General features: G+C 63.2%; 52 protein-coding genes, 1 tRNA gene and 3 pseudogenes (1 of these 56 running past the window's edge). 28 read left to right on the top strand and 28 right to left on the bottom strand.

Annotation, left to right across the window (positions count from 1 at the left end):
* The 3 genes from C5O79_RS12160 to mfd all read right to left on the bottom strand — a co-directional run.
* Positions 1-269 carry the beginning of a threonine/serine dehydratase gene (locus C5O79_RS12160; protein WP_122474115.1) on the bottom strand. 751 nt of this gene lie to the left of the window's left edge, so only the first 269 of its 1020 coding nucleotides appear in the window; its start codon is at positions 267-269; its stop codon lies beyond the left edge, outside the window.
* A gap of 59 nt (positions 270-328) precedes the next feature.
* Complete coding sequence (gene argE, locus C5O79_RS12155) at positions 329-1549, bottom strand: acetylornithine deacetylase (protein WP_046545938.1); 1221 nt, start codon at positions 1547-1549, stop codon at positions 329-331.
* 105 nt (positions 1550-1654) lie between these two features.
* Positions 1655-5125 carry a transcription-repair coupling factor gene (mfd, locus tag C5O79_RS12150; protein WP_046545937.1) on the bottom strand — a complete coding sequence of 1157 codons (3471 nt, stop codon included), beginning with the start codon at positions 5123-5125 and terminating at the stop codon, positions 1655-1657.
* 107 nt (positions 5126-5232) lie between these two features.
* On the opposite strand from mfd, the gene ispD reads away from it, so the two are divergent.
* Positions 5233-5943, top strand: coding sequence for a 2-C-methyl-D-erythritol 4-phosphate cytidylyltransferase (gene ispD, locus C5O79_RS12145; RefSeq protein WP_122474114.1), 711 nt, complete (start codon positions 5233-5235; stop codon positions 5941-5943).
* A 28-nt stretch (positions 5944-5971) separates the two neighbouring features.
* Complete coding sequence (gene ispF / locus C5O79_RS12140) at positions 5972-6457, top strand: 2-C-methyl-D-erythritol 2,4-cyclodiphosphate synthase (RefSeq protein WP_039342858.1); 486 nt, start codon at positions 5972-5974, stop codon at positions 6455-6457.
* Positions 6458-6591: 134 nt separating this feature from the next.
* Here ispF and C5O79_RS12135 read toward each other — a convergent pair whose 3' ends face one another.
* The 4 genes from C5O79_RS12135 to ompR form a co-directional block, all read right to left on the bottom strand.
* Positions 6592-7119, bottom strand: coding sequence for a carboxymuconolactone decarboxylase family protein (locus C5O79_RS12135; RefSeq protein ID WP_046545935.1), 528 nt, complete (start codon positions 7117-7119; stop codon positions 6592-6594).
* Positions 7120-7195: 76 nt separating this feature from the next.
* Positions 7196-7744 carry a peroxiredoxin gene (locus C5O79_RS12130; protein ID WP_034181176.1) on the bottom strand — a complete coding sequence of 183 codons (549 nt, stop codon included), beginning with the start codon at positions 7742-7744 and terminating at the stop codon, positions 7196-7198.
* A gap of 189 nt (positions 7745-7933) precedes the next feature.
* Positions 7934-9295 carry an ATP-binding protein gene (locus C5O79_RS12125; protein ID WP_039342861.1) on the bottom strand — a complete coding sequence of 454 codons (1362 nt, stop codon included), beginning with the start codon at positions 9293-9295 and terminating at the stop codon, positions 7934-7936.
* Positions 9296-9335: 40 nt separating this feature from the next.
* Positions 9336-10061 carry a two-component system response regulator OmpR gene (gene ompR, locus C5O79_RS12120; RefSeq protein ID WP_004199523.1) on the bottom strand — a complete coding sequence of 242 codons (726 nt, stop codon included), beginning with the start codon at positions 10059-10061 and terminating at the stop codon, positions 9336-9338.
* A gap of 267 nt (positions 10062-10328) precedes the next feature.
* On the opposite strand from ompR, the gene C5O79_RS12110 reads away from it, so the two are divergent.
* The 3 genes from C5O79_RS12110 (at position 10329) to C5O79_RS12100 (ending at position 13530) form a co-directional block, all read left to right on the top strand.
* Positions 10329-10607: a hypothetical protein gene (locus C5O79_RS12110; RefSeq protein WP_046545934.1), complete on the top strand. Its 279-nt coding sequence runs from the start codon at positions 10329-10331 to the stop codon at positions 10605-10607.
* Positions 10608-10739: 132 nt separating this feature from the next.
* Positions 10740-12242 carry a DUF1800 domain-containing protein gene (locus C5O79_RS12105; RefSeq protein ID WP_122474557.1) on the top strand — a complete coding sequence of 501 codons (1503 nt, stop codon included), beginning with the start codon at positions 10740-10742 and terminating at the stop codon, positions 12240-12242.
* A gap of 67 nt (positions 12243-12309) precedes the next feature.
* Positions 12310-13530: a DUF1501 domain-containing protein gene (locus C5O79_RS12100; RefSeq protein WP_124473484.1), complete on the top strand. Its 1221-nt coding sequence runs from the start codon at positions 12310-12312 to the stop codon at positions 13528-13530.
* A gap of 10 nt (positions 13531-13540) precedes the next feature.
* Here the strand turns inward: C5O79_RS12100 and hpnD are convergent, their stop codons facing one another.
* Positions 13541-14374 (bottom strand): presqualene diphosphate synthase HpnD, encoded by an 834-nt coding sequence (gene hpnD / locus C5O79_RS12095; protein WP_122474112.1) that lies wholly within the window; start codon positions 14372-14374, stop codon positions 13541-13543.
* A 234-nt stretch (positions 14375-14608) separates the two neighbouring features.
* Here hpnD and C5O79_RS12090 point away from each other — a divergent pair.
* From C5O79_RS12090 to C5O79_RS12055, 8 genes are all read left to right on the top strand, one after another.
* Positions 14609-14695: transfer RNA gene (locus C5O79_RS12090), tRNA-Leu, on the top strand.
* 173 nt (positions 14696-14868) lie between these two features.
* Positions 14869-16071, top strand: a complete 1203-nt coding sequence (locus C5O79_RS12085; protein WP_122474111.1) for an integrase arm-type DNA-binding domain-containing protein — start codon at positions 14869-14871, stop codon at positions 16069-16071.
* Positions 16072-16359: 288 nt separating this feature from the next.
* A complete protein-coding gene (locus C5O79_RS12080; RefSeq protein ID WP_236862298.1) occupies positions 16360-16704 on the top strand; it encodes a hypothetical protein in 345 nt (114 codons plus the stop codon).
* Positions 16705-16769: 65 nt separating this feature from the next.
* A protein-coding gene (locus tag C5O79_RS12075; RefSeq protein WP_122474109.1) for an IS3 family transposase occupies positions 16770-17890 on the top strand; the annotation gives its coding sequence in 2 pieces (ribosomal slippage) (positions 16770-17028 and positions 17028-17890; 1122 coding nt in all).
* A 447-nt stretch (positions 17891-18337) separates the two neighbouring features.
* Positions 18338-18991 carry an alpha/beta family hydrolase gene (locus C5O79_RS12070; RefSeq protein WP_122474108.1) on the top strand — a complete coding sequence of 218 codons (654 nt, stop codon included), beginning with the start codon at positions 18338-18340 and terminating at the stop codon, positions 18989-18991.
* A gap of 96 nt (positions 18992-19087) precedes the next feature.
* On the top strand, positions 19088-19801 hold the full coding sequence (locus C5O79_RS12065; protein WP_122474107.1) for a phosphoribosyltransferase: 714 nt from the start codon (positions 19088-19090) through the stop codon (positions 19799-19801).
* Between the two features lie 91 nt (positions 19802-19892).
* Complete coding sequence (locus tag C5O79_RS12060) at positions 19893-21209, top strand: erythromycin esterase family protein (protein WP_122474106.1); 1317 nt, start codon at positions 19893-19895, stop codon at positions 21207-21209.
* 256 nt (positions 21210-21465) lie between these two features.
* Entirely contained in the window at positions 21466-21669 is a 204-nt protein-coding gene (locus C5O79_RS12055) for a cold-shock protein (RefSeq protein WP_122474556.1), read from the top strand.
* Positions 21670-21851: 182 nt separating this feature from the next.
* On the opposite strand, the gene C5O79_RS12050 is transcribed toward C5O79_RS12055, so the two are convergent.
* From C5O79_RS12050 to C5O79_RS12030, 5 genes are all read right to left on the bottom strand, one after another.
* Positions 21852-22496: a response regulator transcription factor gene (locus C5O79_RS12050; protein WP_240687908.1), complete on the bottom strand. Its 645-nt coding sequence runs from the start codon at positions 22494-22496 to the stop codon at positions 21852-21854.
* Between the two features lie 520 nt (positions 22497-23016).
* Entirely contained in the window at positions 23017-23595 is a 579-nt protein-coding gene (locus C5O79_RS12045) for a YSC84-related protein (protein ID WP_122474105.1), read from the bottom strand.
* 380 nt (positions 23596-23975) lie between these two features.
* Positions 23976-24347 (bottom strand): HPF/RaiA family ribosome-associated protein, encoded by a 372-nt coding sequence (locus tag C5O79_RS12040; RefSeq protein ID WP_122474104.1) that lies wholly within the window; start codon positions 24345-24347, stop codon positions 23976-23978.
* 85 nt (positions 24348-24432) lie between these two features.
* Positions 24433-24783, bottom strand: a complete 351-nt coding sequence (locus tag C5O79_RS12035) for a hypothetical protein (protein ID WP_122474103.1) — start codon at positions 24781-24783, stop codon at positions 24433-24435.
* A gap of 546 nt (positions 24784-25329) precedes the next feature.
* Positions 25330-26862, bottom strand: coding sequence for a PAS domain S-box protein (locus tag C5O79_RS12030; RefSeq protein ID WP_122474102.1), 1533 nt, complete (start codon positions 26860-26862; stop codon positions 25330-25332).
* 68 nt (positions 26863-26930) lie between these two features.
* Here C5O79_RS12030 and C5O79_RS12025 point away from each other — a divergent pair, with 68 nt between their 5' ends.
* Positions 26931-27335, top strand: a complete 405-nt coding sequence (locus C5O79_RS12025) for a hypothetical protein (protein ID WP_236862297.1) — start codon at positions 26931-26933, stop codon at positions 27333-27335.
* A gap of 18 nt (positions 27336-27353) precedes the next feature.
* Here C5O79_RS12025 and C5O79_RS12020 read toward each other — a convergent pair whose 3' ends face one another.
* Positions 27354-28370 (bottom strand): Crp/Fnr family transcriptional regulator, encoded by a 1017-nt coding sequence (locus C5O79_RS12020; protein ID WP_122474101.1) that lies wholly within the window; start codon positions 28368-28370, stop codon positions 27354-27356.
* Between the two features lie 566 nt (positions 28371-28936).
* Here C5O79_RS12020 and C5O79_RS12015 point away from each other — a divergent pair.
* From C5O79_RS12015 to C5O79_RS12005, 3 genes and pseudogenes are all read left to right on the top strand, one after another.
* Complete coding sequence (locus C5O79_RS12015) at positions 28937-29431, top strand: hypothetical protein (protein WP_131931391.1); 495 nt, start codon at positions 28937-28939, stop codon at positions 29429-29431.
* A gap of 99 nt (positions 29432-29530) precedes the next feature.
* Entirely contained in the window at positions 29531-31276 is a 1746-nt protein-coding gene (polX, locus tag C5O79_RS12010) for a DNA polymerase/3'-5' exonuclease PolX (protein ID WP_122474099.1), read from the top strand.
* A 207-nt stretch (positions 31277-31483) separates the two neighbouring features.
* Positions 31484-32131 (top strand): annotated as a pseudogene (locus C5O79_RS12005) (BON domain-containing protein).
* A 72-nt stretch (positions 32132-32203) separates the two neighbouring features.
* Here C5O79_RS12005 and groL read toward each other — a convergent pair.
* Entirely contained in the window at positions 32204-33838 is a 1635-nt protein-coding gene (gene groL / locus C5O79_RS12000) for a chaperonin GroEL (RefSeq protein ID WP_131931389.1), read from the bottom strand.
* A 215-nt stretch (positions 33839-34053) separates the two neighbouring features.
* Here groL and C5O79_RS11995 point away from each other — a divergent pair, with 215 nt between their 5' ends.
* Together C5O79_RS11995 and C5O79_RS11990 are read left to right on the top strand one after the other, a co-directional pair.
* The gene (locus C5O79_RS11995; RefSeq protein ID WP_122474097.1) at positions 34054-34596 is read left to right on the top strand and encodes an Hsp20/alpha crystallin family protein; all 543 of its coding nucleotides are present in this window, start codon (positions 34054-34056) and stop codon (positions 34594-34596) included.
* A gap of 206 nt (positions 34597-34802) precedes the next feature.
* Complete coding sequence (locus tag C5O79_RS11990; protein WP_122474096.1) at positions 34803-35318, top strand: NAD(P)H-dependent oxidoreductase; 516 nt, start codon at positions 34803-34805, stop codon at positions 35316-35318.
* Between the two features lie 69 nt (positions 35319-35387).
* Here the strand turns inward: C5O79_RS11990 and C5O79_RS11985 are convergent, their stop codons facing one another.
* From C5O79_RS11985 to C5O79_RS11960, 6 genes are all read right to left on the bottom strand, one after another.
* The gene (locus C5O79_RS11985) at positions 35388-35648 is read right to left on the bottom strand and encodes an acyl carrier protein (RefSeq protein ID WP_122474095.1); all 261 of its coding nucleotides are present in this window, start codon (positions 35646-35648) and stop codon (positions 35388-35390) included.
* Entirely contained in the window at positions 35645-36784 is a 1140-nt protein-coding gene (locus C5O79_RS11980) for a dihydrolipoamide acetyltransferase family protein (RefSeq protein ID WP_122474094.1), read from the bottom strand. The genes C5O79_RS11985 and C5O79_RS11980 overlap by 4 nt, the downstream gene beginning before the upstream one ends.
* Positions 36785-36810: 26 nt before the next feature.
* Entirely contained in the window at positions 36811-37785 is a 975-nt protein-coding gene (locus C5O79_RS11975) for a pyruvate dehydrogenase complex E1 component subunit beta (protein WP_122474093.1), read from the bottom strand.
* The gene (gene pdhA / locus C5O79_RS11970) at positions 37782-38804 is read right to left on the bottom strand and encodes a pyruvate dehydrogenase (acetyl-transferring) E1 component subunit alpha (RefSeq protein ID WP_122474092.1); all 1023 of its coding nucleotides are present in this window, start codon (positions 38802-38804) and stop codon (positions 37782-37784) included. Before pdhA ends, C5O79_RS11975 begins: the two co-directional genes overlap by 4 nt.
* Positions 38801-40570, bottom strand: a complete 1770-nt coding sequence (gene acsA / locus C5O79_RS11965; protein ID WP_122474091.1) for an acetate--CoA ligase — start codon at positions 40568-40570, stop codon at positions 38801-38803. The genes pdhA and acsA overlap by 4 nt, the downstream gene beginning before the upstream one ends.
* Positions 40571-40935: 365 nt before the next feature.
* Positions 40936-41334, bottom strand: a complete 399-nt coding sequence (locus C5O79_RS11960; RefSeq protein WP_131931387.1) for a hypothetical protein — start codon at positions 41332-41334, stop codon at positions 40936-40938.
* 211 nt (positions 41335-41545) lie between these two features.
* Between C5O79_RS11960 and C5O79_RS11955 the strand changes: the two genes are divergently transcribed.
* Together C5O79_RS11955 and C5O79_RS11950 are read left to right on the top strand one after the other, a co-directional pair.
* Positions 41546-41893 carry a carboxymuconolactone decarboxylase family protein gene (locus tag C5O79_RS11955; RefSeq protein ID WP_122474089.1) on the top strand — a complete coding sequence of 116 codons (348 nt, stop codon included), beginning with the start codon at positions 41546-41548 and terminating at the stop codon, positions 41891-41893.
* Between the two features lie 54 nt (positions 41894-41947).
* Positions 41948-43474, top strand: a pseudogene (locus tag C5O79_RS11950) (heavy metal translocating P-type ATPase); the annotation flags it as partial.
* Between the two features lie 12 nt (positions 43475-43486).
* On the opposite strand, the gene C5O79_RS11945 reads toward C5O79_RS11950, so the two are convergent.
* The 3 genes from C5O79_RS11945 to C5O79_RS11930 form a co-directional block, all read right to left on the bottom strand.
* A complete protein-coding gene (locus tag C5O79_RS11945) occupies positions 43487-44437 on the bottom strand; it encodes a universal stress protein (RefSeq protein WP_122474088.1) in 951 nt (316 codons plus the stop codon).
* Between the two features lie 189 nt (positions 44438-44626).
* Positions 44627-44926, bottom strand: coding sequence for a GYD domain-containing protein (locus C5O79_RS11940; RefSeq protein WP_122474087.1), 300 nt, complete (start codon positions 44924-44926; stop codon positions 44627-44629).
* A 657-nt stretch (positions 44927-45583) separates the two neighbouring features.
* Positions 45584-45799 (bottom strand): hypothetical protein, encoded by a 216-nt coding sequence (locus C5O79_RS11930; protein WP_122474085.1) that lies wholly within the window; start codon positions 45797-45799, stop codon positions 45584-45586.
* A 322-nt stretch (positions 45800-46121) separates the two neighbouring features.
* On the opposite strand from C5O79_RS11930, the gene C5O79_RS38380 reads away from it, so the two are divergent.
* From C5O79_RS38380 to C5O79_RS11910, 4 genes are all read left to right on the top strand, one after another.
* Positions 46122-46523 carry a hypothetical protein gene (locus C5O79_RS38380; RefSeq protein WP_175887713.1) on the top strand — a complete coding sequence of 134 codons (402 nt, stop codon included), beginning with the start codon at positions 46122-46124 and terminating at the stop codon, positions 46521-46523.
* 70 nt (positions 46524-46593) lie between these two features.
* Complete coding sequence (locus C5O79_RS11920) at positions 46594-47244, top strand: BON domain-containing protein (RefSeq protein ID WP_122474084.1); 651 nt, start codon at positions 46594-46596, stop codon at positions 47242-47244.
* Positions 47245-47373: 129 nt separating this feature from the next.
* Positions 47374-47850 carry a hypothetical protein gene (locus C5O79_RS11915; RefSeq protein WP_236862295.1) on the top strand — a complete coding sequence of 159 codons (477 nt, stop codon included), beginning with the start codon at positions 47374-47376 and terminating at the stop codon, positions 47848-47850.
* A 743-nt stretch (positions 47851-48593) separates the two neighbouring features.
* Positions 48594-49670: a hypothetical protein gene (locus C5O79_RS11910; RefSeq protein ID WP_122474082.1), complete on the top strand. Its 1077-nt coding sequence runs from the start codon at positions 48594-48596 to the stop codon at positions 49668-49670.
* Here the strand turns inward: C5O79_RS11910 and C5O79_RS11905 are convergent.
* Positions 49648-50634, bottom strand: coding sequence for a ribose-phosphate pyrophosphokinase (locus C5O79_RS11905; RefSeq protein ID WP_174242097.1), 987 nt, complete (start codon positions 50632-50634; stop codon positions 49648-49650). The genes C5O79_RS11910 and C5O79_RS11905 overlap by 23 nt on opposite strands.
* A gap of 44 nt (positions 50635-50678) precedes the next feature.
* Here C5O79_RS11905 and C5O79_RS11900 point away from each other — a divergent pair, with 44 nt between their 5' ends.
* Entirely contained in the window at positions 50679-51638 is a 960-nt protein-coding gene (locus tag C5O79_RS11900) for an acetyltransferase (RefSeq protein ID WP_122474552.1), read from the top strand.
* A 19-nt stretch (positions 51639-51657) separates the two neighbouring features.
* Here the strand turns inward: C5O79_RS11900 and C5O79_RS11895 are convergent, their stop codons facing one another.
* Complete coding sequence (locus C5O79_RS11895; protein ID WP_122474080.1) at positions 51658-53796, bottom strand: NAD(+) synthase; 2139 nt, start codon at positions 53794-53796, stop codon at positions 51658-51660.
* 722 nt (positions 53797-54518) lie between these two features.
* On the bottom strand, positions 54519-55340 hold the full coding sequence (locus C5O79_RS11890) for an IclR family transcriptional regulator (protein WP_122474079.1): 822 nt from the start codon (positions 55338-55340) through the stop codon (positions 54519-54521).
* Positions 55341-55687: 347 nt separating this feature from the next.
* On the opposite strand from C5O79_RS11890, the pseudogene C5O79_RS38540 reads away from it, so the two are divergent.
* Positions 55688-56314 (top strand): annotated as a pseudogene (locus tag C5O79_RS38540) (IS110 family transposase); the annotation flags it as partial.
* Here the strand turns inward: C5O79_RS38540 and C5O79_RS11885 are convergent.
* Positions 56277-56516: a hypothetical protein gene (locus tag C5O79_RS11885; RefSeq protein WP_131931384.1), complete on the bottom strand. Its 240-nt coding sequence runs from the start codon at positions 56514-56516 to the stop codon at positions 56277-56279. The pseudogene C5O79_RS38540 and the gene C5O79_RS11885 overlap by 38 nt on opposite strands.
* A gap of 142 nt (positions 56517-56658) precedes the next feature.
* Here C5O79_RS11885 and C5O79_RS11880 point away from each other — a divergent pair.
* Positions 56659-57245 (top strand): putative glycoside hydrolase (locus C5O79_RS11880; protein ID WP_276321103.1); only part of this gene is annotated, 587 nt, incomplete at its 3' end.

Here is a 57245-nt window from a genome sequence, read left to right as displayed (position 1 = left end):
CAGGTGACGCCGGCGTTCTTGCGCGCTTCGTCGAGCGCGAGCAGATGCGTGAACGCGCCGCGCGCCTTGAAGCTGCCGCTCACCTGCAGCAGCTCGAACTTGAAGTTGACGTGCGTGCCTTCGAGGGAAGGCAGGTCGGCGCGCTCGAACACGGGCGTGCGCGCGACCCACGGCGACAGCGCGAAATGCTGCGCGGCGATTTCGTCGAGCGTCGGGATCGGCTCGCCGTCGATCGTCGTATGGGCGGTGCCCTGTTGTTCAGTCGACATGACGTGGCGGATGGCGAAGTGGGCCGGCCCGCACACGCGGGCCGGCGTGGCGGGGGCAGTCAGTGCGCGTCGACCGACATGCTGCGGATGAACTTGCGAAGGAACTGCTCGCAGCCGGCGAGCTGCGCAAGCTCGACATATTCGTTCGGCTTGTGCGCCTGCTCGATGTTGCCCGGCCCGCACACGACGCTCGGGATGCCCGCGCGTTCGAACAAACCGGCCTCGGTGCCATAGGCGACCTTGCGCTTGTCCTGGTCGGCCGTCAGCGCGCGCACGAGCTGCGTGATCGCGGCCTGTTCGGTGGCGTCGAGGCCGGGCGCCGCGGCGATCTTCGAGAACTCGATCGCGGCATTCGGATGCTCGCGAAGCATCTGCGGCAGCAGCGTGTCCCGTGCATACGCTTCGATGCGCGTGAAGATCTGCTCGGGATCGAGCGTCGGCAGGTTGCGGAACTCGAAGTCGAAGCGGCATTCGGCCGGCACCGTGTTGATCGCGTTGCCGCCCTGGATCGTGCTCGTCTGCGCGGTCGTGAACGGCACGTCGTACAGTTCGTCGAACGGGCCTTCGGCGCGAAAGCGCTCGGCGATGTCGCGGATGTGGCAAATGAGGCGCGCCGCGTACTCGATCGCGTTCAGCCCCTTCGGCGTCAGCGACGAATGCGCCGCGTGGCCGCGCACGCAGCAGCGGTATGCATTGATACCCTTGTGCGCGATGATCGGCCGCATGCTGGTCGGCTCGCCGACGATGCAGCCGGACGGTTGCACGCCGCGCTTGACCAGATCCGCAATCATCAGCGGCGCGCCCGCGCAGCCGATTTCCTCGTCGTAGGACAGCGCGAAATGGATCGGCTTCGCGAGCTTCGTCGCCTGCATCTCGGGCAGCAGCGCGAGCGCCGCGCCGATGAAGCCCTTCATGTCGCAGGTGCCGCGGCCGTACAGGCGGCCGTCGCGGATCTCTGGCGCGAACGGGTTGCTGTCCCATTGCTGGCCGTCGACCGGCACGACGTCGGTATGCCCGGACAGCACGATGCCGCCGTTCGTCGAGCCGTCGTGCGCGGGCACGGTCGCGAACAGGTTCGCCCAGCCGTCGCGCGGATCATGCGTGATCGTCGATGCGATGCCCTTCGCGGCGAGCGCGTCGCGCACCGTTTCGATCAGGCCGAGGTTCGGCACACGGCTCGTCGTGTCGATCGACACAAGTTGCTTGATCCAGGGCAGGCTGACGAGCGACGCGTCGCCTTGGGGTGCGGCGGACGGCGCTGTCGCGTCGAGAGTGGACATGGCAAAACTCCGTCTGATGAATGGGAAAATCATACTCAAAAACGGGTCGGCCCGCCCGCATCGGGCGCAGTGCGGTGCAGCAACGCCGCACCCGTCAGTATCGCGTCAGCGCACCGCGGCAGCCGCTCCCTGCTTGGGTCCGAGTGCGCGCAGGGTTTCCTTGATCGTCGACACGCGGATCGCGAGATCGGGCGAGCGCGTCTCGATGCGCAGTTTGTCCTGGCCCGCGAGCTTGATGTGCCGATGCTTCTGCACCATCTCGATGATCCGCATCGGATCGATCGGCGGATTCGGCTCGAACTGCAGCCCGATCGCCACCTCGCTCGCATCGATCTTCACGATGCCGAGCGGCTTCGCGGCGATCCGCAGCCGGTGCGTCTCGACGAGCGCGTGCGCCTGCGGCGGCAGCTTGCCGAAGCGGTCGATCAGCTCTTCCTGGATGCCGTCGATCGCGTCGCCGTGCTCGCAGTTCGCGAGCCGCTTGTACAGCGACAGCCGCTCCTGCACGTCCGCGCAGTAGTCGGCCGGCAGGATCGCCGGCGCATGCAGGTTGATTTCCGTCGTCGCGGCGAGCGGGGCGGTGAGGTCGGGCTCCTTGCCGTTCTTCAGCGCTTTCACCGCGTCGTTCAGCATGTCCGTATAGAGCTGGAAGCCGATCTCGTGGATCTCGCCCGACTGCTTGTCGCCGAGCACTTCGCCGGTGCCGCGGATCTCGAGGTCGTGCATCGCGAGATAGAAGCCCGAACCGAGTTCCTCCATCTGCTGGATCGCTTCCAGCCGGCGCTGCGCCTGCTTGGTCAGCGCCTGCGGATCGTGGACCAGCAGGTACGCATAGGCCTGGTGATGCGAGCGGCCGACGCGGCCGCGCAGCTGGTGGAGCTGCGCGAGGCCGAACTTGTCCGCGCGGTGCATGATGATCGTGTTCGCGCTCGGCACGTCGATGCCGGTCTCGATGATGGTCGTGCACAGCAGCACGTTCGCGCGCTGCGCGACGAAATCGCGCATCACCCGTTCGAGCTCGCGTTCGTGCATCTGGCCGTGCGCGATCACGATGCGGGCTTCGGGCACGAGCGCCTCGAGCATCGCCTTGCGGTTCTCGATCGTCTCGACCTCGTTGTGCAGGAAGTACACCTGGCCGCCGCGCTTCAGTTCGCGCAGCATCGCCTCGCGGATCACGCTTTCCTCCTCGCGGCGCACGAAGGTCTTGATCGCGAGCCGCTTCTGCGGCGCGGTTGCAATGACCGAGAAATCGCGCAGCCCTTCGAGCGCCATCCCGAGCGTGCGCGGGATCGGCGTCGCGGTGAGCGTCAGCACGTCGACTTCCGCACGCAGCGCCTTCAGCGCTTCCTTCTGGCGCACGCCGAAGCGGTGTTCCTCGTCGATGATCACGAGGCCGAGGCGCTTGAACTGCACGTCCGACGACAGCAGCTTGTGCGTGCCGATCACGATGTCGACGCTGCCTTCGTTGATCTGCGCGATCGCCGCGTTGACTTCCTTCGTGGTCTTGAAGCGCGACAGCTCGACGATCCGCACCGGCCAGTCGGCGAAGCGGTCGGCGAAGGTCTGCGTGTGCTGCTCGGCGAGCAGCGTGGTAGGCGACAGCAGCGCGACCTGCTTGCCGCCCAGCACCGCGATGAACGCGGCGCGCAGCGCGACCTCGGTCTTGCCGAAGCCGACGTCGCCGCACACGAGGCGGTCCATCGGCTTGCCGCTCGTCATGTCGCCGATCACGGCCGCGATGGCGGCTGCCTGGTCGGGGGTTTCCTCGAAGCCGAAGCTTTCCGCGAACTTCACGTAGTCGCGCGGATCGAGCGAGAACGCGTGGCCTTCGCGGGCCGCGCGGCGTGCGTACAGGTTCAGCAGCTCGGCGGCCGTGTCGCGGATCTGCTGCGCGGCCTTGCGCTTCGCGCGCTCCCACTGGCCGGAGCCGAGCGCGTGCAGCGGCGCGCTGTCGGGATCGGCGCCGCTGTAGCGCGAGATCACGTGCAATTGCGCGACCGGCACGTAGAGCTTGCTGTCGCCCGAGTATTCGAGATGCAGGAATTCCGTCTCGCCTTCGCCGAGATCCATCGACACGAGGCCCATGTAGCGGCCGATGCCGTGCTGCGCATGGACGACCGGGTCGCCCACCTTCAGCTCGGACAGGTCGCGCACCATCGCGTCGACGTTGCTCGCCTGTTCCTGCCGGCGGCGGCCCGCGCGGCGGCCGAGCGCACCGTACAGTTCGGTCTCGGTGACGATCGCGTAGCCTTCGCCCGGCACCGCGAAGCCGTTCGAGAGCGGCGCGACGCCGAGCGCGAAGCGTGCGTCGCTCTCGAGCCAGCCGGCGAAGTGGTCGTTCGATGCGGGGCGCAGATGGTGTTCGGCGAGCAGTTGCAGGATCGTCTCGCGGCGGCCGGCCGATTCGACGGTCAGCAGCACGCGCTTGCCCGACGATTCGACGAACGTGCGCAGCGCGGCGAGCGGATCGTCGGCATGGCGATCGACCGTGAGCTCGGGCAGGCCCGTTGCCCAGCCGCCCGCCGGCTGCGCCGGGAGCACGACGCGCGCGAACGGCTTTGCGAATGCGAAGAAATCCTCGTCGGACAGGAACAGGCGCTGCGGTTCGAGGATCGGCCGCTCGCGATCGTGCGCGAGGAACGCATGGCGCTGCTTCGTATCGGCCGTGAAGCGGCGGATCGATGCCTCGAGATCGCCGGTGAACACGAGGTGCGCATCCTGCGGCAGGTAGTGGAACAGCGTGGCGGTTTCGTCGAAGAACAGCGGCAGGTAGTACTCGATGCCGGCCGACGGAACGCCGTTGCCGATGTCCTTGTAGATCGGCGCGCGGCTCGGGTCGCCTTCGAAAGTCTCGCGCCAGCGGCTGCGGAAGGCCGTGCGTGCGGCTTCGTCGAACGGAAACTCGCGGCCGGGCAAAAGACGCACGTCGCGCACCGGGTAGAGGCTGCGCTGCGTGTCGGGATCGAACGCGCGGATCGAATCGACCTGGTCGTCGAACAGGTCGATCCGGTACGGCAGCGGCGAGCCCATCGGGTACAGGTCGATCAGCGAGCCGCGCACGCAGTATTCGCCGGGCCGCACGACCTGGCTGACGTGCTCGTAGCCGGCCAGCGTGAGCTGCGCCTTCAGCTTCGCCTCGTCGAGGCGCTCGCCCTGCGCGAATGCGAACGTGTATGCGGCCATGAACGACGCAGGCGGCATCCGGTACAGCGCGGTGGTCGCGGGTACGAGCAGGATGTCGCAGCGGCCCTCGCCGAGGTCGTGCAGCGTCGCGAGACGTTCGGACACGAGGTCCTGGTGCGGCGAGAACGTGTCGTACGGCAGCGTTTCCCAGTCCGGCAGCAGGCGCACGCGCGCGTCGGGTGAAAAGTAGCGGATTTCCTGCGAGAGCCGCTGCGCGTCGACCGCGTTCGCGCAGATCACCGCAAGGAGCGGCACGTCCTGGCGGTTGTCGGCGAGATAACGGGCGATGGCGAGCGCGTCGGCGGAACCATGCGCGCCGTCGAAGGCGAAGCGCTGGCCGGGTTTGACGCGGGCAACGGGCGAGGCGGACGGGGTGGAAGCGTTATCTGGCATAGGGACGACAGGGGTGGCGTGCACGGGCGCATCGCGGTGCGCCGGTCGAGACGAAAGACCTATTATAAAATCCGCTTCTCGATTTCATCTTTCCGGCGTTTCCCTTCGTGACTCCCCGACTTTTCGCCCTGATTCCCTGCGCCGGCACCGGCAGCCGTTCCGGCTCGGCCGTGCCGAAGCAATACCGCACGCTGGCCGGCCGCGCGCTGCTGCACTACACGCTCGCCGCGTTCGACGCGTGCAGCGAATTCGCGCAGACGCTCGTCGTCCTCGCGCCCGACGATTCCCATTTCGACGCGCGCCGCTTCGCGGGCCTGCGCTTCGCGGTGCGCCGCTGCGGCGGCGGTTCGCGCCAGGCGTCGGTGCTGAACGGGCTGCTCGAACTGGCCGAATTCGGCGCGACCGACCACGACTGGGTGCTGGTGCACGACGCCGCCCGCCCGGGCATCACGCCGGAACTGATTCGCACGCTGGTCGCGACGCTGAAAGACGATCCGGTCGGCGGCATCGTCGCGCTGCCGGTGGCCGATACGCTCAAGCGCGTGCCGGCCGGCGGCGACGCGATCGCACGCACCGAGTCGCGCGACGCGCTGTGGCAGGCGCAGACGCCGCAGATGTTCCGCATCGGCATGCTGCGCGAGGCGATCCTGCGCGCGCAGCGCGAAGGGCACGACCTGACCGACGAAGCGAGCGCGATCGAATGGGCCGGCCATACGCCGCGCGTCGTGCAGGGCAGCCTGCGCAATTTCAAGGTCACGTACCCGGAAGATTTCGCGCTCGCGGAAGCGATCCTCGCGCGTTCCGCGAACGCTTCCTGACTTTCACCCCCTCACAATCGGAATACGCATGGATTTCAGAATCGGACAAGGCTACGACGTGCACCAGCTCGTCGAGGGGCGCGCCCTCATCATCGGCGGTGTGACGATTCCGTACGAACGCGGCCTGCTCGGCCACTCGGATGCGGACGTGCTGTTGCACGCGATCACCGATGCGCTGTTCGGCGCGGCGGCGCTCGGCGACATCGGCCGCCATTTCTCCGACACGGACGCGGCGTTCAAGGGGGCCGACAGCCGCGTGCTGCTGCGCGAGTGCGCCGCACGCATCAAGGCGGCCGGTTTCACGATCCAGAACGTCGACAGCACCGTGATCGCCCAGGCGCCGAAGCTGGCGCCGCATATCGACGGGATGCGCGCGAACATCGCGGCCGATCTCGGGCTGCCGCTCGATCGCGTGAACGTGAAGGCGAAGACCAACGAGAAGCTCGGCTATCTCGGTCGCGGCGAGGGGATCGAGGCGCAGGCCGCCGCGCTGCTGGTGAAGCAGGGCGGCTGACGCAGGGCTGCGGCGGCGCGCGGTTCGCCCGCCGCGCCGCGTTGCGGAAATGAAAAATGCCACGCGGATGCGTGGCATTTTCGTTTGGAGCGACTACCGGGCCGGCGCGGTTGCCGGCCGGGCGGTGCAACCGCTTATTCGCCTTCCGCGGCGATCACTTGCGCGGCGGCGTTGATCACCGATGCGATGCGGCCGACGTCGCGCAGCTGCGTGACGGTCATCCCTTGCTCGTTCTTCAGCAGCGCATAGTGCGACTTCACGCAGAAGTGGCACTTGCCGACGATCGATGCGGCGAGCGCGTACATCTCGAACTTGCGCTTGTCGACGCCACCGTGCGTCGCATACGCGCCCATCCGCAGCTCGGCGCGTTGCGTCTTCAGGTCGGCATCGTCGGCCATCTCGACATACGGATACCAGGTGTTGTTCATCCCCATCAGCGCGGCTGCCGTCAGCACGGCGTTCGTCTCTTCGGGCGACAGGACGCCGGCTTCGCGGATCGTCTTGATGAGCACCGTGCTCTTCGCCGCGATGGCCGCCGCCAGCGCGACGCCGACCGCGTCGGTGCCGTCGAGCGACGAGCGCGAGATCGTGCCGTCGAGGTTCAGGCGAATGTCCTTCGCGTAGTCGGGAATACGTGCCTTAATCGAATCGATGAATTCCATTGATATCTCCTATGGGTTGGCCGTTAAAAAAGCCCGCAGGCAGGACGTGCGCCGCGGGCTTCGTGCATCGATGCGCTTACAGCGTTGCGCCGCCGACTGCACGGTTGCACGGGCACAGTTCGTCCGTTTGCAGGCCGTCCAGAATCCGCAGGACTTCTTCCGGGCTGCGGCCGACGTTCAGGTTGTTCACCGAAACGTGCTGGATCGTGTTGTCCGGATCGACGATGAACGTTGCACGCAGGGCCACGCCGGCTTCCTTGTCGCGCACGCCGAGCTGGTCGATCAGCTCGCCCTTGACGTCGCCGAACGAGTAGTGGTTCAGCTTGTCGAGGTCCTTGTGCTCACGGCGCCATGCGAGCTTGACGAATTCGTTGTCCGAGCTGCCGCCCAGCAGGATGGCATCGCGCTCTTCGAACTGCTTCGTGAGCTTCGCGAATTCGACGATTTCCGTCGGGCACACGAACGTGAAATCCTTCGGATAGAAGTAGATGATCTTCCACTTGCCCGGGAACGACGCTTCGGTGACGGTCTCGAATGCCGACTGGCCGTTTTCCTCGTGATTGTTGAAGCCCGGCTTCGCGGCTACGACGGTGAAAGCTTCGAGTTTATCGCCCACGGTTTTCATGCGGATACTCCTGTATGAGTTGGGAAGAAGACTGAGTCAAGCTACCTCGGTGCTGCAACGATGGTGTGACAGCATGGGCAAAACTATAACACTATTAGTTAGGCGCTTCAATAGATTTTGACTAACGACCCTCATAGCTTTTTTCAACCGGATCGATAGTGTGCAGCGCAAGAAGCGTGCGCGAGCGCGTCACGCAGTCGCACGCGCCTTGCCGGCGCCGGGGAATTCGAGCGTGACTTCGAGGCCCGCTTCCGGGTTGCGGTTGCGCAGGCGCAGCGCGCCGCGATAGCGGCCGACCAGGCGCAGCACGATCGCCATCCCGAGGCCCGTGCCGTCCGCCTTGGTGCGGGCGGTGTCGACGCGGTAGAACGGCCGCATCACGAGCGGCAGTTGATCCTCGGGGATGCCGGGGCCTTCGTCGCTCACCGACAGCTCGACGCGCGCGTGCGACACGCGTGTCTCGAGCGTGATGCGCGACACGCCGTCCTGCTTGCTCTGGCCGTACTTGCGCGCGTTCTCGACGAGGTTGCCGATCACGCGGCGCATGTCGGTCTCGTCGGCTTCGATCACCGCGCTCGGCGCGAGCCGTGTGCGGATCTCGACGCCATCCTCGCCCGACACGCGGGCGGCGACTTCCTGCGCGATCGACGATAGATCGACGGGCTCCGGTTTGCGTTGCGACGGGCGCGCGTAGTCGATGAAGGCCGCGATGATGCGGTCCATCTGCTCGATGTCGTCGACCATCGCGTCCTTGGTCGCCTGGTCGGACGGGCTCATCTCGGTTTCGAGCCGCAGCCGCGCGAGCGGCGTGCGCAGGTCGTGCGAGATGCCCGCGAGCATCAGCGCGCGGTCAGCCTCGAGCTGTTCGAGGTCGCGCACCATCTGGTTGAAGCTGCGGTTGGTCTCCGCCGCGACGCCCATCCCGCGCTCGGGCAGCAGCTCGGGTGTCTGGCCCGAGCCGATCTGCCGCGCGGCAAGCGCGAGCCGCGAGAACGGCCGGTTCACCAGGCTGGTGATGAACGCGGAGCCGAACAGCGACAACGCGAGCGCGAACAGCCCCCAGCCGGCCCACTGCAGGCCCGTGACGCTGTCGAGCTGGTCGCGGTCGAGCGCGACCCAGTAATCGTCGTCGTCGATCTTGAAGCTGATCCACACGCCGGGAATGTCGTTGACCGACTGGGCGATCACGGTATCGTCGCCGAGACGGCTGCGGATGTCGTGTTCGATCAGGCGGTTCAGCGATTCGTCGGGCTGCAGCTTGAACTTGTCGGTTTTCTCGCGCGGGTAAACGCGCACGCCCTCGTTGCTCTCGAGATCCTGCAGCAGCGCGCGCCGCAAATCGGGATCGGAATAGAGCAGGGCGGTGCGCGTGAGCTTCACGATCGCGACGAGCTGGAGAGCCACGCGCTGCGCACGCGGCTCGCGCTCGATCACGCGAAAGCTCTGGAACCACGCGGCGAGACTGACCGAGATCAGCAGCGCGATCAGCAGGAAGGTGCGCCAGAACAGCCCGCCGAACGCGAGCTGCAGGAGGCGCCGGTCGATACGCATGGGACGGGCCGTGGGCGGGCGAAACCGGAAAGGAAAAAGATCAGGCGGCGCCGTCCGGAATGAACACGTAGCCGAGGCCCCAGACGGTCTGGATGAAACGCGGGCTGCCCGGATCCGGTTCGATCAGCTTGCGCAGCCGCGAGATCTGCACGTCGAGGCTGCGGTCGAACACTTCGTATTCACGGCCGCGTGCGAGCTCCATCAGCTTTTCGCGCGACAGCGGCTGGCGCGGATGACGCGCGAACACCTTCAGCACCGAGAATTCGCCGGTGGTGAGCGGAATTTCCTGGCCGGATTTCGTCAGCGTGCGCGTGGCGAGGTTCAGCGAGAACTCGCCGAACTCGAACACCTCGGTGGTTTCCGACGGCGCGCCCGGCAGTTCGGCCGGCGCCTGGCGGCGCAGCACCGCATGAATGCGCGCCACGAGTTCGCGCGGGTTGAACGGCTTCGGCAGGTAATCGTCGGCGCCCATCTCGAGGCCGACGATGCGATCCACATCCTCGCCCTTCGCGGTGAGCATGATGATCGGCGTGCGGTCATTGCTGCCGCGCAGGCGGCGGCAGATCGACAGGCCGTCTTCGCCCGGCAGCATCAGGTCGAGCACGAGCAGGTCGAAACGCTCGCGTACCCAGAGCTTGTTCATCGCGGTCGCGTTTTCCGCGACGTAGACATTGAAACCCTGCTCGCCGAGATAGCGGCGCAGCAGGTCGCGCAGGCGCGGGTCGTCGTCGACGACGAGAATCTTGGAGGGGTTTTTCGTTTCCATGATCGGCATCTTATCGCGAATGGGAATTGGCGCACGGCCGCGTATTTTCGTGCGTTACAGTCGGTTACAAAATTTACCCGTAGTGTCGCGCCGAGTAAAGGCACGCTATAGAGATTCCTTTACTCGAAGCCGAAATTCGGTAGATACTCCCCTGCACTCCATCATTCATCTTTGCACACCCGAATTCCGCAGGGTTTTTCAAGTACCAGAGGTAACCGGTTGCCGCGTGACGAAGGGAACAAATCGACCAAAGAAGCGAGGACGGTCATGCGATCTGCCCGGATTGCACTGATGCTGACGATCGCGCTTGCCGGTCCGTATGCGTCGAACTTCGCGTATGCGCAGCGCCCCGAGCAGGGCGCATCGTCGCGCAAGCTGCCGCGCGGCAAAGCGCCGCAGTCCGATCGTGCCGCCGAGATGACGGTCCGTTCCGCCGTGCCTCCCGATCTCGAACAGCGCCGCCGCGACGGGCACATGACACCCGAGGAGCGCCACCTTTTGCGCCAGCACATCGAGGACGCCGTTCGCGAGCTGTACAAGCGCTGACGCACTGTCTTTCTGCCTGCGCGGAATTCACCGCGCGGAAAAGTTTCGTAGCAATTTTTCCGTCAACTTTCGCCTGCCGATTGCCGTTGTACCGGCATCCGCACCGCCGGTGCGCTCCGGGAGTCCATGACGATGAAAGCGAACGCTGCCGCACCGGCGCCGTCGCCCGCCATGCAGTCGCCGCTCGACGCCGACGATGCATTGTTTTTCCTGAGTCGTACCGGTTTCTCTCCCGCACCCGCCGATGTTGCGCGCGTCGTCGGCATGACGCGCGCACAAGTCGTGGCCGACACGCTCGGCAACGTTCACCGCGACCCCGCCACGACCTGGCCCGACTGGATCGCCGAGTTGCCGCCGACGCGCGCGCAGCGCCAGGCGCTGACGCCCGACATGCGGCGCGACGAGCAGCGCGAGCGCAACGTCCGGTACGATACGCTGCGCGCGGCGTGGGTCAACGAGATGATCGTCACGCCGTCGCCGCTCACCGAGCGCATGACGCTGTTCTGGCACGGGCACTTCACGTCGGGGCAGGACAAGGTGCCTTATCCGCAGACGATGGCTGCGCAGAACGCGCTGTTTCGCCGCGAAGCGCTCGGCAACTTCGGCGTGCTGCTGCATGCGGTCGCGAAGGATCCGGCGATGCTGCAGTACCTCGATGGCGCGAGCAATCGCAAGGGGCGCCCGAACGAGAATTTCGCGCGCGAGGTGATGGAGCTGTTCACGCTCGGCGAAGGGCATTACACGCAATACGACGTGACCGAGGCCGCGCGTGCGATGACGGGCTGGACGGTCGATCCCGATACTTATCGCTTCGAGGTTCGGCCGGATTTGCACGACACCGGCGACAAGACGATTCTCGGCGAAACGGGGCCGTTCGATGGCGACGGCTTTCTCGACATCCTGCTGAAGCGGCCCGGCACCGCGCGTTTCATTGCCGCCAAGCTGTGGCGCGAGTTCGTGTCGGATACCCCCGACCCTGGCGCGCTCGATGCGGTGGCCGAACGGTTTCACTCGAGCGGCTACGACATTCGCGCGGCGCTCGCCGCGCTGTGGTCGACCGACGCCTTCTGGGATCCTCGCAATCGCGGCGTGCTCGTCAAGTCGCCGGCGGAATTCGTCGTCGGGTCGGTGCGGCTGTTCGACGTGTCGTACGGCGATCCGCAGATGCTGGCGAACACCGTGCGCACGCTCGGGCAGAACCTGTTCTATCCGCCGAACGTGAAGGGCTGGCCGGGCGGCGCGCTGTGGATCAACAGCACCACGCTGCTCGCGCGCAAGCAGTTCGTCGAGCAGCTGTTCCGCGCGACGGAGACGGCCGGTATGCACCCGCCGGCGCATGCGATGGTGCCGCCGCCGAATGGCCGCGCACATGCGATGCCGGTGGTCGATACGGCATCCGCCGCCGGCATGCACGGCACGCCCGCCAGGCCCGCGCGCGCCGGCCTGCGATTCGACCTCGAACGCTGGCTTGCGCAATATCGCGCGCGGCCGCAGGCGATCGCCGGTTTGTCGACCGAGCTTCAGTTGCAGCATGCGGTGCTGCAAATGTCGCCGGTCGCGGCGATCGACACGGATTCGACCGGCAGCGCGTATCTCGAGGCGCTGCTGATGGATCCGGCCTATCAACTGAAATGATTCGAACGACGATGAAGCGGGGAGCCGGTGCGGCAAAGATGCCGGGCGGTGAACCAAAGGATGCGCGATGAACCGACGTGATTTTCTGACGCTGACGGGCGCGGCGGCCGCGGCCGGCGTGTCGATGTGGCAAGCGCCTGCGATGGCCGCTTCCGTGGCGCAGGCGGGGCGCCAAGGGGCGCCAGGTTATGCGAACGTGCTGATCCTCGTCGAGCTGAAGGGCGGCAACGACGGCCTCAACACGGTGGTGCCGTATGCGGACCCGCTGTATTACCAGTTCCGCCGCAGCATCGGCATCAAGCGCGAGCAGGTGCTCCAACTCGACGCTCACACGGGGTTGCATCCATCGCTTGCGCCGCTGATGCCGCTGTGGCGCGACGGGCAGGTCGCGGTCGTGCAGGGCGTAGGCTACCCGCAGCCGAACCTGTCGCATTTCCGCTCGATCGAGATCTGGGATACCGCGTCGCGCTCGGATCAATATCTGCACGAAGGCTGGCTGACGCGCACGTTCGCGCAGGCGCCCGTGCCGCCCGGTTTCGCGGCCGACGGCGTCGTGCTCGGCAGCGCCGAGATGGGGCCGCTCTCGAACGGTGCGCGAGCGATCGCGCTCGTCAATCCCGCGCAGTTCATTCGTGCGGCCCGGCTTGCCGAGCCGTCGTCATTGCGCGAACAGAACCCCGCGCTCGCACACATCATCGACGTCGAGAACGACATCGTGAAGGCGGCCGACCGGCTGCGTCCGCGCGGCGGGATGCGTGAATTCAGAACCGCCTTTCCGGCCGGCGCGTTCGGCACATCGGTCAAGACCGCGATGCAGGTGCTGGCCGCGTGCGAAGCGTCCGGGCCGGGTGCGCAGGATGGTGTCGCGGTGCTGCGCCTGACGCTCAACGGCTTCGATACGCACCAGAACCAGCCGGGGCAGCAGGCTGCGCTGCTCAAGCAGTTCGCGGAAGGGATGAGCGCGATGCGCGGCGCGTTGATCGAACTCGGGCGCTGGAACCAGACGCTCGTGATGACCTATGCGGAATTCGGGCGGCGCGTGCGCGAGAACCAGAGCAACGGCACCGATCACGGCACGGCCGCGCCGCATTTCGTGATGGGCGGCCGCGTGGCCGGCGGGCTGTACGGTGCGCCGCCGGCGCTCGGGCGGCTCGACGGCAACGGCAACCTGCCGGTCGCGGTCGATTTCCGCCAGCTCTACGCGACCGTGCTCGGGCCGTGGTGGGGGCTCGATGCGACGCGCGTGCTGCAGCAGCGCTTCGACACGCTGCCGTTGTTGAAGGCGTGATGCGCGAGGGTCAGCGCTGGCGCGCGGCGCGCCACGCGATCCACAGCTTGCGGATCGGCGTCAGCGCGATGCGTTGATGCAGCACCTGGTAGCCGTCGCGCTCGATTTCGTCGAGCAGCGAGCCGGCCAGTGCGATCTGCGCGCGCAGCGTGCGCTGGGCGCGGCGTTCGGATGCCGGGATCGCCGCTTCGGCGGCCACGAGTGCTTCGCGTGCGCGGGCCGTCTGGAATTGCAGCAATTCGGTGAAGGCCGGGCTGTAGCGGCGGTTCAGCAGATCGGCCGCGGTCACGTTGTAACGCTGCAGTTCGTCGATCGGCAGGTAGATGCGGCCGTGGCGCGCATCGTTGCCGAGGTCCTGCACGAACTGCGCGAGCATCAGCGCGCGGCCGGCGTCCGCGGCCCACGGTTGCGGTTCCGCCGGATTTGCCGAACTTGCGCGCGCGACCAGCGACGCGAAGGTGCCGCCGGCCTGCGCGATATAACGCTGCAGGTTCGCGAAATCGAGGTAGCGCGCCTGTTCGAGGTCCATCCCGTAACCGTTGACGAGCGTACGCAATGCATCGGCCTCGGTGGCGATCGCCGGATGATGCTGCGCAAGCGCCTTCGTGACCGGGTGCGACGGTTGTCCGTCGGCCAGCGCCGCGAGTTCCTTGTGCCACCACGCGAGCTTCGTGTGTCCGACGGTCGGGTCGCTGGTTTCCTTGACGGTTTCCTCGAGTTCGCGGCGCAGCGCGAATAGCGCAGTCAGACGCGGCTGCGTGGCGAGCGGCGCCTGACGCAGCGCATAGTAGACGCTGGAGCCCGCAGGGGCGGCCTTTTGCTGACAGTAGTCGTCGAAGTTCACGGGCGGAATCGTGTGGGGGCGGGTTCGGGGGACGCGCGGCGGCGCGGAGCCGAAACGTCGAGCGCGGCATTCTAGCACCGCTGCACGATGGGTGCCGGCGGGGCGAGACAAGCCCGCACGGATCGGGTAGAATCTCGCGCTCGCCTGATCGGGCGTGCCGGTCACAAGCCGGCGCGATGTCCCGGGCGCGTGATCACGCATCTTTCGTGCCGCGTGGTCGGGCGACAGAAATGCGCGTGAGTGGCGAAATTGGTAGACGCACCAGGTTTAGGTCCTGACGCCCGCAAGGGTGTGCCGGTTCGAGTCCGGCCTCACGCACCAACTCAAGTTCCGGTTTGTTCCCGAGAACTCTTGAAACCCGCGATAGCGCAAGGCTTCGCGGGTTTTTTCATTCTGCGAAGTTCCGGTCATTACCGGTTGAAGCTGGGGGCAAGTTGGGGCAACATTGGGGATAACATCGAAGTGCATCCCGTCCCAGTCATGGAGTTGCCCCCATGCCGCTGACCGATACCGCTATCAAGAATGCCAAGCCTGCCGCGAAGCCTACGCGTTTGTTCGACGGTGGCGGCTTGTACCTCGAAATTTCTCCCGCTGGTGGGAAGTGGTGGCGATTGAAGTACCGCTTCGGCGGCAAGGAAAAGCGGATTTCTCTTGGGGTCTATCCCGATGTCTCGCTACAAACGGCGCGCAAGCGCCGTACCGAGGCGCGCGAGCGTCTCGCGGGAGGGGCTGATCCGGGAGAGGTGAAGAAGGCGGACAAGCGCGCCGCCAAGCTGGCAGCGTCGAATTCATTCGAGGCTGTCGCGCTAGCTTGGATGGAGGAGCGCCGCGCTTCGGTCGAACCCGCGCAGTACGAAAAGACGCTGGCGCGGTTCAGGAATGATGTGTTCCCGTGGATCGGCAAGCGGCCAATCGCCGAGATCGACGCGCCGGAGGTGCTTACGCTGCTCAAGCGTATTGATTCGCGAGGCGCGCGCTATACGGCTCATCGGGTGCGTGCGGAACTCAGTCAGGCGTTCCGATATGGCATCAAGGAAGGTTACTGTAAGGCCGATCCGGCACGTGACCTGCTTGGAGCAATTCCATCGACACGCACAATTCACTTCGCCTCTATCACCGAGCCGATCAAGGTGGGCGAAATGCTACGCGCGTTCGATGGCTTCACCGGTACTTTTCCCGTTCTTTGTGCGCTCAAACTGTCCCCTCTGCTGTTCGTCCGCCCCGGTGAGCTGCGGAAGGCTGAATGGTCGCAACTCGATCTTGACAAGGCCGAGTGGCGTTATCTCGTTACGAAGACGAAGACTGATCATCTCGTGCCGCTTGCGACTCAGGCGGTCGCGATTCTCCGTGAACTGCACTCGCTGACCGGAAGCGGTCGCTACTTGTTTCCTGGGGCGCGCGACCGGAATCGCCCGATGAGCGATGCCGCTATCAATGCTGCGCTGCGTCGGCTCGGCTACGACACACGTACAGAAATAACCGGACATGGATTCCGCGCGATGGCTAGAACGATTCTCCACGAGGAACTTGAGCAGAAGCCGGAAGTGATTGAGCATCAGCTTGCGCATGCGGTACCTGATGTGCTCGGAGGTGCATATAACCGGACGCGGTTCATCAAAGAACGCCGGGCGATGATGCAGAAGTGGGCCGACTACCTCGACCGGCTCAAGCAAGGCCCGGTGGTCGCTGCTTCTTAGGGACGTGCAATCGCACAAGTCGCGGCTGCCTCGATAGCCGATAGCCGATAGCCGTGGTGCCGAAGGGTGGCGTTGGCGCCCATGGACCAGCTTCCGTTGTCGACCCTAAGCGATCCTTCGCCACGGATGTAGAGATGACCGCTTCCTGGAGCCAAACGGCCGTTGGCAGCGAGCCTCTGAACCTGATAAATGATGGTGTGTCGGCGTCAGTGCTGGACGAGCCTGTGCGCTGCCTGCGTGCTGCTCGGCAATGTCGGGTTGGATGTGAAAAGGAAGATTTGTCGATCGATGAAAAAGCGAACCTCGTCCCGCAGCGCCCCACCAGCACGGACGAAAGAAATGTTGTTGCCGCTATCCACCGACAAGGTGCGATCGCTCTCGCTGGAAAATCACCTCGCCTTGGCGACGGTGCGAGCCGGACGCGGCGATTTGGATCAGGTGTGCTGCTTGTTGCGGATCATCTACCTTGCGTATTTCATGCGGGGCGAGACCAAGGCGGGTGCCGCGCTCGACCCTTATCGCCGGGCAGAAGCTGCACTTGATACCTGCATTCGGCGCATCAAGCAGAATCAATCGTGTTTGTTGCTTGACCAGGAACAGGTGGTTGTTGAACATGTGTTGGTGCTGCACTGACCTGCCCCCTGCAAACAGGGCCAACCGGAGTCTAGTAAAGTTCGTTTTCGGAGAAGAAGACGAACATGAAGAAGCGCTTTACGGAACAGCAAATCATCGGGTTTCTGAAGGAAGCCGAGGTCGGTATGCCGGTCAAGGAACTGTGCAGGAAGCACGGGGTCAGTGATGCGTCGTTCTACACCTGGCGTGCGAAGTTTGGCGGCATGGAAGTCTCGGAAGCCCGCCGGCTCAAGGACCTCGAGGTGGAGAATGCCCGGCTGAAGAAACTGCTGGCCGAAGCAATGCTCGATATGGAAGCGTTGAAGGTCGTGGTCAAGGGAAAGCCCTGAGCCCGCAAGCCAAACGCGAAGCAGTGTCGGCGATTCGGGAGAGGGTCAACATCTCTGAGCGCCGCGCTTGCCGGCTTGTCGGGCTTTCTCGCAGCGTGCTGCATTACGACGCGAAGCCGGACCACGAGAATGAGGTGCTAGCGGCGCGTCTGGTGGAGTTGGCGCACGAACGTCGTCGATTCGGCTACCGGCGACTGCACGCCCTGATGGAACGCGAAGGCACACACGCCAATCACAAGCGCATCTATCGCCTGTACCGTGAGGCAGGGTTGGCTGTGCGACGCCGTCGCAGGCGCCACGGCGTAATGATTGAGCGCGAGCAACTGGCATTGCCGGGCGCACCCAACGAGGTGTGGTCAATCGATTTCGTGATGGACGCGCTTGCCAACGGCCGACGCGTGAAGTGCCTGACCGTCGTCGACGACTTCACGAAAGAGGCTGTCGACATCGTCGTCGACCATGGCATCTCCGGTTTGTATGTCGCTCGGGCATTGGACCGTGCAGCTCGCTTCCGTGGCTATCCCAAGGCGGTGCGAACAGACCAGGGCCCCGAATTTACGAGCCGCGCGCTTGACCAGTGGGCGTATGCGAACGGCGTCACTCTGAAGTTGATTCAGGCGGGCAAGCCAACGCAGAATGCGTACATTGAATCGTTCAACGGCAAGTTCCGCGACGAATGCCTTAACGAGCACTGGTTCAAGACGCTCGCCCACGCTCGGGCCGTCGTCGCTGCATGGCGTCAGGACTACAACGAGCAAAGGTCGCACAGCGCACTGAACTACCTTGCGCCGTCAGAGTTTGCGGCGAAACATCGGGCAACCGTGGATGCTCCTGCCGCATTCCAGGAGTTGGTTTAAAGGGACTTTGCTAGAAGCCCATTGGCCCTATTGAAGGGGGCAGGTCACCTAGGCGCTGCACTCCAGATGCTTCTTAGTTCATCAGCATCAAGCGCTTGGCCCCGACGCTCGTTCTAAACCGGGTTGCGGTCTAGGGCAAATCGACATCCATGGACTGCTCGGTGTTGACCTTGGCCCGCTACGTCAGGCCGGGTCGGCAATTTCCAGTCAATCGTTTGCCTGCTTCAGGCTCTGTTTGCAGGGGGCAGGTCGCATCGTCTCGAGCTCTTGAATGATCGAAGCGAGGCCAGTGATCACTTGATCGATGTCAATCGCGACCGCCCGACAGGCACGATGATTCGAACAAGAGCCGTGGCCATCGTGCACGACGCTACGACATGACATGTCGCATGTCCGCGGTTGCGTGGGCGGTACCGTTGCGGACCATGATGACGTCAGGAGGGACGGATGCTGACGCTGGAGGTAGAGATTCCCGTTGACTATGTCACGCTTGGGGGGATTCTGGGGATTCCCAATGACGCCCGTGCAGTTGTTGTGTTCGTGCACGGCAGTGGCAGCAGCCGCTTCAGCCCGCGCAACAGGAAAGTGGCCGCAGGGCTACAGCAAGCAGGTTTTTCAACGCTGCTGTTCGATCTACTGACGCTCGACGAGCAGCGGCACGACGAGGTCGACGCAACGTACCGTTTCAATATCGCACTGCTGGCACGTCGACTGGAAGCAACCCTCATCTGGCTGACGCAAAGGTCCGATGTAGGGCCGCTCCGGATGGGCCTGGTCGGTGCAAGCACCGGCGCTGCGGCAGCGCTTGTCGCGGCTGCGGGGGCGAGTAGAGTGGGCGCCATCGTATCGCGGGGTGGGCGTCCGGACCTTGCGCGGACGGCGCTTCCGTCAGTCTGCGCGCCTACATTGCTGATCGTTGGCGAGCTCGATACGGAGGTGATTCGTCTGAATCGCAAGGCAGCCGGGCAACTGACCTGCGAGCATCAGGTGGCAATCGTGGCGGGCGCGACGCATCTGTTCGAGGAGCCCGGAACACTCGACGAAGTGACGCGCCTTGCTGTTGACTGGTTCTCGCGCTGGCTCATAACTTCGTCATCCTGAGCGTGTGGCCTTGTCGTACCGCGTACACGCAAGTTTTCACCTCGAACGTCCCCGCAACGCGAGGACGGGCGGTATATCGCTTACTGGGCATCGACCATGAGTGACATTTTTCGTAATCGCGCAGATGCGGGCAGGCAACTTGCCACCGTGCTGGAGCGCTATCGCGGACGTGGTGACGTTGTGGTGCTGGCGCTGCCGCGCGGGGGCGTGCCGGTTGGCTACGAAGTGGCGCGGATTTTGCGTTGCCCACTCGACGTGCTCGTCGTGCGCAAGCTCGGCGCGCCGCATAATCCGGAGCTTGCGATCGGGGCGATTGCGACGGGCGGTGCACTCTATCTGAACGAGTCCGTGATACGTGCCATTCCTGTAACCGAGCAGCAGATTCTAGATGCCATCGCGCACGAACGCGTCGAGCTTCAACGCCGCGAGTCGGCGTACCGAGGGCGGCGGCCGCCGGCTGCAGTAGAAGGGAAGACCGTCATAGTCGTGGATGACGGCATGGCAACCGGATCGACGATGCAAGTGTGCCTCAACGCACTGCGCAAGCGGCATCCGAAGCGGATTGTCGTCGCAGTGCCGGTGTGCCCGGCTGGCGCCGAGACCCGCTTTGCGTTCATCGCGGACGACTTCATCTACGTGATGCAGCCCGACTGGTTCATGGGCATTAGCCAGTTCTACGCGGACTTCCCGCAGACGAGCGACGAAGAGGTGCGGGCCTGCCTCGCCGCCGCTCAGGACTGGCAACGAGATACCACGAGCGGCGATGACGACCGCGTGCGTGCCGTAGTGCCAGGTGACGGCACGCCTTGATCGGCGCTTCCGCCGACGTGCCGCACGACCCGAACGTGACATCAGTCCGTCCGACGCGACGCATCCGTATTCCGCATGGAGGGAGCGCATCATGCATCCGCCCAAAACACCATTCCTCGCCGTCCGCGCGCTCGGGCAGCGCATGAGCGGTAGCAGTACCGACTACGATGCGCTTCTCGAGATGGCGCGCGGGCGTGACCTGGTTCTGCTGGGCGAGGCAACTCACGGTACGGCCGAGTTCTACCGCATGCGCGCGGAAATCACTTTGCGGCTGATCCAAGAGCAAGGATTCGACACCGTCGCCATTGAAGGTGACTGGCCCGACGCATGGCGAATTGATCGTTTCGTGCAGGGCGACGGGACCGACGATGCCTCTTCCGCACTCGATGACTTCGAGCGTTTCCCCGTCTGGATGTGGCGCAATCGGGAAGTGCTCGATTTCATTGCTGCGTTGCGCGGGATCAACGCAACGCGGCCGCGGAAAAACAGGGTGGGTGTCTACGGCCTCGACCTCTACAGCCTTTACCGATCCGCGGACGCCGTGATTCGCTATCTTGAGCGAGTGGACCCGTCAGAGGCCGCGTTGGCGCGCGAGCGCTACGCGGCACTGGACCATGTGCGGGAGCCGCAAGCCTATGGCTATGCTGCGGCGTACGGTGCCAGGCCTGCCGCTCAGGCTGGAGCCGTGCAGCAGCTTCTTCAGTTGCGTGCCGACCAATTCGAGTATCTCGCCCGCGACGGCATCACCGCACTCGACGCGCAGTTCTTCGCCGAGCAGAATGCGCAGGTCGTCGTCAACGCGGAAGCCTACTACCGCGGAATGTTCGGTAGCCGGTTGAACACGTGGAATCTGCGCGATGCCCACATGGCCAGCACGTTATTTGCGCTGAACCGCTACCGCGTGCGCCGCGGTGGCAGCGGCAAGGTTGTCGTCTGGGCACACAATTCGCATCTTGGTGATGCGCGCGCAACGGAATCGCGGCTTCGCGGGGAGTGGAATCTCGGCCAGATCGTACGTGAGCATGCCCATCATCGGGCATTGCTGGTCGGTTTCACGACGTACACGGGGCATGTGTCAGCGGCGTCGCATTGGGACAGCGAGGTCGAGCAGAAGTGGGTGCGTCCGGCATTGCGCGACAGCTGGGAACATCTCTTCCACACCACAGGCTACGACCGATTCTTCTTGCCGATGCAGAACGACCTGTCGCGCACGCTCGATGAACCCTTCCTGGAGCGCGCGATTGGCGTGTTGTACCTGCCAGGAACGGAGCGGCAGAGTCACTATTTTGAAGCCGAGATCGCCTCACAGTTCGACGCGATTTTTCATCTCGACGAAACCAGCGCGGTTGAACCGCTTGAGCCGGCGGCCGGTTGGCATAACCGTGAGAGGAGCGCCGAGACGCTCTAGTGTGGAAGTACGTCATGCGGCCGGCTAACGAGGAACCGTCGAGGCACCGCTGGTCGATGCGCCCGTGTTCGCCGGCGGTTCCCCCTTGCCACGAGCGATGCGATACGCGGCCGTTGCGCTTCGCACTCCGCTCTTGATCCAGGTCAGCAGCGAAGCGGTGTAGCCGCGCCAACATGAACAGGCAATCGATGCTAGCGACAGCAGGCCGGGCGCCGACCAAGTCGGCGCGCTTTTTTTCTTGATGAACGAGGTGGAAATGAACACGGGAACGGTGAAATGGTTCAACGATGCAAGGGGCTTCGGATTCATCACGCCAGATGACGGGAGCGAAGAAATATTCGTCCATTTTTCCGAAGTCAACGTGTCAGGATTCAAGTCGCTGCAGGATCAGCAACGTGTTCGGTACGAAGTGCGCAGCGGTCCGAAGGGCAAGCAGGCGGCGGACGTGACACCAATCTGAGATCGCGTGCGACAGGTCTTGTGCGATCGCCGATGTTGCGGAGGCAAGAAGGCGCGATGATGAGCGGCAACGAACACATCGTGTCTCGATGCACCGCCGCGCGGAGACGTCGCATACCAGGCGGAGGTCAAGCGATGTCAATTGAAGGTACGCCCGGATAGATGCCCCGAATTTTTGGTCGATCAGTCGGGTTCGATGATCTGATAGGCTACAGCGTATCGAATCAGCGCGGCGTCGCTTCTCAATTCGAGTTTGTCGAATAGACGGGCCTTGTACGTACTGATGGTCTTCGGGCTGAGTCCCATCTCCCGGCCGATTTCGGCGATGCCGTCACCCGACGCAAGATGCCTCAGGACTTCGGCCTCGCGATCAGTGAGTCGTGAATGCAGCGGGGCATCGGGCGGGATATCGATCGTGCGGACCATGCGCTCGGCAATCTGCGTGCTCATGTACTTGTGGCCCTGAAGTATTGAGCGAGTGGCCTGTAGCAGTTCGATACTGGTACTGTCCTTCGAGATGAAGCCGCTCGCGCCGGCTGTGAACGTGGCCTTGGCGCGCGTTGGTTCGGCTCGGCCGGACAGCGCCAGTATCCTGATTGACGGAACGTGTTCGGCAAGCTGCCGAATCAATTCCAGGTATCCCGAACCCAGGCTCACAATGTCGAGAATTGCCGCATCGAATGTCTCGTTCTCCGCTGTCGATATGAGCGCGTCGCCGTCGGACAGTTCACATCCGACGATATAGTCGCGCGTCGACTCCAGGATGTGTCGAATTCCGTCACGTGTGATTGCATGTCGCTCCACGAGAAGCACTTTTTTCATTTTCATACCTCGCAGCATTCCCGCGTGCGTCGGCTGCGTGCGAGCAGATCGAGGTGATGTGCTCGCGCGCCCTCGTGCCGTAGTGGCACACGGCATTTTTCCGTATTCCCCGATTGTTGAAAACGAAGCTGACTGGCGAGGTCAGGCTGCCAGTATTGTCGGGTAGCCTGAGCCACCGGCGCCTTATGGAATCGACTGCGCGCGAACGCATTGTTTCGCGACACAATGTGCCGACAGATAATTGTAGGCGAGCAAGTTGACGTGTTCCTGACACGGTGCTATTCGCAGGAAGCGTCTATGAATCGGCGTTCATATGCCGGCAAACGAGGATGTACTTCCGGTCATGCCTGACTACACACGTTAGGCTGACAGTATCGGTCGGCTGGTCCGGGCGGGTACACGTCGGGTTCTGGATTGCAATGTGAGCGTTCGCCGTGAGGGGTACATCGCGTGCAACGTCTTCATCGTGCACACGGGTGCGCGCTGTCCGACCGGCGGGCAGCCGATCGGGCAACGTGCTGGGTATTTACACGGGTGCTTTCGTGAAGTGCGTTCCCTTGAGCGACAGATCGAACATCAGACCCTGCTTTGTTTCGACGAAGCCAACGATCGCATGACGGCCAGTGTTGGTGTCGAGCTGCCCGCTCTTGCCGTACTTGAGGAATGCGACGGAGCCGTCTACGCCAACCGTCCAGCCCTTGCTGTTGCGGAAGCGGTCGAGGGCATTCTGTGTGAGGAATACGAGCACTACACTCTTCGATTCGAAACCGAGCTGCGCGCCGACGGAAGCGGTTCGCATGTTGTAGTAGCTGTTGGGAGCGCCCGGCACGCGCAGGACGCCACGTCCGTATTCAGTACCGAGAACTGCGCCACCGGCGCGCACGTCGGGGAGCACCAGCACGCCCTTCGCATTGGCAATCAGCTCACGGGCTTCGGGTGCTCGGGAATACAACCTGTCCAGCGCGACGTTCGCATCGGTGTCGGTTTGCTGCAGTAATGCGGCGGTCGTCTGAGGTTCCGCAGCATCTTGCTGCGCAAGCGCGACGGATGCGGTAGACGCAGCGGCGGCGAGTGCGATAACGGAGAGCGTTTTTCTGACCGACATGTTGAACTCCTGAGTGAAGAAGGGCGCCACGTTCCGCGATCGGACTCCCGATGGGAAAGTCTCCGCGACACGGTTGCAGGCACCGGTCGGTGCGCGCGTTGCACGGCCATTCGGATGTAGAGGACACGACGACTTCGCTACGCGCCTGCGTCCGGCGTGGCGTAGCGCGTGTTCCACCCACGCGGGCGCATGGGCAAACCGTATAGCGGGCAAATGCGCGTTCCCGTAACTGGCCGCTGCAGGGACCGCTTGAATGCACGAAAACGTGGCGCTTGATTAAAGTCTGGACGTCGACGTGTGAATCGCGTTGATCTGGATTAAGTGTGACGCGGTTTGGTCGTCCGGGTCCGGCAATGACGGCGCACTGCCGAAAGCGCGTGCTATTTCACTGCATCGACTCGTGCCGCGAGGCCGGCGGTGCGTCCGTCGTGCTGCTTGCCGCGCCCTCGCCGCTTGCGTGCGGAGTCCTCCAGCATTCGTGTGACGTTTCCGAACGCATTGCGAAGTGCGGCGTACACGTCCTCGTGGTGCTCCTTGCTGGACACCAGTTCATGTCCGGGAGCTATGATCCTGATCCGGACATTGAACGGTTTTCCCTGCTGGTGGTGTTTCTCGTCGAGCTCGACTTCGATCCGGCAACGCGTGATGTCCTGCCGGACTCGGTCGAGCTTGGATATATGCCGCGCCACCGCTGCCTCGAGTGCATCCGAGTGCGACACGCCTTGAAAGACCAGTTCAAAAGGTGGCTTCATCGTTTGATCCGTCGATAATGGTCGAATGCCCTCTATGAGGGAACCCGTCGGCCCGTCAGCTCATCGCCGTGCCGATGATGGCGATTCAGAAAGCTGCGACTTGCAGTGCGATGTCGAATGCAATCACCAGCGTCGAGCACAGGACGCCGAGCGTCAGGTTCGCGAGCCGGTGCTCGATGTCCGGATGCCGGCCGGCCCATGCCGTGACGAAGAACACCCCATCGAGAATCACCTGCAGCGCAAAGACGATCAACATCAGCGTGAACTCGTAGCCAGCCTGCGGCAGTTGCGCGAAATGCCAGCCATGCCTGCTCACCCAGTAGCCGATCCGGTAGGCTTCATAGCCGCCCAGCAGCAAGGGAAACACATAGGAGACGAAGTAGGTCGGCACCGTTGCATGCCGAAGTTCGGGAAAGTAATGATGTCCGATCTGCACGATTGTCTCCCTGCCGGAAAATGCTGCATCGAAATGAAGTGGGCCACATTTCCAGCGTAAGCATCGGCGGCGTACACCGGTTGACACGCATCAACGGGTGGTCTCTGGAGTTGGTGGCGGCGATCGATCGGAAGCTTGTCGGGGGAGACCGCTAGGGCGGCGTCGCCAGCTCGGGGAGCGTCGTATCATTCGGGCAGGTTGATCTGCCCGGTGACGGCAAGGATGTCCGTGAGTTGTGCAACGACGAATGGCTTGCCCTGTCCGTGGGGAAGTGATGCGGCACGTTCGTGAATGCCGTTGGTATGGCCGCGCGGCGAATTGTTTACGGACGCGGTTGCAGGGTGTGTTTCGGTATGCCGGATGATGATTCGGGGCGAGCCGATCGTTGGGGCGGTGCACGAATATATCTTTCGTGCGTCGATCCGGACGTCGAGACCGGCCGCACACTATAGACATGGAGTGCTCGCATGCAGGGAAGGCGTATTCACGCCGTCGAAAATCCCTACGATCGTGAGGTATCGATAACCACCAGCTTGATACTCACGGTCACGCGCTCACGCGTTGTCGGCCTAGCAATGACAGATGGACGATGAGTTCCTGGCCACCGTTCCGAAGCGCTTTCCATTCCGCATCGCCGCCCACTAGCGCAACGTGCTCGCGGATGGCGAACAGCGTTGCAGGCGGCATCCCGTTGGCGAGATCGTCGTCGACGAAGTCGTCCTCACGTACCGATAACCTGACGAAGCCGCCGGATTCCAGCAACTGCAGCGAAATGCGCGATTCCGGCGCGCGCACTCGTGCGCGCTCGAGGGCATCCCGTGCAATTCGGTACAGGACGGCGGCGGCGGCGGTATCGACGCCGGTCTCGCACAAGTCAGTACGAATCCTCAGGCCATATCGGACGTGCAGATCCTGTGCGAGCCATTCGAGGGTCGCCGAGAGGCCCAGATCGTCGAGCATCGGCGGCCGGAGGTCGGCCGAGATGCGGCGCACGAGATCGATGAGTTCATCCAACTGCGTGTCGATCCTACCGTCGCTCGTGTGCTTGGGAGCGGCATGTTCCGGGTGAAAATCGTGGCGGGAATTCAGCGCGGTCATTTCCATCTTGATGGCGTTGAGCTGTTGCGCGAGTTCTTCGTGCAACTGGCGGGCAAGATTCGTTCGCTCGACCTCGCGCGCGATCTGCAACGTCCGGGCCAATTCACGCAGCGCATGCCTCGACTCACGCAGTTCCCGCTCCGTCGTATTGCGCAGCGTGACATCCCGCAAAGTGACCAGGATCGACGCAGGGCGTGCATGGTCGAACGCGATCGCCGTGACTTCGACATCCCGCGTCTTTCCGTCGAGCCGGGTCAACTTGCCGCTCGTCGGTCTGGCCGCCGATCCCAGCGCATGCAATCGCCTTACGAGCTGCTGGCGCACCCCTTTGCAACCTTCGGGGTCGAGCCAGTCGGACGACGGGCGCCCAAGCACCTCTGCCGGGTCGGTCGCGCCGAATAGTGCGAGGCAGGCCGGATTGACGCAGACGATCGTCTCGTCGCGGCTTAACCATGTTGCGACGGGGCTGAGCTCGACGCAGGCGCGGTAGCGCGCTTCGCTGTCACGCGCCGCGTCGTGCATGCGTCGTGGTTCACTGACGTCCCGCACGATGATCGCGCGAAACGCTTGTCGGCCGACGACGGCCTTCGACACCGATGCATCGACATAAAACGCCGTGCCATCTGCATGCAGCGCGTTCATCCCTGGGCCGTTGCGTGTGGCCAGGCTGGCTTCCTCGAGCCCCGGGCCCACATGACTGCGGCAGGCAGAACGATATTCGGGCATCAGCGTCGCAATATCGACGCCCATCACGGATGGAGCTGCCCGTCCGAACAGGCGTTCGGCCGCAGCGTTGAACAGGACGATACGATCCCGCTTGTCGATGGCGAGAATCGCATCGACCGTCCTATTTGCGGCGGCTTTCGTCAGACGTTCCGATAGGGCGAGACGCTGCGCCTTGCGGAAAAGCCAGACCCAGCTCCAGATCAGGAAGATCACACTCGTGGCAGTCAACACATCCATGGCATCGCTATTCGGCATCCACGATTGTCGGAGTGTCAAATATACTTGACGCCCGGTTCATCCCGGAAGAAAAATAGCGGCCGGCGATGCACGTCAATGTTTCAATGGCGCAGGAGGGTGTAATACGCACTCCAGTCGTCGGTTTCTTCTCTTTCGAGGCCTGCGGTATGAATATGACTTTTCGGCTACCCGTCGCATTGCAGCGGCACGAGAACGAACGGTTCGATGTCGACGCGCAGGACGATGAAACGTTTGCGGCCAAGCAGGTCGAGTTCATTCGCGCACTGTACGGTCATGCCCTCTATTTGCGGACTTGCGGAAGGGAGGTGGCAGTCGGCGACGCGTTTCTGGCCGGAATCGTGAACGTACTGGAGGCGCTGGAACTCAATTCTCCCGACGAGGCCCAGCAGTGCCTGTCCAGGCTGAAGCAGATCATCGACGTCGTGTTTTCGCGTCGCCCGACCGACGGAATGGAAGTGTCCGAAGCATGATGCACGTCACGCGTCGCGTCACGTGATGTCGAACAAGCGCGCGTAATCCCGCTTCAATACGCGATGGCACTCGCACGCATGGTGCTCGATGGCGGAGCGGTCGAGGATCCTGATCTGGCCAGGGCGATAGCGAAGCGCGCCATCGGCTTCAAGTTTCCTCAATGCGTCGACCGCAAGTGCTCCGTCGGTGCCAAGCACATCCGGAAAGACCTTGCGGCTCACCTGGAGTTCGTCCGAATCCATGCGATCCAGGGTCTGGAGGAGCCATCGGCACAGCTGCTCGCGCGGCGAGTGATGATGGGTACACACAGCGATCTGAGACATTTGGGCGAGCAGCGCCTGCGTATAGCGCAGCAGCAGTTGCTGGAACATCCCTGCGCGCAGGAACTCGCGTTTTGCCACGTCAACGTCGAGGCGATACGCATGGCCTGCACCCTGCACGATCACGCGATTCGCAGCACGCGGTTCGCCAATGCAGCCGGGCAATCCGACGAGACCGTCGTTGCCCACCATCGCAAGGCCAAGCGGTGCGCCTGCCTTCGTGCTGTGGAAAATGACGCAAGCCGCCGTCGTGGGGAGATAGACATGGCTCAGGATCTCGCCCTGCTTGTGCACGACCTGCCCAAGCACCAGTTCCACTGGCACGAGGTGCGGCGCAAGCCGGTCGAGTTCGCTGTCCGAAAGCGCGCCCAATAACCGGTTGCCGGCGAACGCAAGGCCGTTTTGCGGCGGGGTGCAGGAATCGGCGGGAAGCGACAGCGTGCCATTGTTTACACGGGCGACGAGGTCGAGGTGCTGGCGTATCAGCGCCTCGCGGTTTCGTTCCGGAAAGAGGCTGAGCACTGCGGACCTGACGTCGTCTTGCCCGAGCGCATCGAGGATGCGCAACTTGGCCAACGTTCCGAGGTCGCTCTTTCCCGTGCGCCATGCCGATATCTGCGACCGGGTCAGAGCGAGCGCCTCCGCGAGCTGCGCATCGCTGTGGAAACTGCCGAGCCTCTTTACGTCGTCGAATAATGCGTACCAGTCGTGCACGATGTTTGGCCTGCGACGAATGCCTTGCGGAAAAGGAACAGGGGATCGAATCCGGCGCCCATTTATAGCACAAATGCAGCGCCAATCCGTACCGCCACGGAAGAAATCCTGGCGGTTGGACGTAGCCCCCATTCGGGGCCGGCGATCAGGTACGTAGCCGCCCCTGTGAGCCTGCGCGCCGGAACGAAAAATCGTCGGTTGACCTCCAGCCACGCACTTTACGTGGCGGTCGGATCCCGACCGAGTCCGGTGCACGCGTGAAGTTGCTCGAGCTGTTTCCCCCAGGCAGCGCAGTTGTGCCCTCTGCCAGCTGAGTCGTTCACTCGTGTTCTCGTGTACCAATGCGCTGCGTGCGTCGACATTTCTTCCCGACGCGCGGAGAAATCGGCTCGCTCCACTGGGGTCGCGAGAAGCTTCAAGAAATGGCGCAACTGGATGACAAGTTTGACAAGTATCAACGTACCGAGCAACACGTTGCCTCATTGCGTACTTGAGCCGTATCCTGAGACGACTGGTTTCAGTCGCCTGGTCGGGATTTTCCTTTCATTGATTTGGAGAACACCACGATGAGTGAAGAAAGCATGGCGAAGCCGTCCGCCAGTCGCTGGGCAGCGTGTGATGCAACCCTTCGCATGCTGGCGCGTGGACAGGACTTGCGCAACGAGTGGCATGCGCTGCAGCAACGACGGATAGATCGGGATCGGGATGCGACACATCGGCTGCAAGCCGCCCTCGCGGAGGGACATGACTGGCGCGCATTTAGTGACACGTGGCAACAGTCGTTGACTGCGTACGCACAGGCGAGTTCGGCGATCTGGCTGGACACCGCAATGTGGTCGGTACGCGCGCAGCGCGAATGCATGAATGCGGTGATCGACTGCCTTCGCGATTGGCAGGCAGCCGGACTTCAAGACTGGCAGAGACTGGTCGGGGCGGGGGCGCAGAATGCACCGTGGCAGAACTGGATGACGGAACTCGAACGAGCAACCTTCGAGTCCATCCGGCCGGATGGCGGCATGGGGAAGGCCAGCGGTAACCGGGCTGGTGCGGCCGCGCACTGATATTCCGCGATTGGTGCGGCAAGGCCGTCAAGAAACCACGATCGAACTTCGGTGCGGCGGTCGCTAACCTGTTCACCGAGCGCAGCAAGGATCAGAAATATGCCGATCCACAATGCCGACTGTGCCGAGATCTTCTCGGAGATTGCCGACTTGCTCGCCATCCAGGGCGCCAATCCGTTTCGAGTGCGCGCCTATCGCAATGCTGCGCGCACGGTGGCCGATTACGGCCGCGATATCGCCACCATGGTTGTGCACGTTGATGACCTGGATGCGATTCCGACGATCGGTGCCGATCTTGCCGTGAAGTTGCGCGAGATCGTATCGACGGGAACGTGTGAACTGCAGCAACTGCTTCGTCGCGCGCTTCCGCCTGCGATGCTCGAGTTGCTCGATGTGCCGGGTCTTGGCCCAAAGCGTGTGAAGGCGCTGCACGACGCGCTACACATCGAAACGCTCGAGCAACTCGATCGGGCCGCGACAAGCGGGCAAATACACGAGGTGCCGGGGTTCGGCCCCGAGACGGAAGCGCATATCCGGGCCGCGGTGGCTGCACGGCTGCCGCGCGCGCCGAGACGGTATCTTCAGCCGTTCGCGCGTCAATACCTGACACCGCTGCTCGCCTGCCTGCGCGCCGTGCCCGGTGTGAGAGACGCACTAGCGGCCGGTAGCTATCGCCGATACAGGGAAACGGTCGGGGATCTGGACATTCTCGTCACAGCTCGCGACGCGGCACCGGTCACGGCGGCGTTCGTGCGCTACGACGAAGCGACTCGCGTGCTGTCAAGCGGTCCGTCACGGTCGAGCATCGTTCTGCGTTGTGGCATTCAGGTCGATCTGCGGGTCGTCGAACCCGAATCACGCGGTGCGGCCCTCGTGTACTTCACCGGGTCGAAGTCGCACAACATTGCACTGAGGCGCATTGCCCAGGCGTGTGGACTGAAGATCAACGAGTACGGGGTGTACCGCGGCAATGAACGCGTCGCCGGGGAAACCGAGGAGTCGGTATACGCATCGATCGGATTGCACTGGATACCGCCGGTGTTGCGCGAGAACCAAGGCGAGATCGAGGCATCGCGGGAAGACTGCCTGCCCGTGCTAGTCGAACGCGTGCATTTGCGCGGCGACCTGCATGCGCACACGAATGCGTCCGATGGCCGTGACGGTCTGAGTGCGATGGCCGAGGCGGCCGCGGCATGCGGGCTCGAATACCTGGCAATCACCGATCATTCGCAATCGCTGGGCGTCGCACACGGTCTTGACAGCGAGCGCCTGATCAGGCAGATCGACGAGATCGACCGGCTCAATGCGTCGCTCACCGACTTTGTGCTGTTGAAGGGCGTCGAAGTGGACATCCTCAAGGACGGCAGCCTCGACCTTCCCGACGCGGTCCTTGGCCGGCTCGACCTGGTCGTCGGCGCCGTTCATGGTCATTTCGGCCTGTCGCACGCGGCGCAGACCGAGCGTGTGCTGCGCGCGATGGACCATCCTTGCTTTTCGATCCTCGCGCATCCGATCGGCCGCCTGCTTGAAGAGCGGGATGCCTATGATATCGACCTGTCGCGCGTCATCGAGCATGCGCGCATGCGCGGGTGCTTCGTCGAGCTCAATGCACAGCCGCAGCGGCTGGACCTGTCCGACGTTGCGTGCCGACTGGCCGCGCACGAAGGCGTACTGGTGTCGATCGACTCCGATGCGCATCGAACAGACGACTTCGGTTGCCTGGATCTTGGCGTCGCGCAGGCGCGGCGCGGTTGGCTAACCCGGGCTGACGTCCTTAACACCCGCACGCTCGCACGGATTCGTCCACTGCTGGCGCGCACGATGAATGCATCGGTGCAGCGCTGAAGCGAACGCTCCGTTCTTTATCGTCGGGATTGCCCCGCAAAGATTGCATTCGATAAATGGGAACGACGGCACTGTCACGCCGCCCGGCAACGAGGAATCCCGGACCGGACGCATTGTCGTCTCATCGGGCCGCCGCGTTCACAAGGTGGCGTAGCACTTCGACGATGCATCAGCCCATTGAAACGTGGATATGACAGGGAGATCGACGTGAAATCAGACGCGACGCTCAAAAGCGATATTGAACAGGAATTGTTTCTGGACCCGACTGTCGACGCGCGCAGGATCGACGTCACCGTGCACGATGGTACCGTCACGCTGCTGGGTATCGTTCCGAGCTAGGCACAGAAGTTCGCGGCGCAAAAAGCGGTCCAGCGCGTAGGCGGCGTGCGCGCGCTGGTGGTCGAGCTGGAAATCGATGCGGAGGCTCCAGCTTGCCCGGACGCGGAACTGGCAGCCAGGATCATGTCCGCGCTCGACTGGCAGGAAGCATTGCAGGACCAGGCGATCCGTGTGGAGGTCGACCATGGTCGTGTGACGCTCGATGGCGAGGTGGAGTGGGGTTGCCAGCGCCACGCGGCGGAGACGCTGGTCAGCCGGATGGCCGGTGTTGTCGGCGTCGCGAACCGCATCCGGGTGCGCGCGACCCATACGGCGCCGGACATCTGCGCCGAGATTGCCGATGCGCTCGCCCGCCGCGCGCAGCGACGATGTGCGGCGATGTCCGTCGAGGTGGCCGACGGCGTCGTCACGCTGATCGGCACGGTCGATTCGATGGCCGAAAAGCGCGCCGCGTATGGCGCAGCATGGTCCGTCAAAGGCGTCCGGGAAGTGGTCGACCACTTAAAGGTTGTCTGACCTGGCGGATGCTGGATACCGGATATGTTATGCAGCGGCGCCAACTCGAGTGCCGTTGCGTCAGCGCTGCTTTCAGCCGAGTTCGTCGTTCCAGTTTCGCGCGCCTGCGGCATCCGGTGACAGGGCAGCGCGCGGGCGACGTACGATCATGCAATCGGTTGTGAGCAGCAGCGACGCGACCGAAATTGCGTTCTGTAGCGCTGAGCGGGCAACCTTGACGGGGTCGACAATTCCGGCTGTGATCATGTCTCCATAGGTCGCCGTCGCAGCATCGTAGCCGAACGACCCACTTCCGGCATCTACCGCATGCACCACCGCCTGTGCGTCCGCCCCGGCATTCTCGGCAATCTGACGCAGTGGCGACGCCAGTGCGTCGTGCACGATGCGCGCGCCGATGCGCTGCGCATCCGTCAACTCAGCACCACTGCTTTCGAGGGTACGCCGCGCACGCAGCAGGGCGACACCGCCACCGGGCACGATACCTTCCTCCATCGCAGCGCGTGTCGCGTGCAATGCATCCTCGAAGCGGTTCTTGCGCTCGCGCAGTGCGGTTTCCGTCGCAGCGCCGACACGAATGACCGCGACGCCACCCGCGAGTTTCGTCAGACGGCGCGTCAGGGTGTCGCGCTCGTACCCGGCCGGTGTCACGGCGATGCGCTCACGAAGCACCCGGACGCGGTCGTCAATGCGCTTGCGTTCACCGTGCCCGGCGATCACAGTCGTGGTTTCGCGTGTAATCTCTACACGACGCGCGGCGCCGAGATCGTCCAGTGTCGTACGCTCGAGCGTGCGGCCCGCCTGAGCGGAAATGACCGTCGCGCCGGTCAGCGCGGCAAGGTCGGCAAGTTGCTCGGTGCGAGCCTCTCCGAATCCCGGCGAGCGGATCGCACAAGATTTCAGCGTGCCGCGCAAGTGATTGACGACGAGGGTCGCGAGCGCTTCGCCTTCAACTTCGTTCGCGACGACGAGAAGCGGCTTACCGGTGCTGCTGAGCGCCTCGAGCACGGGCAGCAGTTGTGCGATCGCGCTGATGTTCATATCGCAGAGCAAGATACGCGGCTCGTCGAGGACGATGCGATGACTTTCCGAATCGACGAACAGCGGGGACAGAAAGCCACGGTCGATCAACGAACCATCCACAGTCTCAAGTTCGTCGTCGAGCTTCGTACCGTCCTCGATGCTGATCGCGCCGTCCCTGCCCACACGCTCGACGGCCTGAGCCACGAGCGAGCCAATCGTGCCGTCGCCACTTGCGGAAATCGTCGCAATCTGGCGCATTTCTTCGGCGCTTGCGCAAGGTTTCGACACGCGGTGCAACTCGGCGACCACGTCGCGGCCGGCCGCTTCGATAGCACGCTTGAGCGCCATCGGATCGTACCCGGCAGTGACACACTTGATCCCTTCGGCAACGATCGCCTGTGCCAGGGTAGTGGCAGTGGTCGTGCCGTCGCCGGCCACTTCGCTCGTGCGAGTCGCCACTTCACGCAGTAACCGTGCGGCCATCTCCTCGAACGGGTCGGGCAGATCGACAGAGCCGGCGACGACGACGCCCGAGTTCGCGACAAGTGGCGCTGCCCCAGCCTGCTCGACGATCACGTTGCGCCCGCCGGGGCCGAGCGTGATCTTGACTGCCTCGGCCATCGCATTGACGCCTTTGAGCAGGCGTTGGCGAGCATCTTGATGAAAGACAAGCGATTTTGCGGGCACGATACGCCTCCTCTACGACGGGCCACCGATATCGACATTCCACCTGCCGGCGCGTCGCGCCGCTTGACATGGGTCAATCAGTGCAAAGCGACATGTACAGCCGAGTAGTCTTACCGGAGCCTTCGGTCTTTCGATCTTCAGCGTTGATCTCCATCAATTGCCGCGGTCCTCACCGATCGAGAATGACTGCGTCACTTTCGAGAAGGAGGCGTGCCATGAAAGAGTCGTCTACCAAACTGCCGGTCAAGAAGCCGCAGGAGAGTTCCGAGCATTCGCTGATGGCGCCGTACTGGCATCCGATCGAATCGTTACGGCGAGAGATGGACCGTCTGTTCGACGATTTCAATCGCAGCACGGGCGTACCGTCAGCGCGGCAACCGATTTTCAATCTTCAACCATTCTGGCGCCGCGACCACGAATGGAGCGCCGAACCCGCAGTCGACTTCGCAGAGACCGACAAGTCATACGAGATCACTGCCGACTTGCCTGGCATGGATGAGAAGGACATCGAAGTCAAGCTTGCGAACGGTGGCCTGTCGATCCGCGGCGAAAAGCAGCAAGAAAAAGAGGAGCAGCATAAGGACTACTACGTCCACGAGCGCCGCTTCGGCTCGTTCGAGCGCTACTTCCACATGCCGGACGGCGTCGACAGAAGCAAGGTCGAGGCGTCGTTCCAGAAAGGCGTACTGAGGGTCACGCTGCCGAAGACGCCGGAAGCCTGCAAGGCCGAGAAGAAGATCGAGGTGAAGGCAAAGTGATCTCTACCGGCAGGCATCCGTCGACGTGAGTCGGCGGATGTCCGTGTCGGTGGTTTCCGTTTCGTATTGCGTTGCCCGATCATGGCCGGGGATGCCGACACCTGGCGCTCACGGCTCGCATGCGCTTGCGCCCGTGAATCACGATCCGACGCTTGAATTCGGGCAACGCACGCACTGCCGCGGCTAGCGCGGAGAAAGGAGGGCGCATGAATTCCGGAAAGGTACTAGTCGTGTTCTATTCGCGAACCGGCACGACCCGCCGGGCCGCGTCCGCACTGGTGGCAATGCTCGACGCCGACATCGAGGAAATCGTCGTGAAGCAGGGGCGCTCGGGCCCGTTCGGCTATCTACGCTCGCTCGTCGAGGCAGTCAACCGGAAGCCGGCGGATATCGTCAGGTCGAAACGAGATCTGTCCGCGTACGACCTCGTGGTGATCGGTTCTCCGGTCTGGGCGGGTTGCGTCTCGTCGCCGGTGAGGGCCTATCTCGAAGCAAATTGGCGGCGCTTGCCACGGGTTGCATGCTTCTGCAGTTTCGCGCAACGCGGTGCGGAATCGGCGTTGGAGCAAATGCGGATGCTCGCGCGCAAATCGCCGCTGGCCGAATGCCACGTTACGCCACGCGAAACGCTGCACGGTCAGGCCAGTCCGATTCTGACGGCGTTTGCCGAGCGGGCCACGCGCAAGCTGGCAGCGTCGATCGCGTTGACCGCCACGCGCTGATGCGCGTCAGCGTTGTTGTCCTATCCTTGGAAGGTCACCATCGGCGCCGCCGGGTGCCCTGAACGACGCTCAACGTAACGATCGGTGCGCGCGTGTAGCCGCGAGATAGTTAACGATATCGTCGAGCATGACCAGACGGCCGTAATCGCGTTCCGGGATATCGACACCCAGGCGCACATGAAGCCCGGTCAGGAAATTGAGCCAGTCCATCGAATCGAGATCAACCTGCACCCGCAGCGGGCGATCCGAACGCAGCGTCGACGCGTCGACTTCCGGCGCGATCGACTTCAGCGTGTCCAGTACGACGGGAAGAATGTCCATGTCGCTCATCGATTCAGCTCCTCGGGATGCTGCAGCAACTCGCTCAATTCGACGAGAAACAGTGCGCCGCGATGGCCGTCGGATACGCGATGGTCAGCAGAGACACTGGCGGTCGTCGCCGGCATGATCCTGAGTGCGCCGCCGTCGACCCACGGGTGTTCGACGATCCGCCCGAATCCCACGAGCGCGACTTGAGGCGGATAGATAATGCCGAACACTTCGGTGGCGCCCCGATCGCCGAGGTTCGTCACTGTAATGGTCGATAGAGACAGTTCCGAACTTCGCAACGATCCGGCGCGGCATCTCCGGGTTAGGTCGAGCAATTCGCGCATCAGTTGGGACAGCGTCTTGGTGTCGGCGTCGAGCAGCGCCGGCGCAATCAGTCCGCCCTGGCGCAACGAGATCGCGACACCGAGATGCACGCTGCTCGCGGGCTCGAAGATGCCCTGACGATAGAAGCCGTTGAGGTCCGGGAATCTGCGGAGCGTGACGGCAACAGCCTTGAGAAGAAGGGCTGCAGGAAGTAGTCGGTCGACGATCGAACGCTTCTCGTTCTCGTTGGCCAGCCAGGCCAATGCCCTTTCGAGCGGAATCGTCTCTGACACGTAATAGTGCGGGATTTCGCGTTTCGATCGCTCCATCGCGGCGGCGATCACCTGTCTCATTCCGGGAAGCGGCACGGCGGTTAGGGGCGCTGTTGCCGGCCCCGGCTGTGCGGCGATCGACCGTTCGACATCGGCGAGTGTCACCGCACTCCCCGGGCCGGTACCCGTTACAGCATCGAGATCGATTCCGTGCTGCTGCGCAAGTTTGCGCGCGGCCGGCGAGACCCGGCCGCGCGCCGCCGCGCCGGGTGACGTGGCCGGTCGCGTCGGTCGATCGGGATGTTTCGTCGCTGGCGGCGCTTCGCCGGGTTCGAGCAATATTGCCATCGGCGTGCCGACCGGGATTTTCTCGTGCGGACCGATGAGCAGTTCGTAGACCGTCCCCTCGTGCCAGCTCTCGACGTCCACGGCCGCCTTGCTCGTATCGACGATCGCGACCACCTGGCCCTTTCGGACGACGTCGCCCGGCTTGACCTTCCATTCGAGCAGCGTCCCCTCGTCCATGTCGGCGCCCATCGACGGCAATGTGAATTCGATCATGCTTTCTCCTCCCGGCGTATCAGCAATCACGAAAACAATTGTTTCACTGCGGTCACTATCCTGTCGACTTGAGGCAACGCTGCGTCTTCCATGTGCCGAGCGTATGGAATCGGGACGTCCTGCGCACATACGCGCGTCATTGGTGCGTCGAGTTCATAGAATGCCTGCTCGCCGATGCGCGCGACGATCTCCGCGGCGACACTCGCGCTGCGCCAGCATTCGTCGACGACGACCACGCGTCGGCACTTGGTTACCGACGCGATGATCGTCGTGTCGTCGAGCGGACGCAGTACGCGCAAGTCGACCACCTCGGCCGAGATGTGTTCGCCGGCGAGTGCATCGGCAGCCGCGAGCGCCTTTGGCAGCGAGCCGCCGTATGCAAGGATCGCGACGTCGGCCCCTTCACGGCGGACCTTTGCGGTTCGTATGTCGACGCCCTCGACGTCCGTCAGTTCGCCTTCCATGTTATAGAGCCCTGCGTGTTCGAAGATCATCACCGGATCGGGATCGGCCAAGGCGGGCGCAAGCATATGGCGCGCATCGTCGATGGTGGCAGGTGCGAGCACCTTGATGCCCGGAATCCCTGCATACCATCCCTCGAAGCTGTGTGAATGCTGAGCCGCAACCTGGCGACCGGCGCCCGTTGCCATGCGCACGACCAGCGGTACCGAGAACTGACCGCCCGACATATGGTGGTAGAGTGCGGCGGTGTTGACGATCTGGTCGAGCGCCAGCAGGCTGAAGTTGACCGTCATGATTTCCACGATTGGCCGCATGCCACCCAGCGCGGCGCCTATCCCCGCGCCCGTGAATGCGAGCTCAGACAGCGGCGTGTCACGGACCCGCTCAGCGCCAAATGCATCGAGCAGCCCCATCGACACGGCATAGCTCCCGCCGTAACGCCCGACATCCTCGCCCATCAGGAAAACGCGCGGATCGTTCGACAGCGCTTCGTGCAATGCCTCGCGCAATGCGTCTCGATAGCTGATCCGGCGGCTCATGGCGGATCTCCCGTCGTCGTGTACACGTCATGCATGAGATCCTCGACCGGTTCCCACGTACCGGCTTCGGCGAACTCGACCGCGCGGCCGACTTCCGCATCGACGCCGGCGTCGAGTGCAACGAACGCGTCTTCGGTGAGCTTGCCTTCCGCCTTGAGCCGTTCCGTGAACGTATGGATCGGTCCGCGGCGCTTCCATGCGTCGACTTCCGCTTTGGAGCGATACAGTTCGGCGTCGTACATCGAATGCGCGCGATATCGATATGTGCGAAGCTCGACGAACATCGGTCCGGCGCCACTTCTCACGTAATCGACAGCGGCCTTCGCGGCTTCGTGAACCGCCACGACGTCCATGCCGTCGGCCGAACTTGTCCGCATCCCGTACGACGCGGCCTTCGTGCACGGATCCGTTTGCGATTCGCTGCGTTCGATGGCCGTGCCCATCGCATACAGGTTGTTCTCGCAGACGAACAGCACCGGTAGCTTCCAGAGCGCCGCGAGATTCAGCGATTCATGAAACGCGCCTTCGGCGATCGCGCCATCGCCGAAGAAGCAAGCGGTAACGCCTCGGCTTTTTTGCATTTTCCCGGCGAGCGCGAGGCCGACCGCCAGCGGCAGGCCGCCGCCGACGATGGCGTTTCCGCCGAATAATCGGATGTTACGGTCGAACAGGTGCATCGAACCACCTCGGCCGCGCGCGCAGCCTTCACGCTTGCCGAACATTTCGGCCATCAACACACCCATGTCCATGCCACGCACGAGCGCATGCGCATGCTCGCGGTAGGTCGCGACGACGTTGTCGTCAGTCGTGAGCGCATGTAATGCGCCGATTCCCGAGGCTTCCTCACCGATATACAGGTGCAGAAATCCGCGAATCTTGCCGGCTCCGTATAGTTCGGCGCATTTCTCTTCGAGGCGGCGCACGCGCAGCATGTCGCGAAGCAGCGTTAGCGCAAGGTCGGCGGGATAAGGCACCGGCCCGGCCGGCGGTGGTGGCGGAGGATGATCGAGTGGTGTCATGCCCCGGTCTCCAGTGTCGATGTATCACCTTCGGCCAGTCCCAGGTCGCGGGCTTTCAGCAGCCGGCGCATGATCTTGCCGCTGCGCGTGTGCGGGAGCTGTCCGACGAACGCGATCTCCTTGGGGGCGATCGCCGCGCCGAGCCGCGCACGTGCGTGGGCCAGCAGCGCCGTCCTCAATGCGTCGTCTGGGCGGTGGCCCCGGTTCAGCGCGACGAACGCCTTGATCGACTCGCCCGCGACCGGATCCGGTTTTCCGATCACGGCAGCTTCTGCCACCGCCGGGTGCGTCATCAGCACGCTTTCCACTTCGAACGGGCCGATCAAGTGGCCGGCCGACTTGATGACGTCGTCGGTGCGCCCGACGAACCAGTAATAGCCGTCGGCGTCGCGTCTAGCCAGATCGCCGGTCAAATACCATTCGCCGGCGAAGCACTTCCGGTAGCGCGCGTCTTCGTTTAGGTAGCCACGGAACATCGATGGCCAGCCGCGTTTGAGCGCGAGTTCGCCCTCAATGCCAGGTTCTTCGACGAACTGCACGCTGCCATCCGCATCGCGTCGCACGATGGCCGCATCGACGCCGGGCAGGGGCCTGCCCATTGAACCGGGCTTGATGTCAAACGCCGGGGTGTTTGCAATCATGATTCCCCCGGTTTCCGTTTGCCACCAGTTGTCGTGGATCGGCAAGCCCAACACCTGCTTGCCCCACCATACGGCTTCCGGGTTCAATGGCTCGCCCACACTGGCGACGAATCGCAGTTGCTCGAACGCATGCTCCGTCGCGATCTCGGCACCGGCACGCATCAGCATGCGAACGGCGGTCGGGGCGGTGTACCAGACCGTGACGCGTTCGTCCTCGAGAATGTCGTACCATCGCTCGGCGTCGAATTCTTCCCGGTCGACGATGGATGTGACGCCGTGCAACAGCGGCGCGATTACCCCGTACGACGTGCCCGTGACCCAACCAGGATCGGCCGTGCACCAGTAGATGTCATCGGCATGCAGGTCGAGCGCATAGCGCCCGGTGATCCAGTGCGTGATTGCCGCCGCGTGCACGTGGATCGCCCCCTTCGGAGTGCCCGTGGTGCCGCTCGTGAAGTGCAGCAGAGCCATGTCGTCGGGCGACGTCGCTTGGTGGTGGCATGTGTCCGCCGCATCAGCCAGCAGCGTCGCGAGATTGTGCGTACCGGGTATGGCCGTCGCGACGCCCGGCTCGTCCGAGACCAGGAGCACGTGCTTCAGTTGCGGCATGCGCTCGCGCCATGTCGCGATCTTGCGCGCGTAGAGGGTATCCGTTGTCAGCAGCACGGTTCCCGCACCAAGGTTGACTCGCGTCACGATGGGTTCTGGCCCGAATGCGGAAAACAGCGGTGATACAACAGTGCCGTTCTTGAGCGCGCCAAGCATGCCGACGTACATTTCGGGAATCCGACCGGTCACGATGAACAGGCGGTCGCCTTTACCCACGCCCAGGCTGCGCAGTACGTTGCAGAAGCGATTGGTGAGCGTCGCAAGTTCCGCGTAGCTGACGTTGCGGGGTACGGCATTGCGTCCAAGAAATCGCAGGGCAATCCTGTCTCGACTAGGGCCATTGCAATGGCGATCGGATGCCAGCCACCCGATGTTCATGCAGCCGGCTGGCTCGACGGCGAGTTCCCGAGCGGCGTCTGCCCACGAAAAGCGGCGCCGCTCGTCGTCGTAGTCGAGAAGATTCGGCGCGACACGCAAGTCGGCGGTTGTTTTGGCGATGATCGCAGGCACGTTCATTCGGACATCAGCCAGTCAGTGGGACGATTTCAATTTACGCAGCGGCCGTGGCGCTCCCGTTGACATGAATCAACATCGTATCCTTGTGTGTCCGTGCGTGCATGTCCGATAACTGGGCGTGGCCGCAGACGAACATCGAGCCTGACGGCCATGCGCCGCGAAGCAATCGCGACCCGGATGAAACTGTTGAGATACGGATTGAGGAAACGCCGCCCCGCCATCGCGCCGAACGCTCCGGATCGGGAACTGGCAGGGCTTGTCATCGACAGATCCAGATGACGCGATGCGCCCCGGCGTACACGGGTGTAGCCCAACTCATACAGCCGCTGCTGCCGCTGCCTATCCCGCTACGCCGAACCGCGCGACTACTGTCCGGCAGCGCCACTCGCGGGCGCGCCGGGCTGGCCATGCATGTAGCTTGGCCCCATGCCCATGCCCATGCCCATGCCTTGCCCACGATGCATGCCTCGCATCGGAGGCACGTCCGGCAGCTTGACGCCGCGCGCCTTTGCACGTTTCTGCATCTCGGCATGATGTTCGTTACGGATCTTCTCGCGTTCGGCGTCCGATGCCGCGGCGAGCATGCGGGAACGGTATTCATTCCGCTCGGCCGGCGTCATCAGTTGACTGCCGTAAATCAACCCTCCCGGCTCCATGGCTGGACCGCGAGCGGGTTGCCTCGGCTGCGCATCGGCCAAACCGGCCGTCATTGCGATCGCGATACCGATCAGGCAGGTAACGGTGAACCTTTTTGCTCTGGACATGACATTCTCCAAGCCGTTTGCACGTGTTCAACCGTACGCATGACGCACGGCAGTTCCCTTGCCTCAGATCAAGGTTCTGTCGGTGACCGGCAATATCATGGATATCGGTGCCGGAGATTACGGTGCTGCCGGACGCACGGTGCAATCATTGCGTGCGCAGTGTCGACGCGCGGTGCGCAGGCTCGATTCCCCATTTCGGAGTTGCCCAGCCATGTCGGATTCACTGCGCTATCGTGAAAGAACCGCGGAAGTCGCCGAGCAGATGCGCAGGCTTCGGCAATCGCAACCGGAACTCATGTCCGCGTTCGGCGCGTTGGGCGCAGCGGGCACCAAGGACGGCGCGCTGACGAAGAAGACCCGCGAGCTGATCGCGTTGGGTATCGCGATATCGTGCCGATGCGACGACTGTATCGGCTTCCATATGCAATCGCTGGTCAAGTTGAAGGCGACGCGCGGGGAAGTAGAGGAGGTCGCCGGGGTCGCCGTTTACATGGGCGGCGGCCCGTCGATGATGTATGCGGCGCATGCGCTGATCGCATTCGACGAACTGTCGGTCTGAGTGTCGACGATCGGCGGCGCCGGGGCTTCGCCGATCGTCGACACCGCATTTGTGGTTGCCGTGCTTGTCGTGGCTACCCCGTGTCCGTTGATCCTCGCCGTGCAGGTCGCCATCGTTTCCTGTATGTCGCGGTGTTCGAAACGCGGCGTACTTGTCAAGGACGGAGGCGCGCTGAAACGTCTCGCATGAGTAACGATTCTCTTCTTCGACAAGACCGGGACGCTCACGGGCGGGCAGGCGCGTATCGTGGAGATCGAATGCGGTGCCGACGTTGGGGCAGACGACGTGTTGCGCGTCGCGGCGTCATTGGCGCAGGCGTCGGGTCATGTCATTTCGGATGCACTGCCGGTCGTCGCGCGGGAACGCTTCATCGATCTGCATCCGCCGTCGGCCGTCGTGGAGACCGCGGGCGAAAGCGTGACAGGCCGGGTCGACAACCGCACTGTCGCGATCGGCAAGTTCGGATACGTCGCCGCTGCGTGCCCGACGATCGGGCGCTGGAGCGACGCGGTTCTGAGGCGGACCGGCAGCGACGGCGGGGCTGCCGTGTTCGTTGGTGTTGACGGTGTCATGATCGGCGCCATTCAGATGGCCGACCAGCTGTGGCTCGAAACGCCACGGGCATTGCGGCCGCTGAAGCGCGAAGGGGGCGAGCGCCTCGTCATGCTGACCGGCGACCGGCGCGACATCGCCCAGGCGGGCGGCGAGCTGCTGGGCGTCACCGACGTGCCCGCCGAGCAAATGCCAGCGGACAAGCTCATCGCGATCCAGGCAGCCCGCAAGGAGGGCGTGACGATCATGACGGGCGACGGTGTAAACGATGCGCCGCCACTGGCGGCGGCCGATGTCGGTATCGGGATGGGTGCGCGGGGAGTGGCCGCGTCTTCGGACGCAGCCGACGTGGTGCTGCTGGTCGATCGACTGGATCGACTCGTGGACGCGATGTGCATCGCACGTCGATCGCGCCGGATCGCGCTCGAGAGCGTGGTGATCGGCATGTCGTTGTCGGTCGTCGCGATGACGATCGCGGCGGCGGGATTCCTGCCGCCGATTGCCGGTGCAGTGATTCAGGAAGTCGTCGACGTCGTCGTCATCGTCAATGCGCTACGCGTGTTGCTGGTGCGCGCGAGGCCGACAGGGGCTGGGTTGGCCGATATCGACGTTGAGCAACTCCGGTGCGAGCACACGGCATTGTCACCGTTGCTGGACCAGATCAGGGATCTCGCGGATCGCTTGCCGCAACTGTCCGCTGTCGCCATCGCCGGCGAATTGGCGCGCGTGATCGATGCACTCGACGAACGGCTGCTGCCGCACGAACGCGCCGATGATCTGGAGGTTTACGCGCGTCTTGCCCCACTGCTCGGTGGCGAAGATCAGCTTGCGGCGATGAGCGGCGCACACCGAGAGATTTTCAGGATGGTCCGAACGCTCAGACGGATGGTCGTCGACCTGCCGCAAGAGGGAACGAACACCATGCAGGTGCAGGCGATACAACGCCTGCTGTACGGGCTCGAAGCGATCGTGCGCCTGCATTGCGCCCAGGAGGAGGAGCTGTTCCATGCCGTCGGTGCGGATGCGTGACGACGAAGCGCGTCACGCACGCGACGCATGGACGAGCAGGACCGGCGTTTTCGTGATGCGCGCCACGCGCCCGGCCACGCTGCCGACGAGCCAGCCCGTCACGCCTCGCCGTCCGTGAGTGCCCATGACGATCATGTCCGCATTCCATTCGAGCGCGTCGCGCACGATCAGATGGGAAATGTCCGCGCCGGTTCGATCTGTGTGAATCAGTTTCGACTGCGCATGTCTGGCAGTGCCTTCGAGTATTGCAGTGGCACCCCGCAGTACATGGTTTCCTTCGTCGATCAATGCTTCTTCCAGTGCCCCGACAAGGACGAAGTCTCCCAACATTGGGGGGCGGTCAACCACGTATATCGCACGGAATTCGGTGTCGGGCCGCGAGAATGTCAACGCAGTGCGCAATGCGTCCAGTGCAATCGTGCTTCCGTCGACGGCGAACAGCATTCGCCGTGGCAGGTGCTCGGCAACCGACGCGAAACCTTCCGGAACGATGAGCAGCGGGCACCCGACGAGTTTGCCGAGCGTGCCGGAAACCGTCCCTTCGACCCATCCAAGCAAGCCATGATGCTGACGTGCACCGACGATCACGAGTTCGGCCTGCCAGGTTTGCACGCTGTCGGCCAGTGCATTCACGACATCTCCGCCGTGGGTGGCCAGGTCGATGACTTCCGTGTCGATGACGAGGTCGTCGCGATCCACTGCGGCTTTCGCGCGCGACAGTGCATCAGATGCATCCCTGAGCAACTCGACGCGCGCGGATTCGAGAAACGCCATGGCTTTCGATCCGAGCGGGACGAGCGTTCTCGGATTTTCCGCAACGCTGATGATGTGCACCGCTGCATTCGATGGGAGGAACGCTTTGGCATACGCGAGTGCATGGGCGGATGCGGTCGAACCGTCGATGGCGATCAGCACTCGCTGAGGAGCGGGGACCGCCTGGATGGGTGAAGTGGTGGTGCTCATGAATGTCTCCCGGTGGCAACCGACGGTCGTGCACATAGTGGTTTTTCGCACGAGCGGTCGTGCCGGTTTGACTTTCTTCAAGCACGGGTGCCCTCGCGATGTGATGCAGGCAGGCGCTGAAAAACGTTCGCATCGAGCTGGCTGGATGGTCGGGAACAGCACAGCGTACGCCGGCGCGGTCGGCAGGCCCTAGCCGAGTGTGGCCACCAGCGCCTTGAAGGTTTTCCAATCCACCGCGGGGAATATTTCGACGCTCGCATGGCCCAGCGTGCGCATGCCGGCGGATATTTTGAATGCGGTGTCGAGATCGGGCGCGATGAAGATGTCGAGATAGTCGTAGCCGCCCATCAGCGCGAAATTGTGTACCCATTCGACCGGACCGCACGTTTTCTGCAACCGGTGGATGGCGTGATGCTCGAGTTCGGCCAGCTTTCCCGGCGTCTTGACTGCGTCGGACGAAAGGCGTGTCAACATGACAAAGGCAGGCATGGTGAATCACTCGTAAGTGACACTTCACGACAGAACCAGGCATGACCGGCGATCATGTGATTGGCGATATGCAAGATGATCGCCGGCCGGAAGACGACCCCGGCACGATGCCTTGTCCGAACCATGGGATCTCGGCGCTGAGCGACGCAGCGTACCGTGCCCAGCCTCCCGGGTTGCCAGCGAACAGCCATGCGCATACGGGCGTGGCCAGGGCATCGCGATCGAGCGGCTCATCGAGCAGTTGCTGAGGCCATAGGCAGTATGCGTGCAGGACTGCCCGTGTGAATTCGGGCACGGTCATGTGCGCAGATACGTGATTCAGCAGAGGAACGTCTGCGAGTATTGGCTGGGCAGTCATCAGCGAGTCTATCGTCGTGCAGCATCCCTCGCATTCGAGGACGCAACTCAGTGTTCGCAACACGTTACCCAGATGCACGAGTAACGCGCGACGTGCTTCGGGCTCGTTCGGCATGGGTGGTTTCCGAGTGCGCAGGGCAAATCGTCCCGCGTCTTCGCTTGAAATCTATGCATGATGGCGCGCGCATACGTTGATGGAGGTCAAGCACGGCTGTTATGGATGGCACGCAATCTACGTTCACGTTGTCCGAATTGTTCGCTCGCGATCCATGAGAACGCTCATCGACCCGCGTGAAAAGATCAGAGTTTTTCGAGCAAAACGAGGATTTCGTCGGTGCGTCGCAACAGGGTCTTGTTTTGCTGGGCTGTCTTTCTGACGGCGTGTAGTCTTGCGCGCCAGTATGCGGGGTCGCTGACAGTCGTCTTTTTGTGGAAGTCGGTTCGCATTTTCTCGAGCCGACGAATGGATGCTTCGATATGGGACAGCTCGCATTCAATCGCGCAATACCAGTTCATGCAGAATCTCCCGTGGTCTGAGCGATACATGCTGAAGCTGATGTATCAATCGCGCATTGATTACACGCAATCCGAATAATCATAGGATGTTTGCGATGAAAATCTGCAATTCGTAATACTGTATTAAATTATATGTTGATTAAATGGTATTTCCATAATATCAATAATTGATTTTTTTTGTTCGTCTGTTCTGGCCAGATGACAATCGTCAATGTCAATCTCCTGATAGGAGCGAAGATCGTCGTTGCCGTACGTCGATCGCAATCGAAATCGACATGTACCGTTTGGTCTGCGTTTTCATCTTCACGATACGAAAATCTTCATGCGAGCCATGTTCACGGACACGTCAAGTCGCCGCGCCATTTCCCGTTGCGATGCAGCAGTGCTGAACTTTTCCGCTGCTACATTCCACTGCAATCAGCCGATCGACGCCAATGGCAGCCGATTGTTGAGCCCACACGAGATCGCACTTCTGATGGTGCTCGCCAGTGAATCTCGGTGCCCGCAAGTTGACCCCGCCGATCTCCGCTGCCTAATCGATCTGGGTCTTGTTCAATTGGATGTAGTACCGCTTGCCGAGACAACAGTTCGTTTGTCGGCTAACGGCCGTCAGACGGTGCTACGCCTTGCAGGCCAAGATTGCTTCGAGCCAAGTCGGAACGCCTATGCGACAGCGGCGTGTCATACGATCACGCGGACGATGTCGATTGGCGCGTCACACTGACCTCCATCAATTTCTTGCGACGAAGTCGCACCTACCTTTGCTTTATCGAAACCGAACGGAGCGAGTGGCCATGAAAAGCGACAGCGAGCTGAAGAAGCACGTCGAGCAGGAGTTGGAATGGGATCCGTCCATCGACGCGGTGCGCATCGGTGTGGAGGTGCACGAACGTGTCGTCACGTTGACCGGACACGTTGCCAGTTATCTGGAAAAGCTTGCAGTGCGTAAAGCTGTCGAACGCATCGAAGGCGTGCGCGGCGTCGTGCTGAATCTCGGAGTACGGACGGATGGCGGCAAACGTCGCTCGGACGAGGACATTGCGATCGCTGCGCGCTCGCTTCTGCAGTGGGATGCGGGGCTTGGCGAGCAGGCCGTACATGTAACTGTCGAGAACGGGTGCGTGACGTTGTCGGGCGAGGTGATGTGGGGCTATCAGATGCAGGAGGCGGAGCGGGCAGTAGAGCGGCTGCGCGGCGTCACCCGGATTCTCAACGAGATTCATGTCAGGCCGCATCCAACCCAATCCGACGTTGCGGGCAAGATTGAAGCGGCATTGATTCGGCATGCGGTGGAAGAGGCGGGCCATGTTGGTGTTTCTGTCCAGGATGGCTGCGTGACATTAACGGGTCGGGTGGACTCACTACAAGAACGGCGGCTCGCCTTTGATGCCGCGTGGTCGGCGCCTGGTGTACGCGACGTGGTTGATCAACTTTCCGTTGCGTGATGATTCCGGTGGCGGCGCTGCTCGACGAATTGCACTTCGTAGCGGTCCTGCCAGCCATGCCTCAAGGAGAAGCAGTGTGCTTGGTCCAAATCGTTTCGGCTTCGGCGGCACCATGCACGATGAAACGGCATGCTCAATGAGGTCGGGGTGCGCGTTCCGAACGCGTGCGATCTTATGATACGAGGTCGCCAAACCGAGCGGTTTCCGCTGATGCGTTGCTGGTTCGGCGGTATCGGTCTGTGCCTGTTATTGACGAGCGCGACGGCATGGATCGACGCAATCTTCGACCATCCGGTGAGCGCGGGCGTCGTTGCCGGCATGAATGCTTCGGAGTGCGGGCGCGTGGGTGCGAGACCGGCTGGATCGTTGCTGACGACGCCGCTTCCGAAATATGACATCTGCCTGCCGCTGTTCGTATATCGCGCGTCGTATTCAGATGCTGCGAGCGACGTTGCGTCTTACCGGACATGGATATTCGAGCAGCGAGTACGGGAATTCTGGCAGCTTTTCGGCTACGTTCTACTGTTTTGGGCGACGATACTCGGCCTCCTGGTTGGACCGATATTGTTCATCAGGCATAGAGTCCGGTATCACCATCGTGAATAGCATTCCCGGTCGATCTACGACCATCCCGGCGGCCACGCCTCTTGAGCATGTTTCAATCGGCAATGAGCGGGCATGACACCAAGCCGGCAGAATTGGTGTTGTCGGTTTCCTGCCCGGTAGTGGGCCGGGATTGATAGCGGTCAGTGTTACGCCGTGCGGTACCGGTACGATAGATTGCATCGCCTTCGAAGGTGATTCTGATGAGAGGGTTCGGATCCGCCTGCTGCATGCATCCGGACTTGGTGTCGTGCAAAAGCGTGGGCACCGAAGTGCGCTTGATTCAAGGCACCCTGAATACCCTGACGAATGCGACGAGCCTGATTTATTCAGGTAGCCGAGCACTTGCATTGCGCAGCGGGATACAGGTGTCTTTGCTACCCGTTACGGTCGCACGAGCATGACCATGAATCCACGAACCTGTCCCGTGTTTCTGGACCGACATGATGCTGGCCGACACATCGCCTTCGCGCTGCGTTCATGCGTATACCGCAATAACAATGTCGTGATCGCACTGGCATGCGGGGCGTTCCGGTTGGTCTCGAGGTGGTATACGCGTTGCGAGCTCAGTTCGACGTGGTTGCGGTCGGGCAACACATGATGAACGGATCCTTGCGGGATGACGCCGCCGCCTTCCACGCCGGCATGAACGACACGGCCAGCGTCGAGTTCCTCATACGTGCGCTGGGGGCATGCGACGCGCAGTGGAGTGCGGGACCGAATGTGGGGCTGGGATGGCAAGCAACATGAGTGACGCCAGCAGCCCGACTGGCAGCACGATCGCGCTACGCGACAAGGTGGCGGCCCTGCGCACGCTTTCCGTGTGGCCGGACAGCGCGAAATCCGTCGAAGCTGTAGAGACGCACATGTCGTGGGTATTCCTGACGGATCGGTATGCCTGGAAGCTCAAGAAGCCGGTGCGCGCGCCGCAGCTCGATTTCCGGACGCTTGCCGCGCGTCATCGCTTCTGCTGCGAGGAGGTGCGTTTGAACCAGCGGCTCGCTCCAGGCGTCTATCTTGACACGGTGCCGCTCGCCGTTGATGCATTGGGTTGCCTGCATGTGGGTGGAACCGGTGAAATCATCGACTGGCTAGTCAGGATGCGGCGCCTTCCGAACGAGCGAATGCTCGATCGGGTGCTGTCGGACGGCAACGCAACACCAGGCGACGCGTGCCGGATCGCCGCCCGGCTGAGTGCGTTCTACCGCACGCTGGCGCCAGTGAGAATCGGCGGTGTCGGGTATCGCGCTGCGCTGCGTTGCACGATCGACGCGAATGAACGTGCGCTGCGCAAGCCGTTTGCGGGTCAACCCGTCGATGTTGTGCACTCGCTCTGCGCGCGACAGAGGTCCTTTCTGATGGGCGACACCACGCGCTTCGATCTGCGCGTGCGGCAGGGGCGCGTCGTCGAGGGGCACGGCGATCTGCGGCCAGAGCATGTGTGCATCGACGATCCGATCGCGATCATCGATTGCCTCGAATTCTGCAGACGGTTGCGTGTACAGGATGCGGCCGACGAAGTCGGTTTTCTCGCACTCGAATGCGAGCGCCTCGGCGCACCGGGGTTCGCGGGTTCGCTCGTCGACGCGTATCGTTCGGCAAGCGGTGACGATGTCGATGACGGGTGCGTGCATTTCTACCAGAGCTATCGCGCGATGACTCGCGCGCGGCTAGCTGTGTGGCATCTGCGCGAGCCCGAATTCCGGACGACGCCGGTCTGGCGGGATCGTGCGAGCGCGTATCTCGCACTCGCCCGGCGGCACATCGACGGCTGCGAACGCGCGTGGGTGGCAAGCCACATCAGTGACGCAGCAGGTCAGTGAGCGAGCCGCCGCGATGAATACGCGCAATTGCCTCGGCAAACAGCGGCGCGCTGTCGATTATCGCGAGCTTGTCCCTGAGCGATCCGGCCGGCACGCGCCACGGCGGCACCGTATCGGTCACGGCGATACCGGCGAGTGCGTCGCCGCCGAGTCGTTTGGCCGCACCGTCAAAGAACATCCCGTGCGTCGCGACCGCGTAGACGGATTGTGCGCCGAGTGCCCGACAATCCTCGGCAGTACGGGCCAGTGTCGTGCCGGCACCGATCAAGTCGTCTACGATGACCGCGCAGCGACCGGCAAGCTCACCGACGATCGGCTTCGGCGTCACGACGCCGCCGCTGCGCAGCTTGCCTGCGAACGCCGCGTCGACGGGGCGCCCGATGCGTGCTTCCAGTCGCGCCCGGAAATCCTCGGCGCGCTGGACTCCGCCCGCATCGGGCGATACGACCACGACCTGTCGTTCGCCGGCTTGCGCGGCGAGCCATTCGACCAGCATGCCGTTTGCCTCGAGATGCTCAGTCGGGCAGCGAAACGCGTTCTGGAATGCCGCGATGTTGTGAACGTCGATTGCGACGATACGGTCGACGCCCACCGCTTCGAGCAATGCGGCGACGTAGCGCGTGGATACCGGATCGCGCGGCTGCGAACGACGGTCCTTGCGCGAATAGCACAGGTACGGCGTCACCGCACCGATACGTGCGGCGGATGCATCCTTCAGCGCGCCGATGAACAACAGCAACCGGCACAGTTTGTCGTTGACGGAACTGCCCGGCTCGCCATGCAGGGATTGAACGACGTAGACGTCGTGGCCGCGCACGCTGGCGAGCGGGCGAGTCTTGTGCTCGCCGTCCTCGAACGGACGCTCCTCGAGCGGAGCAAGGGTGATTCCGAGGCGAGCGCCGATACGTTCACCGAAGGTGCGGCAGGAAGCGAAGGCAAACAGACTGAAAGGGAGACGTTCCATGACATGGTTACCTCGATTCATACAGTCATCGGGTGCGGCAAATCGTGACGTGTTTTGACGTATTCAACGGCGATGCCGACGGCATTTGCGCGCTGCATCAGCTCCGGCTCGTGACGCCGGCCGAATCGGTGCTCGTGACGGGCCCCAAGCGTGACATCACGCTGCTTTCGCGCGTGCCGGCCGTGTACGGCGACACTGTCACCGTCCTCGACGTTTCTCTCGACGCGAATCGCGAGGCCCTGGATGCACTTCTTGCGCAAGGGGTCGACGTCGACTACTTCGATCACCACGTGCCCGGCGACGTGCCGGATCATCCCCACCTTCATGCGCATATCGATACAGCGCCGGATACCTGTACGAGCGTCATCGTCGACCGGTACCTGGCTGGCCGTCAGCGGCTCTGGGCGGTGGTTGGCGCGTATGGCGACAATCTCGCCTGTGTGGCCGGCACGTTGGCCGCCGCCTGTGGCCTGACGGATGCCGATGTGCGCCGCCTGCAGGCACTCGGCGAATCCGTCAACTACAACGGCTACGGCGATTGTCCGGAAGACTTCTTCATCGCGCCACTGGCCGTATATCGGACGGTCCGACAATATGGCGATCCGCTTGATTTTGCGAGATCGCCACTGGCGCAACGCCTCGACACCAATCGACGACGCGATATCGCGCGTGCGGAGCGGCAACGCGCGACCATCATGTTGCCGGGGGCGGACGTCTATATCCTTCCCGATGCCCGTTGGGCGCGCCGCGTCCGCGGCGTCTTCGCCAACCGGCTCGCATGCAGGGACACGGGGCGCGCTCACGCGGTGCTGACCTTCTCGCCGGGGGGCGGATACACGGTCAGCGTTCGCGCACCGGTCATCGCACCGCGCGGTGCCGACCGTCTTTGTCGCAACTTTCCACGGGGTGGTGGCCGGGAAGGGGCGGCTGGCATCAACCGGCTCGCGCCCGATCGTCTTGACGCATTCGTCGAGGCGCTCGACGCTGCCTACCGCGTCGGCTGAACACACGGCGAAGCGCGCTTCAGAGCGCCGGCGACGGGGCGATACGACTGTCATCAACTGTCTCCGGTACGGTGGCGAGGTCCGTGAGCCACGCCTGTGCGGAGGCATCGCTCGGTGCACGGTAATCGCCGCGCGGCGACAGCGAGCCGCCCGAGCCGACCTTCGGCCCGTTCGGCAGGCAACTGCGCTTGAACTGCATGTCCTGGAAGAAACGCACGATGAAGATTTCCAGCCAGTGCCGGATTTCGCGGAGCGAATAGGCGTGCCGTTCCTCGCTCGGCACGTCGGGCCATGCACCGCATGCGGCGTCGTTCCATGCATTCCAGGCAAGATACGCGACCTTGGACGGCCGGAAGCCGAACCGAAGCAGGTAATAAAGATTGAAATCCTGAAGCTCGAACGGGCCGACCGCCGCTTCGGACTGCTGTGTCGGGTCGAAGGGCGCATCGCCCGGGATCAGTTCAGGGCTGATCGCGGTTGCGAGCACGTCGCGCAGCACCTTGCCGGCAGTTTCCGCAAACGGCCCGGTTTTGGCTACCCGGCGCACGAGATGGCGAACCAGCGTCTTCGGAATGCTCGCGTTGACTCCGTAATGGGACATCTGGTCCCCGACGCCATATGTGCACCAGCCAAGCGCAAGTTCGCTCAGGTCGCCGGTGCCGACCACGAGCGCAGCATGCCGGTTCGCGAGCCGGAACAGGTAATCGGTGCGCATTCCCGCCTGGACGTTTTCGAACGTCACGTCGTAGTGCGCGGCGCCCTGTGCGAACGGATGGCCGAGATCTCGGAACATCTGCATGCACGCGGGGCGAACGTCGATGTCGATGTGCCGGCAGCCGAGCACGCGGATCAGCCGGACTGCCTGATCCGCTGTCCGCAGGCTGGTCGCGAAGCCAGGTAACGTGCACGCGAGCACATGATCGCGCGGCAGGCGCAGCGCATCGGTCGCGCGTACGCAGGTCAGCAGCGCGAGGGCCGAATCGAGCCCACCCGAGACGCCAATGACCAGCCGCTCGACGCCGGCCGCCTTCATCCGCGTGACGAGCCCTTGCACCAGGATCGCACCGATCTCCTCGCAGCGTTCGTCGCGCAGTGTGGGATCGGCGGGCACGTAGGGAAACCGCTCGCATCTGCGCGCGAGCAGCAGCGGGCTGGTGTCGTCGAGGGCGACATCGAGCGCGATCGTGCGGAATGCCATGGACGCTTCCCGATGTCGCATCGCCGCGTGTGTGAAGCTCGTCTGCCGTATCCGTTCGCCCGCGAGACGATCGAGATCCACGTCTGCGTACACGAGTTGAGGCGGCGCTGCGAAACGGTGCGCCTCGGCAAGCAATACGCCATTCTCGAACAGCATGCCGTGGCCGTCCCACGCGAGATCAGTTGTCGACTCCCCGGCGCCCGCGCAACTGTATGCGTAAGCCGCGAGGCAACGGGCCGACTGGTTGGCGACGAGCGCGCGCCGGTAATCCGCCTTCGCGACGCTTGCATTCGACGCGGAAAGGTTGACGAGCACTGTCGCACCCGCGAGCGCTGCGTACGACGACGGCGGAACCGGCACCCATAGGTCTTCGCAGATTTCGACGTGAAATGTCAGTAGCGGCTGCGCACGGGACTGGAACAACAGGCGGCCTCCGAACGGAATCCCCGCCTGCATTGGCAGATCGACGGTTTCCTGTATGAGTGCATCGCCGGGCGCGAACTGCCGGGCCTCGTAGAACTCGCGGTAATTCGCGATATAGGTTTTCGGCACAATTCCGTGGATTCGCCCACGATGTACGACCGCGGCGCAGTTGTAGAGCGCCGCGCCAAACCGCAGCGGCACGCCGACGAAGGCGATTGGCGCGAGTTCGCGCGACGCGTCGAGCACGTCGCCCAGCGCGGCAATGCATGCATCGAGCAGCGCCTGCTGCTGGAACAGATCGTCACAGGTATAGGCCGACAGCCCGAGTTCCGGGCAGACGACCGCTGTCGCTCGCTGGCGCGCAGCGTGGCGAATCGCGTCGATCGTGCCGGCGGCATTGACAGCCGGGTCGGCAACGCGAACCGGTGGCACAGCGACGGCGATTCTGACAAATCCGTGCCGGTTGGGGTTGAAAAAGCATCGCGCCGGCAAATCGTCCGCGGCCTGGATGTGGGGGGAGGGGGCAGGTGCCTTCATGACGGTTCCGGATGGAGCGCCGTGTACCGAATTGCGTGCACGGCAAGCGCGAGGGTGGCGCCAGGCGTGCCTGCTGCTGCGCCGTCGTTCTCATAATTGAATCTAGGAACGAAACTGCGGCGACTCGTTGACGGGCATCAAATTCGCGCTTGTGCGCGTTGCGCTCGACCCACGTCACGAGCGATGTCCCAGCGCACAATCAACATGAATCGCCTTAAGAAATCCTCTTGATTTTGATGTGTTTTATCGAGGTAGGTCGGCCTAGGTGCGACAAGGATTTGCAGGCTGCAAAAAAATTTTAACCAACTAAATCAAATACTGCCTGATTGGTTCTTTAGCGGTGTCTGAAAAATGTAGGGCTGCATATTCCTGAGTGGCGTCTCACCCGGCCCGACGAGGTCGCGGCGCTAGTTGTGTACCTGCGTTTTGAACGATGCGAGTTGTCTCACCCACTGTATGCGAGACACCCGTTACCTCCGCAATGAGATAGCGGCCCGCAGTCTCGATCGACGCTGACCTGAGACATCACCTGGAACTACTCGAGCGCCTTGGCGACGCGCGGGCAGGGCTTGTTCTTCTGTCCTTTGGGGACATCGGTAACAGTCCGTCTCCCGTGTGCCGTACATCCGAAGTACATCGTCTTGTTGAGCATACGTTATGCAGCGTGGCCATCGGCCCTCAACCTGCCTGCGTAATCTTCGAGCAAGGCTTTCGGATACACATCAATATGAACCATCGCGATGTACCGATAGAAGGTGAGTCGTCTCATGCAGTGTCGAGATGACCATGTCGACCGTCGGCGCCGCCTGCGTGTCGATCCGACGCATGTGCGGGCAGGTCAGCACCGCGATCGCATGGCCGGACGGCCCGAGGATCGGCGCGGTCAGGTCGGTTACGCCGTACGCGTGGCGGCTGTCCTGGCGCAGGTAACCGTCCTGCAGGATGGACTGGCACGCATACGCGAGTTCCTGCTCGTTCAGCGGTCCTTCGCCCTTGACCTTGCGGTGTTCGGCGATCATGTGCGCGCGCTGCTCGGCGCCCTGGAACGCCAGCATCACGCGTCCCGATGCCGTGTCGGCGAGCCCGACGCGCGAGCCGAGCCGGACCGACACGCCCCACGGGCCGGGCCCGTCGACCTGCGCGATCACGAGCAGGTTGCCGCGATCGTAGACGGACAGGTGGCACGATTGTTCGGAGGAGTCGGCGAAACGCTGCATCGGCGGCAAGGCTTCGGCAATCAGCCGGCTCATCGGCGGATGCCGGTGCGCGAGCGAGAACAGCTTGAGGCTGAGGGTGTAGCGGTCACCGCCGGTCGAGCGCATCACGTAGCGGCGCGCGACGAGGCGTTCGAGCATCCGGTAGATCTCGCTCGCGTTACGGCCGAGTTCCTTCGTGATTTCAGTGCGGGTGAGGCCTTCTTTCTGCTCCGACAGGAGTTCCAGAATGTCGAGACCCTTGTCGAGCGCGGGTGCACGATAGCGGTCGATTGCGCCCATCGATTCCCGTGCGTCGCAGCCGGGAAGCAGGTCGTTGGTTGTTTGCATTGCTGGTTTGCGGTTGAGGGATATCTATCGATCAGTTTTATGACTCGCATTGCGCGCACTTCGCGGACGACAGAGGCGCGAGTGTGGCTCGCATGAAGGCTGTAGCTGTAACCCGAGGCCTCACAACGGGCACTCAATCTCACTGTGGCGCGTCCCATCGGTGACTGGGTCGAGCCCCTTTCTCTAATTGGAGCGTGCAAATCAAAGCGAGGACGCCCGTATTCGCCTATACATTCACGGCGCCGCTTCAGATTGGTGGCTCTCTGTCACATCAGTCGATGTCAAATATACTTGACAAAAAAAATTCACCGCAAGAATTTCGCGCTCAAGCAGAGTCGCGAGCTGCGATGAATGCTCAGCAAGGGGACCGAGGAGAACGAATTCTCTGGCGCGCTGGATTTCTCGAGGACTACGCAAACCGGTCGCCAGGCCTGGTTGGCATGGAGGCGTGCGGTGGTTCTCGGCACTGGGCGCGTGAGCTGGAGAAGATGGAGCATCAGGTCACAAGCTGATGCAGGCAGGTTTCTTCAAAGCGTTACATATTGGTAACAAGACGCAGCAAATGCGAGAGCAATTTGGCTTGCGATGCAGCAGCCCTGTAAAGCAGCTGTGGTGAAGACCGAGGATCAGCAGGCCGTGCTGGCCATGCACCGAAGGCGCCAACAGCTGGTGAAGTTCCGTACCATGCAAATCAATACGCTGCGAGGTTTGTTGACCGAATATGGCGCGTAGGTGGGCCCAAGTCGCGCCGTCCGGGAGTACCGAGGCTGCTGGCCGAACGTCTGCCAGCTATGTGAATTGACACACTGTACGAGCAGCGGAACGGACTAGCGAAGCTGGACGAACAGGTCGCGACAATCGAGCGGCACCTGAAAGTATCGATGAGACAGGATCAAACACTCATAGCGATTGCCAAGATAGCTGGATTCGGCTTGCTCACGGCCACTGCGACAGTGACAACGATGGGAGATGCAGGCGTCGTGTCGGAATTTCCGATGCGTCGTGCAATATCGGCTGACAGCCGGACGACGGCGCCGGCCTGTCGTCGTTCCAGGCCTTGTGGGCCCGCCTTGCCGTCCAGGAATCCCGGCGCTCGGCGCCATAGACACGCGCGTCGATCACGCATCGATCGACTGCTTCGGGCGGCGTGCGATGCGCGCCGTTGATCTGCCTCACGGGCCGTTCCGCCGGATTCGCAACAATGTCCACGGGAATTCGCGTCGCGAGGTGTGCATTGAAGATTCGATCAACCGTCGGTGGGTCGCGTGCCGGGCGGCAGCCGCATGCGTCGTGGCGATGCGGGCGGCTGCCCGCGGCGATGGTCCGCCGCGGGCTCGCGGGCATGCTGCTGGCACTCGCATGTGTCGCCGGCCGGGCCGGAACCGTCGAGGTGACGGTCGTCGATGCCGGCAGCGGCCGGCCGGTGGCGGGCGCGCTCGGGTATGCGTCGGGTAGCAGCCTGATCGCATCGGCTGCCGGCACGTTTGCCGCGCCGTCGGGCGGCCAGACGCTCAGCGTGACCGCCCCCGGCTATGCGCGCGCGGAGGTCGCGCTCGCCACCGGCGAGTCGGCGCGCACGGTGCGGCTCGTCCCGTTTCGTCCCAAGGCCGTCTACCTGTCGGCTTACGGTGTCGCGGACCGCACGCTGCGCGACGCGGCGCTCGCGCTGCCGGGCCGCACGGCCGTCAACGCGTTCGTGATCGACGTGAAGGGCGATCGTGGCATGACGCCGTATCGCAGCGCCGCGCGCGAAGCGATCGGCGCAGGGGGCGGCGAGGCGGGGCCGCGCGTCGCGGACCTGCCGGCGCTGATCCGCGCATTCCATGCGCGCGGGCTGTACCTGATCGCGCGCCTCGTCGTATTCAAGGACGATCCGCTTGCGGCCGCGCATCCCGACTGGGCGGT

The organism is Burkholderia sp. SRS-25 (genome assembly GCF_004343765.1).
GTDB lineage: Bacteria > Pseudomonadota > Gammaproteobacteria > Burkholderiales > Burkholderiaceae > Burkholderia > Burkholderia contaminans.
The sequence above is the reverse complement of the archived record's forward strand: the minus strand, read 5'-3'. Positions and strand labels throughout refer to the sequence as shown.

Bases quoted from the DNA above. Each gene is read 5' to 3' on its own strand.
- argE (WP_046545938.1), bottom strand. From the start codon at position 1,549: ATGTCCACTCTCGACGCGACAGCGCCGTCCGCCGCACCCCAAGGCGAC.
- mfd (WP_046545937.1), bottom strand. From the start codon at position 5,125: ATGCCAGATAACGCTTCCACCCCGTCCGCCTCGCCCGTTGCCCGCGTC.
- ispF (WP_039342858.1), top strand. From the start codon at position 5,972: ATGGATTTCAGAATCGGACAAGGCTACGACGTGCACCAGCTCGTCGAG.
- C5O79_RS12135 (WP_046545935.1), bottom strand. From the start codon at position 7,119: ATGGAATTCATCGATTCGATTAAGGCACGTATTCCCGACTACGCGAAG.
- C5O79_RS12130 (WP_034181176.1), bottom strand. From the start codon at position 7,744: ATGAAAACCGTGGGCGATAAACTCGAAGCTTTCACCGTCGTAGCCGCG.
- C5O79_RS12125 (WP_039342861.1), bottom strand. From the start codon at position 9,295: ATGCGTATCGACCGGCGCCTCCTGCAGCTCGCGTTCGGCGGGCTGTTC.
- ompR (WP_004199523.1), bottom strand. From the start codon at position 10,061: ATGGAAACGAAAAACCCCTCCAAGATTCTCGTCGTCGACGACGACCCG.
- C5O79_RS12110 (WP_046545934.1), top strand. From the start codon at position 10,329: ATGCGATCTGCCCGGATTGCACTGATGCTGACGATCGCGCTTGCCGGT.
- C5O79_RS12105 (WP_122474557.1), top strand. From the start codon at position 10,740: ATGAAAGCGAACGCTGCCGCACCGGCGCCGTCGCCCGCCATGCAGTCG.
- C5O79_RS12100 (WP_124473484.1), top strand. From the start codon at position 12,310: ATGAACCGACGTGATTTTCTGACGCTGACGGGCGCGGCGGCCGCGGCC.
- C5O79_RS12085 (WP_122474111.1), top strand. From the start codon at position 14,869: ATGCCGCTGACCGATACCGCTATCAAGAATGCCAAGCCTGCCGCGAAG.
- C5O79_RS12080 (WP_236862298.1), top strand. From the start codon at position 16,360: ATGAAAAAGCGAACCTCGTCCCGCAGCGCCCCACCAGCACGGACGAAA.
- C5O79_RS12070 (WP_122474108.1), top strand. From the start codon at position 18,338: ATGCTGACGCTGGAGGTAGAGATTCCCGTTGACTATGTCACGCTTGGG.
- C5O79_RS12065 (WP_122474107.1), top strand. From the start codon at position 19,088: ATGAGTGACATTTTTCGTAATCGCGCAGATGCGGGCAGGCAACTTGCC.
- C5O79_RS12060 (WP_122474106.1), top strand. From the start codon at position 19,893: ATGCATCCGCCCAAAACACCATTCCTCGCCGTCCGCGCGCTCGGGCAG.
- C5O79_RS12055 (WP_122474556.1), top strand. From the start codon at position 21,466: ATGAACACGGGAACGGTGAAATGGTTCAACGATGCAAGGGGCTTCGGA.
- C5O79_RS12050 (WP_240687908.1), bottom strand. From the start codon at position 22,496: ATGAAAATGAAAAAAGTGCTTCTCGTGGAGCGACATGCAATCACACGT.
- C5O79_RS12045 (WP_122474105.1), bottom strand. From the start codon at position 23,595: ATGTCGGTCAGAAAAACGCTCTCCGTTATCGCACTCGCCGCCGCTGCG.
- C5O79_RS12040 (WP_122474104.1), bottom strand. From the start codon at position 24,347: ATGAAGCCACCTTTTGAACTGGTCTTTCAAGGCGTGTCGCACTCGGAT.
- C5O79_RS12030 (WP_122474102.1), bottom strand. From the start codon at position 26,862: ATGCCGAATAGCGATGCCATGGATGTGTTGACTGCCACGAGTGTGATC.
- C5O79_RS12025 (WP_236862297.1), top strand. From the start codon at position 26,931: ATGCACGTCAATGTTTCAATGGCGCAGGAGGGTGTAATACGCACTCCA.
- C5O79_RS12015 (WP_131931391.1), top strand. From the start codon at position 28,937: ATGAGTGAAGAAAGCATGGCGAAGCCGTCCGCCAGTCGCTGGGCAGCG.
- polX (WP_122474099.1), top strand. From the start codon at position 29,531: ATGCCGATCCACAATGCCGACTGTGCCGAGATCTTCTCGGAGATTGCC.
- C5O79_RS11995 (WP_122474097.1), top strand. From the start codon at position 34,054: ATGAAAGAGTCGTCTACCAAACTGCCGGTCAAGAAGCCGCAGGAGAGT.
- C5O79_RS11990 (WP_122474096.1), top strand. From the start codon at position 34,803: ATGAATTCCGGAAAGGTACTAGTCGTGTTCTATTCGCGAACCGGCACG.
- C5O79_RS11985 (WP_122474095.1), bottom strand. From the start codon at position 35,648: ATGAGCGACATGGACATTCTTCCCGTCGTACTGGACACGCTGAAGTCG.
- C5O79_RS11980 (WP_122474094.1), bottom strand. From the start codon at position 36,784: ATGATCGAATTCACATTGCCGTCGATGGGCGCCGACATGGACGAGGGG.
- C5O79_RS11975 (WP_122474093.1), bottom strand. From the start codon at position 37,785: ATGAGCCGCCGGATCAGCTATCGAGACGCATTGCGCGAGGCATTGCAC.
- pdhA (WP_122474092.1), bottom strand. From the start codon at position 38,804: ATGACACCACTCGATCATCCTCCGCCACCACCGCCGGCCGGGCCGGTG.
- acsA (WP_122474091.1), bottom strand. From the start codon at position 40,570: ATGAACGTGCCTGCGATCATCGCCAAAACAACCGCCGACTTGCGTGTC.
- C5O79_RS11960 (WP_131931387.1), bottom strand. From the start codon at position 41,334: ATGTCCAGAGCAAAAAGGTTCACCGTTACCTGCCTGATCGGTATCGCG.
- C5O79_RS11955 (WP_122474089.1), top strand. From the start codon at position 41,546: ATGTCGGATTCACTGCGCTATCGTGAAAGAACCGCGGAAGTCGCCGAG.
- C5O79_RS11945 (WP_122474088.1), bottom strand. From the start codon at position 44,437: ATGAGCACCACCACTTCACCCATCCAGGCGGTCCCCGCTCCTCAGCGA.
- C5O79_RS11940 (WP_122474087.1), bottom strand. From the start codon at position 44,926: ATGCCTGCCTTTGTCATGTTGACACGCCTTTCGTCCGACGCAGTCAAG.
- C5O79_RS11930 (WP_122474085.1), bottom strand. From the start codon at position 45,799: ATGAACTGGTATTGCGCGATTGAATGCGAGCTGTCCCATATCGAAGCA.
- C5O79_RS38380 (WP_175887713.1), top strand. From the start codon at position 46,122: ATGCGAGCCATGTTCACGGACACGTCAAGTCGCCGCGCCATTTCCCGT.
- C5O79_RS11920 (WP_122474084.1), top strand. From the start codon at position 46,594: ATGAAAAGCGACAGCGAGCTGAAGAAGCACGTCGAGCAGGAGTTGGAA.
- C5O79_RS11915 (WP_236862295.1), top strand. From the start codon at position 47,374: ATGCTCAATGAGGTCGGGGTGCGCGTTCCGAACGCGTGCGATCTTATG.
- C5O79_RS11910 (WP_122474082.1), top strand. From the start codon at position 48,594: ATGAGTGACGCCAGCAGCCCGACTGGCAGCACGATCGCGCTACGCGAC.
- C5O79_RS11905 (WP_174242097.1), bottom strand. From the start codon at position 50,634: ATGGAACGTCTCCCTTTCAGTCTGTTTGCCTTCGCTTCCTGCCGCACC.
- C5O79_RS11895 (WP_122474080.1), bottom strand. From the start codon at position 53,796: ATGAAGGCACCTGCCCCCTCCCCCCACATCCAGGCCGCGGACGATTTG.
- C5O79_RS11890 (WP_122474079.1), bottom strand. From the start codon at position 55,340: ATGCAAACAACCAACGACCTGCTTCCCGGCTGCGACGCACGGGAATCG.